Genomic DNA, 56,632 nt, shown 5'->3' on the forward strand with positions numbered 1-56,632 from the left:
GGCCTCGGCCGTCACCGCCTCCACCATCACGACCGTCGCCGTGTTCCTGCCGATCGCCTTCGTGGGCGATGTCACCGGCGAGCTCTTCCGGCCGTTCGCGATGACCGTCACGATCGCCATGACCGCCTCACTCCTGGTCGCGCTCACGATCGTCCCGGTGCTCGCCTACTGGTTCCTCAAGCCCGGCAAGCCGCTGCTCGACGCGAACGGGGCGGAGGTCRACCCGGAGGATCCCGAGGCTCCGCCGACGCGCCTGCAGAAGGCCTATATCCCGATCCTGCACTGGACCTTGAAGCACTCCTGGATCACGCTCGGCCTCGCCGTGCTGGTGCTCGTCGGCACGATCGCCGTGTCGCCGCTCATGAAGACCAACTTCCTCGGCGACTCGGGGCAGAACACCTTCACGGTGACGCAGCAGGTCGGGCCCGCGGCAAGCCTCGAGGCGGAGGATGCCGCGGCCAAGAAGGTCGAGGACGCGCTGCTGTCCGTCGACGGCGTCAAGACCGTGCAGACCTCGATCGGCTCGAGCGGATCGGCACTGCGAGACGCGTTCAGCGGGGGCGGCGGAGGTGTCACGTACTCGGTGACCACCGATCCCGACGTCGACCAGGTCGCCGTCCGCGAGGACGTACAGGATGCGCTGGCGGATCTCGAGGACGTCGGCGAGGTCGCGGTCGCGTCCGGCGGCGGCGGGTTCGGCTCGACCGACATCCAGATCGATGTCACCGCTCCCGACCAGGCGACCCTCGAGGAGGCCACCACTGCGGTCGTCGACGCCGTGTCCGATGCGGACGGGATCGGACAGGTCACCAGCAACCTCGCGGCCTCCCTCCCGTATGTCGCCGTCACGGTCGACAAGGATGCCGCAGCGGAGCTCGGCCTGTCGGAGGTCGCGATCGGCGCACTCGTCAACAACACGATGCAGCCCCGCTCGATCGGCACCGTCGAGATCGACGAGTCGTCGCTCACGGTCTATCTCGCGGTCTCCGACCCGCCGACGACGATCGAGGCGCTGCAGGATCTGAAGATTCCGAGCGCGGCGGGTCTGATCCCGCTCTCGGAGATCGCCACGGTCGAGCAGACGGAGGGTCCGACCTCGATCACCTCGCAGGGCGGCCAGCGCACCTCCACCGTGACGGCGACGCCGTCGACGGACAACCTGAGCACCGCATCGGCGGCGGTCACAACGGCACTCGCCGATGTGGAGCTGCCCACCGGGGCGGATGCCGCCCTCGGCGGTGTCGTCACGCAGCAGTCGGACGCGTTCACGCAGCTCGGGCTCGCACTGCTCGCGGCGATCCTGATCGTCTACATCGTGATGGTGGCCACCTTCAAGTCGCTGCGTCAGCCGCTGCTGCTGCTGATCTCGGTGCCGTTCGCGGCCACCGGCGCCATCCTGCTGCAGATCATCACCGGCGTGCCGCTCGGCGTCGCTTCGCTCATCGGCGTGCTGATGCTGATCGGCATCGTGGTCACGAACGCGATCGTGCTCGTGGACCTCGTGAACCAGTACCGCGACAAGGGCCTCACCACCCACGACGCGACGATGGCCGGAGGCGCGCGACGCCTGCGTCCGATCCTCATGACCGCGCTCGCGACGATCTTCGCGCTCACCCCGATGGCGCTGGGCATCACGGGTCACGGCGGGTTCATCTCGCAGCCGCTCGCGATCGTCGTGATCGGCGGTCTGATCTCGTCGACCGTGCTCACGCTGCTGGTGCTGCCGACCCTCTACAACCTCGTCGAGGGTGCCAAGGAGCGTCGCGCCGAGCGACGCGCCGGGGGAGCGGATGCCGTGGCCGCCGGAGGCGGGGACGACCCGGATGCCGGAGGCCCGGCTGACGGCGAAGCGCAGGCGCTCACCCCGTCGGCGCCGGTGAAGCAGACCCGCCGGTCCCGCAAGGACCCCGTCGAGGCCTGATCCTCACGAAATGTCGAAAGCCCGGTGCGTCACGTGACGCACCGGGCTTTCGGCATCTGTCACTGCTGCGACGCGATGCGCTGGGCGGTCACTCCGAGGAACCGGATGAACGTGGCGATCCAGGCGAACACGAGAGCGAAGACGATGATCTCGAATGCGGTGAGTCCGAAGTAGGTGCTCACGAAGAGCGCGACCGAGAGCACGGTCGCAGCGAGGAAGCCCCAAGACGTGACGAAGAAGGTGCGCGGCATCCCCTTGAAGAGTCTCGGAGCGGCGATCAGCAGGCTCGCGTACACGATCGCCATGCCGGTCGCCGAGAGGTTGTGGATCGCCAGGTTCACGTCCACCGGCACGAGACCGACCCCGGCGAGCATGATGCCCATCACCACGAACAGGACAGACACCGTCCGCGGGCTCTTCGTATTGCCGAGCAGCCCGCGGTCGACCAGCACCCGCATGTCGTTGCCGACGTAGACGGCGAAGGTCGTGACCAGCAATCCGCCGGCGATCAGCGTGCCGTTGAAGACGACGCTCGAGATGGAGTCGAAGGTGCCGAGCTGACTGAAGTGCAGCAGCCACCAATCCGGATCGGTGGTGGTCACCATCGAGGTGAGCACGCCGATCAGCACGAACGCCATCAGCAGCGACGACATGCGCTGCGTCGTCATCCGCGATGAGGACGTGTAGGTGAGGTGCCCGGCGAGGCCGAGGGTGATGGCCAACAGTGTGGCCGACCAGAACGGCACCATCGTCAGTCCGATGAAGGCCAGTCCGAGCACGTAATAGAGCGCGAGCGTCGCGAGCATCGCCAGGATCGTGTGGACCACGACCACCGAGATCGTGTTGACCGTGAACTTCCACGGCGCAAGGGTGAGCCGCCACTCCTGTCCGGCGGAGTGCCGCGAGCGCCAGTAGCCGACGCCGGTGGAGGCGGCGGCGACGACCCCGGCCGATACGGCGGCGAGCTGGCCGAATGAGCCATCGCCCGAAAGGGGGAGGCTCGGCCAGACGTAGGCCGAGACCAGCCCGATGATGAGGCCGAGGATGCCGCTGGCCGCGCCGGTCGACAGCCCTTCGGACATGACCCTCAGAGAGGGCGCGGGGGCTCCCTGCGGCGATGCAGCGGAGGCGGGGTGATCGACCGTGTCGACGGGTTCGGGCATAGCGGAATTGTAAGCTCGCCCAACGCCATCAAGGGCGAGCGGCGTCCGCGTCTTCGAACAGCAGTCCCCACCGCAGTTCCCACGTCTCGCCGGGGGTGAGCCAGCGCAGTCCGAGCCCGGAGTTCAGCGCCTCGCCTGGTGCGGTCATCGGCTCGATCGCGATCGAGAGGGGCTGCCCAGGGTAGCGGTCGGTGGTGAAGACCTGGAGGTAGTCGAAACCCTCCCCCTGCCAGAGGGTGAGCCGGCGTCCGTCCGGCGCCGTCAGGCTCGTCCGCACCAGACCGTCGACGTCGCGTGCGAGCGAACTGTAGGCCATGTCGAGATCGACGTCGCCCACCCGGCGCCCGCCGCGAAGGTCGGTCGCGGCATCCACCGGTCCCTGTGAGACCGGGATCTTCTGGTCGTCGAAGAAGAAGCGCGTCGCACCGGACCCCCGCACCTCGAGGTCGGCGGTCGCCACGTCGCCGATGCACAGGTAGGGGTGGGTGCCGAGCGCCACCGGAGCGTCCGACGCGCCGACGTTCGTGATCCGGTGCGTCGCGGTGAGGGCCATGCCGCTGACGGCATAGGTCACCTCGGTGTCGAGCTGGAAGGGATACCCGGTCTGCGGGAACACCGTCGCGGCAAGGGAGACGGATGCCTCGTCCTGGGCGATCGCGGTGTACGCGCCGAAGCGGAGCAGGCCATGCGACGCATTGCCGGTCTGGGGCTCCGTGATGGCAAGTTGACGCGTCTCGCCCCGCTGGGTCCAGAGCCCGCCGCGCACGCGACCAGGCCAGGGCACGAGCACCACGCCGGAGGCGGCCGGCGCCGGGGTGCCGAGCGGGTATCGCGGGACGAGATCCACGCCGTCGACGGTGAAGCCGCGCAGCGAGGCGCCGACCTGGGTGATCGACGCGGTGGCGGGCCCGTCCGGGCTGCGCAGCTCGAACTGGGTGCCGGTGGGGTCGGCGGTGCTGTTCATGTCGGCCTCTCCGGGTCGGGTGCGTGCCGGCCCACGCACCATTGTGGTGCTCCGATGTGTCGCGCGCATTGCGACCGGGCGGTGCCTGGCGGGTGACCTCTCAGGTTGGACCGGTAAGGTTCTAAGGTCGGCTCTGGACACTGCGCTGTGCGCAGATGGGTTTGTGAGTCCAAGGGGCCGATGGTGGGAGCGAATCCGCTCCGACGACCATCAGTGAATGGCCCCCGGCCGACGACAGTCCGGGTTACTCCGTGCCGCTTGTGCGGCCGCGCAGCTGTGCGCGTTTCGAGGAGTGCTGTTCTCACGCAGAACAACCCAGAAGGACACCACCATGCCTAAGAGCAAGAAGCCTGCCGGCGGACGCCCGGCCAAGAACTTCGAGCCCCGCTACGGCGCGAAGACCAGCTACCAGGACCGCAAGCGACGCCCCGAAGGCGAGGCCGCCGCCCGCGGACCGCAGAAGCCCGGCAGCAAGAGCCCCGGTCACCGCGGCTACCGCGCCGACGCGCCCGAGGCCCCGGCCAAGAAGCGCTGGAACGCGTCGGATCGCGCAGGCCGCGACGAGGCCCGCAGCATCCGCACCCACTCCGCGAGCGACCGTCCCGCGCGCTCCTACGACGACCGCCCCGCGCGCTCCTACGACGACCGCCCCGCGCGTTCGTACGACAACCGCCCCCCGCGGTCGAACGACGACCGCCCCGCGCGTTCGTACGATCGCCCGGTTCGCCAGTCGGGCGATGCCCGTCCGGCGCGGGACTTCGGCACCCGCCCGCCGCGTTCCTACGACGATCGCCCGGCGCGTTCGTACGACAACCGTCCCCCGCGTTCGAACGACGATCGCCCGGGGCGTTCGTACGACAGCCGTCCGCCGCGTTCCTACGACGATCGCCCGGGGCGTTCGTACGACAGCCGTCCGCCGCGTTCGAACGATGACCGCCCGGCGCGTTCGTACGACAGCCGTCCGCCGCGTTCGAACGATGACCGTCCGGCGCGTTCGTACAGCGACCGTCCGGCTCGTTCGTACGACAGCCGCCCGCCGCGTTCGAACGATGACCGTCCGGCGCGTTCGTACAGCGACCGCCCGGCCCGTTCGTACGACAGCCGTCCGCCGCGTTCGAACGATGACCGCCCCGCGCGTTCGTACAGCGACCGCCCGGCCCGTTCCTACGACGACCGCCCGCGCCGCGACTCCGCGCCGCAGGCGAATCGCTCGGACTGGAACTCCAAGCCCGAGCGCTCCGCAGCTCAGGAGCAGCACGTCGATGTCGTGCACGAGCGCCTGCAGGCTGAGGCCGTTCAAGCCGAGAACGTCACCGGCACCGGCTTCGGTGACCTGGGCCTCGGCGACAACATCGTCCGCGCCCTCGCCGATCTGGGTGCTCCGACGCCTTTCGCGATCCAGGCCGCGACGATCCCGCCGATCATCGAGGGCAAGGACGTGCTCGCCCGTGGTCGGACCGGCTCGGGCAAGACCATCGCGTTCGGCGCACCTCTCGTCGAGAACGTCCTGCGCTCGCAGGCCGGCCAGCGCCGCGAGTTCGGCCGCAAGCCCAAGGCACTGATCCTCGCGCCGACGCGCGAGCTGGCGCTGCAGATCGACCGCACGATCCAGCCGATCGCCCGCAGCGTGGGCCTGTTCACCACGCAGATCTACGGCGGCGTGCCGCAGGCCCGCCAGGTCGGTGCGCTCCATAAGGGCGTCGACATCATCATCGGCACCCCCGGGCGCATCGAAGACCTCGTGCAGCAGCGCAAGCTCGACCTCTCCGAGGTGCAGGTCGTCGTGATCGACGAGGCCGACCACATGTGCGAGCTCGGGTTCCTCGAGCCCGTCCAGCGGATCCTCCGCCTCACCGCCGACGGCAGCCAGAAGCTCCTCTTCTCGGCGACGCTCGACCGCGAGGTTGCGTCGCTGGTCGACGAGTTCCTCGTCGAGCCGGCCGTCTACGAGGTCGCTGGTGAAGACCAGGACTCGGGCACGATCGAGCACCGCGTGCTCGTCATCGACCAGCGCGACAAGGCTGAGATCCTCACCTCGCTCGTCGACCGCGACGGCAAGACCCTGGTCTTCGCCCGCACTCGTGCGTTCGCCGAGATGCTCGCCGAGCAGTTCGACGACGCAGGTATCCCCGCGCTCGCCCTGCACGGCGACCTCAACCAGGCCAAGCGCACGCGCAACCTGGAGCGGCTCACCTCTGGTCGGGTAAATGTGCTCGTGGCGACGGATGTCGCGGCACGCGGCATCCATGTCGATGACATCAGCCTCGTCGTCCAGGCCGACCCGCCGGACGAGTACAAGACCTACCTGCACCGCTCGGGCCGCACCGGCCGCGCCGGGGCGAGTGGTCGTGTCGTGACGCTCGTGACTCGCCAGCGTCGCCGCCGCATGACCGAGATGCTGCAGCGGGCCGAGATTGAGGCGCCGTTCGACGACGTGCGCGTCGGCGACGACCTGATCGACGAGCTCGCCGGACGCCAGGCGTCCGTCGCGGAGATCACGGCGTAGCCTTCGGACGACTCGAATCGCGCCGGTCCCCTTCGGGGATCGGCGCGTTTCGCTTTTCCTGCCCGCCATCAGAAGGTGTCAGAAGAGCATCGCGGGGGCCGGGGTCGATTCGCGCCGCGCGGTGCTCGCCTGCACCGCTCTGCCGCGCGAAGTGACGATCACCGGCGATCCGGCCAGCCCGGGCACTTCGGAGCGGCGCTGCCCCTCCTCCTCCGAGTGCCCGTCAAGCCCGTGCATCCGCACGAGCGGCCGCACCCGTTTGGCGAGCCACGCGCGGTACGCCTTCGGCGCCGTCGCCGACATCCCCGGGTACAGGCCGAGGTACGACGAGACGAGCTCCGGATGCTCGCGCTCCAGCCACTGCATGAACCAGGCCTTCGCGCCGGGCCGCAGGTGCAGCGCGCCGTAGACGACCCGAACGGCCCCGGCATCCTTGATCCGCCGCAGCGCATCGTCGATCGCCGCGACCGAATCGGTGAGGTGGGGGAGGATCGGCATGAGGAACACCGTCACCTCGAAGCCGGCCTCGGTCGCCGCCCGCACGGTGTCGAGCCGCGCCGCCGCAGTGGGCGTGCCCGGTTCGACCGCCTTCTGCAGGGCATCGTCGAACACCGCGATCGACATCGCGATCGAGACGGAGACGGATGCCGCGGCCTCACGCAGCAGCGGAAGGTCCCGGCGCAGCAGCGTTCCCTTCGTGAGGATCGAGAACGGCGTGCCCGCGTCGGTCAGGGCCGAGACGATCCCCGGCATGAGCCGGTAGCGTCCCTCCGCACGCTGGTACGGATCGGTGTTCGTGCCGAGCATGACCGGGTCGCGCTGCCAGGAGCCGCGGGCGAGTTCGCGGCGGAGCACCTCGGCGACATTGATCTTGACGACGATCTGCGAGTCGAAGTCGTGCCCCGCGTCGAGGTCGAGGTATTCGTGCGTGCCCCGGGCGAAGCAGTTGTGGCTGATGACGCCGTTGGCGATGAAATCGCCGGTGCCTGTCGTGATGTCGACCATCTCGATGTCATGCCCGAGATCCTCGATACTCACAACCCGGAGGTCGGCGACCGTCTTGACCGCAGTGCCCACGATGTCGATCTTCCGGGTGATCGCTGGCTCGGTGATTCGGAAGAATCGCTGTCGCATGGGGAGTCCACCTGACACGCGGACGTTGCGAACACCGTTCGCGTTCGCCGGCTCGACGACGTGAGACAAACCGTGCGCGGTGAGGGCCTCGCCGATCAGCCGGAGCACCTCCGGATCTTTGTTGCTGATCCGAAGGATGCCGCCCGAGTGAGAGCCTTCCGCATCGAAGATTCCCGCCAGGAACCCCGCATGCCAGGCATGGGTCCGCAACCGCGGGACTGTGATGATCCTTTCGATCGCCTCCACGTCCGTTCGACGTGCGGAGTGGATCGCGGTCATGGCGCGTCGCGTCGCGGTGGCCGTCGTGAAAGGTCGTGTGTCGGTGGCTATCCCCTCGTCGGCGAGAAGTTGTCGGGTTCGATCGAGTGCCTCAACGTCGGCCAGCGCGAGCCGGAAGCGATGGATCGCCCTTGTGCGAACAAGATCCGTATACGAGCGATGGAACAGCATCCCGTCGCCGCGGATCATGCCAGAGAGGTAACCCCGCCGATAGTCGCCGCCGAGATGAGGGCCGAGGACGGCGCGACCGCCGAGGCCGAAACCCATCAGTCGGTTGTTGGTGGTGAGGTACGGCCGCTGATCTGCTCCACCCATCGCGCCTTTGACATGCTTCCACCCGCGTTCAGTGAGGAAGCGGTGGTCACCGCTCGCGACGAGTTCCGTTCCGTCCGCGAGAGTGACGCGGTAAGCGCGCTTGCGTGTCGCCCACTTCGCCGCGACGTGCGTCCGGACGTAGCGACGGTAGTCGCCACGCTGCTCCGTTCCGATGATCTCCTGACCGATCGTGAGCTCGTCGATGCGCCGCTGCCGACCGTCCGCGCAGAGCACCAGCGTGTCGGGACCTACGCAGTAGGAGCAAGCATGACTGCATCCGCGGTACGGGTTCACCGTCCAGTCGAACGGCATCGCGGAGGCCCCAGGCACATGATTGAGGGCACTCTTGCTCATCACCTCGTGGAACGTCATGCCGGAGAACTCGGGCGTCGTCACCGATCGCACCAGTCCATTGAGCTGTTCCATGCCAGGCAGGGCCGCGGCATCCGCCACTCCCAGTTCCTGACCTTGCCATCGCACCATCTCATGAGAACAGACGTACGAATGTGTGTCAAGCAGAATAGAACAAAAAGACGATTTGGATGCCGCGAATCGGTCATGCCTGAATCCGTCGCGGCAACTCGGGGGAGAATGGCTGAGTGACGGCACCCGGACCGCACGCTCCGCCCACGAGCCGTCGCGCGGCTCGCGAGCCTCGCGACGACACTGGTGCGCCCGAACGGCAGGCGGATGCCACGAACTCCGACTCGTCTGCGGGGAACAGGGACGACCTTCCGGATTGGGTGGGAGCCGCGTCACCCGCTCCGATGCCCGCGCGCCACCGCTCGAACTATGTTCCGGTAACGGGGCCGGCTCCCGGCGTTGAGAATGCCCGGGAGACCCCGGACGGGGCGACCCGAACGCCGGCGACGCCGACTGCAACCGGCCTGACCCGTCGCGAGCTCCGCGCGCGGGAGGCCGCTGTGTCAGCCGCCCCAGCACAGCAGCACAACCGCACAGAAGAGCCCCCGGCCAGCACCGGCCCGACCCGTCGGGAGGTGCGCGGGACCGAGCTGCTCGAGTCCGACGTCACGCCGGCCCGGCATCTGCGCACCCGGCGGGCGGCGTGGATCCGGGCGGGGTTCGGTCTTGTCGCCGCTGCCGCGCTGCTGATCGGCGGCACGATGGTCATCACGGCGGCGGTGACGACGCCCATGAAGACGACCGCCACCCGAACCGTCGCCGACGAGCCTGATCCCGTCCCCCTTCCCGAGTCGGTGGCCGCGATCCCCGCTCCGTCCTCGTCCGCGGTTCCGGCGCTCGTCGATGTCTGTGCGAACCCGGAATTCGTCGCCGCGATCGGCGCGGGCGACGATACGACCGCGCTCGCGCTCGCCGGGGGTGCCGAGCCGTTCCGGGCCACGGTGGCGGCGGGCACGGCACCATGCGTTCCCCTCGACGACCCGGCGCACGTCTGGGTGCTCGTGAACAAGACCCGGCCGTACGACCCGATCGACTACCGGCCGTCGCCCCTGGGCGCGCCCGCGGCCGTGCGCGACATCAGCGGCGGATCGCTTCGCACGGATGCCGCAGCCGCCCTCACCACGATGGTCGCAGCCGCGAAGACCGCCGGTGCGGGCGAGATCGCGCTCGACAGCGGGTATCGGTCCTACCGGACGCAGCAGTCGACCTATGGAGCACAGGTGTCGGCGAATGGGCGAGCGCACGCCGACACCGTCAGCGCGCGGCCCGGCTACAGCGAGCACCAGTCCGGACTCGCTGCCGACGTCACGGCCTGTTCGGGCGGCTGCGTCGGGCTCGAGAGCTTCGCCGGCACGGCGCAGCAGCAGTGGGTGGCCGCGCATTCGTGGGAGTTCGGGTGGATCGTCCGTTATGAGGACGGGTACACCGACATCACCGGCTATTCGCCGGAACCGTGGCATCTTCGCTACGTCGGCCCCGAACTCGCGGCGGAGTATCACGCCGGTGCCTGGCACACGCTCGAACAGTTCCTCGGCATGCCCGCGGCGCCGGACTACGTCGGCTGAGCCTGCGCGCGACCGAGGTGGCGGCATCCGCAGTCCGTGATACCGAGTACCGTTATAGGTGAGATGCAATGTCATCCGCCGCGCGATCGTCCGGGTCTTCCTGGTCTGGAATCGCCGGGCAGACTTCAACGAGGAGGGGCGCATGGAGCGCGACATCTACGACGAGGACCACGAGGCGTTCCGCGACGTCGTCAAGGAGTTCATCAAGCGCTACGTGACCAACGAGGCGCGGGAGCGGTGGGATGCCGCGGGCGAGGTCGATCGTGCCACCATGCTCGCCGCAGGCGAGTCGGGCCTCATCGGACTCTCGGTCCCCGAGGAGTTCGGCGGTGCCGGGATGCTTCAGGACTACCGCTTCCGCGCCATCGTCAACGAAGAGGTGATCCTCGCCGGCGCAGGCTCGCTCGCCGGCGCCTTCGGCATCCAGGACGACCTCGCCATCCCCTACCTCGTGCACATGGGCACGCAGGAGCAGAAGGAGAAGTGGCTCCCCGGCATGGCGACCGGCGAGATCCTCGGCGCCCTCGCGATGAGCGAGCCCGGCGCGGGCAGCGACCTGCGCGGCATCAAGACGACCGCCAAGAAGGTCGAGGGCGGATATCTCGTCAATGGCGCGAAGACGTTCATCTCGAGCGGCAAGACCGCCGATGTCATCGTCACGTTCGTCAAGACCGGCGAAGGCAACAAGGCGGATGCCTTCAGCCTGCTGCTGATCGAGAACGGCATGGCGGGCTTCGACCACGGCAAGAAGCTCCACAAGATGGGCTTCCAGGGCCACGACACCGCCGAGCTGTCCTTCAGCGACGTGTTCGTTCCGGAAGAGAACCTGATCAGCGGCAAAGAGGGCCAGGGCTTCATCCAGCTGATGATGAACCTGCCCCTCGAGCGCCTCTCGATCGGCATCGCGGGCGCCGCCGCGGCCGAGGCCGCGCTGAAGTGGACGCTGGCGTACACGAAGGACCGCGAGGCCTTCGGCGAGCGGATCATCGACTTCCAGAACACCCGCTTCAAGCTGGCCGAGGTCGCCACCACCGTCGACGCGCTGTGGGCGTACATGGACCGTGCCCTGCTCGCCTACAAGGACGGCAAGCTCTCGGCCGTCGAAGCGGCGAAGGTCAAGTTCTGGGCGACCGAGCGCGAGTGGGACGTCATCGACGTCTGCGTGCAGCTGCACGGCGGCTACGGCTACATCACCGAGTACCCGATCGCGCGCGCATTCCTCGACGCGCGCGTGCACCGCATCTACGGCGGCACGAACGAGATCATGCGCGAGATCGTCGGCCGCGAGCTCGCCAAGCGCTGACTTCGCGACGAAGCGCGGATGCCGCGGCCTGAGGCCCATCGAGGGCCTGGGTCGCGGCATCCTTTGGTCCGCGGGCGGCGGATTCGGGGTCAGTTGGGCGCTACGACAGCTGTTTGCGCAGGTAGACCAGCTCCACCGCGGGCAGCGCGACCCGATGTGTCTCCACGTAACCCTCGCGTTGGTACAGGCGAAGATTCGCGACACTGAGCGCTCCGGTGAAGAGCTCGGCCTCCGCGGCATCCGATCGCGCCTCGACGGCTTGGAGCAGCCGGGTTCCGATTCCCCGACCCTGCAGATCGGGGACCACCGCGAGGCGTCCGATTCTCAGCACATCTCCGACCGATCGCGCCCTGACGGAGCCCACCATCCGCGATCCGACCAGCGCCACGCAGCCGCTGTTCGTCGCGAGTTCCGCTTTCAGCTCGTCGAACGTCTGGGTGAGTGCCGGGGTGTCGAGCGTGTCGTAGAGAATCGCCTCCTCGATGAAGGCCGCGCGCTGGAGGGTGAACACCTCGGCCGCATCGGTGACGACAATGGGGCGGATCCGAACATCGAGCAGCTCCTCAGAAGAGGTCGCGCCGCTCACTGGGTCTCCTGCCGCCGGGTTGCGACGTAGACCGTGTTCGATGAGGTGCCGCCGGTGAGGCGGTTGGCGAACGTCACGACGTGCGCTGCGCTGTCGTCGAGGACCGAGGAGAGCGTGGTCATGAAGTCGGCGTCGGGGGGATCGTCCGACCACAGGGCGAAGACGCCCCGGTCGGCGAGGTGCTGGGCGAGGGATTCGAGTCCGGCCGCGGTATAGAGGTCGGCGTGACTCGGATCGAGCGTGTGACGTGGGGAATGATCGACATCGAGCAGGATGGCGTCGTACCGGACGTCCTCTGGCGCGGGTGACCGGCGCACCACGGCGAAGAAGTCGTCGTGGACCAGCGTGACCCGCGGATCCCGCACCAGCTGCGCGGACACCGGGAGGAGTTCGCGCTCATGCCACCCGATGACCGCGGGGAGCGCATCGATCACATCCAGCCGGCGCACGCGGTCATCGTGCAAGGCCGTCGCGGCCGTGTAACCCAGGCCCAGCCCTCCCACGAGCACGTTCAGGTCGGCGCCTTCGACCGGAGCGAGGCCCAGTGTCGCGAGCTCCTCCTCGGCGACGGTGAACAGGCTCGACATCAGGTACTCGTCCTTCAGCTTCACCTCGTAGATCAGCTCACCCGTCTCCGCGTCGGCACGCCGGCGGAGGGTCAGTTCGCCCATCCGCGTCTCTTGCCAGTCGAGCTCTTCGAATCGAGCGATCATGTGGGGTCCCTTTTCAATTCCTCGGCGAGCATCACGATGATGCCGCTGGGTCCGCGGACGTAGGTGAGCTTGTAGATGTCCTGGTAGGTGGCCACGCCGCGCAGCGGCAGGCAGCCGTGCCTCGCAGCGATTGCCAGCGCCTCGTCGATATCGTCGACCGAGAAGGCGACGCGGTGCATGCCGATCTCGTTGGGACGGGTAGGTTCTGTCTCGATCGCCTGCGGGTGGATGTACTCGAAGAGCTCGAGGGTGCCGAGTCCGTCCGGGGTCTGCAGCATCGCGATGTTGGCGTGGTTGCCGTCCAGACCCACCGCGGTGTCGGTCCACTCGCCACTGACCGTGTCGCGACCGATGACCGTGAGACCGAGGTCGGTGAAGAAGGCGATCGTCGCGTCGAGGTCGCGAACGGCGATGCCGACGTTCTCCAGTTTGATGGCCATGGGTTCCTCCTAGGGGCGAGGCTACCCGCCGCCCCGAATCGTCGTCACGACGACTGGAACGCCAGCCTCTGCCCCAGCGGCGAACTCGGCCTACGCTGTGGATGTCGCTGACCGAAGGAGCCGCCGTGTCCACTCCCAACGAGCACTCCCCGGAGCATCACATCCCCGGCCCAGATGAGCCGAGCGTCCCCGAGCTCGAGGTCGACGAGAACATCGCGCCGCGCCCGGAGGAGGAGATCGCCGACGTGCTGCGGTCGACACCTGACGTCGCAGACCACAGCCGGCATCCGGAGTGATGGAGGGTCCCCGTCGGGGCCGGGCAGCTGATTGGTCGTCCTATCCGTGCTGATGCAGGATGGAATCTCTTCACTCATCAACGGGGCACTATGACGACGCAGGATCGATCGCCGGATGAGCTTTCCGACTTCGCGGAGCTGATGCGGCACGAGGAAGAGTTCCCCGATCACGCGCCACAGTTCGAACCCAAGGCGCGACGTGCCCGCCGGCGCCGGGGCCTGATCATCACCTCGGTCGTGATCGCGGTCGTGGTCGGCGCGCCCGGAGGCTACGTCGGCTGGGCTCTGAACGCGCCGCTGAGCGCACCGGTCGTCGCATCGCAGGCGCCGCATGCGCCGGTGCAGGATGCCGCCGCGATCGTCCTCCCCGTGGATGGCGCCTCGGCGATCAGCATCTCCGGAGCCGATGAGTACCTCGGCACCACGGCAAGCGGCATCTGGACCAGCAGCGGCACCAACGATCCTCGCCCGATCGCGAGCATCAGCAAACTGATCACCGCGCTCGTGGTCCTCGACGCGAAGCCGCTCGCGGGCGCCGACGATCCCGGACCCACGATCACCTTCCACAAGGCCGACCACGACCTCTACGACAAGTACTACGTGATGGGCGCGAAGATCGCCGCGATGCCGACCGGCAGCGCGATGTCGCTGCGCGACGCCCTCGCGACGATGCTGATCCCGTCGGCGAGCAACTATGCCGAGGCGGTGTCCACCTGGGCGTTCGGGTCCCAGGGCAGGTTCCTCAGCGCGGCGCGGCAGTGGCTCTCCGCGCACGCTCTCGCCGGCACAACGATCGTCGAGCCGACCGGCATCAGCCCTCGCAACACGAGCACTCCGAGCGACCTCATCGCGATCGGAAAGCTCGCCGCCGCCAATCCAGCGATCGCGCAGATCGTCGCGACTTCCTACATGGAACTCAGCGGCCCCGGCGGGATGACCAACACCAACGATCTGCTGGGCCGCGACGGGATCACGGGGCTCAAGACCGGCAATCTGGGCGACGGAAACTACAGCCTGCTGTACACGGCATCCCTCGATGTCGGAGCGGCTCAGCCGCTGAGCGTCACCGGAGTGATGCTCGGCGGCTACTCGCGAGCCGCTGTCGACGAAGTCGTCCTCACTCTGCTGCACAGCATCCGCGATGGCTTCCACTCCGTGCAGCTGGCGACAGACGGCCAGGAAGTCGGCACCCTTACGACACCCTGGGGCTCGACCGCGCATTTGGTGCTGGGCGACGGCGCCTCGATCTTCACGTGGTCGGACACCCCGATCACCGTGACGATGGACACGACGACGCCCACGACCTATGAAGATGGCGAGGTCGTCGGGACTGTCACATGGACGGCCGGGCCGAACACCGTGACAGCAGACGTCGAAATCGAGGGGAGCATCACCCCGCCGACTGAGTGGTGGCGGCTCACCCACCCATCCGAACTCGGCTAGCAGCAGGCGACAGGAGCCGCAGTGGAAAGCATCACCAAGAATCGTCAGTCGGCGAGCATGCTGCTCGCGAGGGTAGAGCGCGCCTATGGTGCCGACCAAGTGCCCACCGACCCCGGCTTCGCCGAAGAACTCGGGCACGGATGGTTCAACGTCGCCTACCGGCTGCGCCTCAGGGATGGCACGCAGGTCGTCCTCAAGATCGCGCCGCCGCCCCATGTTGACGTGATGACCTACGAGCAGGGGATGATGCGGAACGAGCTCGCCGCCATTGCGCTCGTCGAGTCGCACACTCGGGTTCCCGTTCCGCACGTGGACTTCGGCGATCTGTCCCGGGAGCTGATCGATGCCGACTACTTCTTCATGCCGTTCATCGAAGCCGACAACCTCGGGATTCTGCTGGAACACGGCGAACTGCAGGCATCCGAGTCGGCGAAGTACCGGGAGCAGCTCGGCGCCATGAACAGCGAGCTGAACACGATCGTGGGCGCGCACTACGGCGCGATCCGCGGACCCGGATTCACATCTTGGCGACCCGCGTTCGAGTCGATGATCGAGAACGTCCTCCGCGACGGCGAGCGTGCCGGCCTCGACCTGGGATGGCCTTACTCTTCGGTTCGCGCGGTCATCGCTGAGAATGCTGCAGCCCTCGACGACGTGACCGAGCCGCGTTTCGTGGAATGGGATCTCTGGCCGAGCAATGTGATGGTGCGCGATGGCACGATCGTGTCGATCATCGATCACGAGCGTGCGTTCTTCGGAGACCCGCTCTTCGAGGCAGGCTTCGCCGGACTCGACCTCGCCGCGTTCGGAGACCCGACCGCGTTCATCCGCGGCTACGGGCGGGCCGCCCTGGCCGGATCGGAGCCCGCCCGGCGTCGCTTGTACACGCTGTATCTGGTGCTGATCATGATCATCGAGACCCGGTACCGCGGGCACCAGGGCACCGCGCAGTACGACGCAGCGAGAGCACGACTCACGGAGTTGATGGCCCAGTTCGGTCACACCGTCTGATCCGGCTTCTCATTCGCTCGCCTCGGCGAGCGGTCGGCGTAGCGTGGCTGGTGTGAGACACGGAATCGTCATCCTGCCGCAGGAGAGCTGGCCCATGGCAGCGCGTCGGTGGCGCCAGGCCGAGGAGTACGGGTTCGATCACGCGTGGACGTACGACCACCTGTCCTGGCGGAGTCTCGCGGATCAGCCGTGGCATGCGACGATCCCGACCCTGACGGCCGCGGCGACCGTCACGGACCGCATCGGTCTCGGGCTCTTCGTCGCGAGCCCGAACTACCGGCATCCGGTGCCGTTCGCGAAGGAGCTCGCGACGCTGGACGACATCGCGGGCGGACGCGTGCTGGTCGGTGTCGGGTCGGGGGGAACCGGCTTCGATGCGTACGTTCTCGGTCAGACGGAGCTCACCCCGCGCCAGCGGCACGAGAGATTTGTCGCGTTCGTCGATGCCCTGGATGCGCTGCTGCGATTCGAGCAGCCCGGCTCGGGCGGGATCTCGTTCCCCGGCGACTGGTTCGTCGCGCAGCAGGCGCGGATGGTCGGCACACCGGCGCGGCAGCCGCGGATGCCGCTGCTCATCGCCGGCAACGGGCCGAAGGCCATCCGGCTCGCTGCACGACAAGGCGAGGGATGGGTGACCACCGGCGGGAGTGAAGACGATCGCGAGGAGTGGTGGTCGGGGATAGCCGCTCTCGCCGCGCGGTTCGACGCCGAGTACGAGGCATCCGGTCGTTCGGAGGATGTCGCCCGCATTCTGTCGATCGACATCGAGTCCGACTACTCGCTCGCGAGCGCCGCAGCGTACGAGGACGCCGTGGGCCGCGCGGAGTCGCTCGGCTTCACCGATGTGGTCGCGCACTGGCCGCGGGCGGAGGGGATCTACGCCGGAGAGGAGTCCGTCCTCGATGAGATAGCTGGCTTGCTCTCCAACTCGCGCTAGCGATCGGCCGCGCGGCCGCCGCTGATAATGAGGTGGTGGAGCCGTGGGAGATGCGTGAGTGGTACGCCGAATTTCTCGACGCGTGCAACCGGCACGACCTCGACGCGATCCGCTCCTTCGTCGATCCTGCGGTGCGGCGTGCGCACCTGCCGGGCGGCGCCGATGCGTGGGTGGCCGACATGGCCGACCTGTTCCGCGCGTTTCCCGACTGGCGCTGGCGTCGCATCCAGCTGGTCGTCGAGGACGATCGTGTCGCCGCCCACCTGCGCGCCAGCGGTACACACCTCGGGGAGTTCCGCGGTATCGCGCCGACGCGACGACACGCGAACGTCGCCGAGTTCGCGATGTACCGCGTGACAAAAGGTCGCATCGCGGAGTTCTCCGGGAACACCGGCAACGTCGAACTCCTCGCCCAGCTCGAGGGATGACGGGTTCTGAATCACACTGTCAGTCATGAGTGAACCGAAGACGAAACCGACGGATGCCGATGTGCAGGAGTTCCTCGAGGCCGCCGCGACGCCCCGCCGACGTGAGGAAGGGCTGCGCCTCGCCGAGATCTTCGGCGAGGTTACGGGTGTGGACCCGGTCATGTGGGGACCCACGATGGTGGGATATGGCAGCTTCCGCTACATCTCCCGCGCCAACCCGCGCACCCGCGGGAACTGGTTCAAGACGGGGTTCTCGCCGCGCAAGGCGCAGCTGACGTTCTACGGTCTGAACGACCTTCCGGAGGCAGAGGCGCTTCTTCCGAAGCTGGGCACGTACACGCAGGGCGTGAGCTGCGTCTACGCCAGGAAGCTCGACGACCTCGACCTCGACATGCTGCGCCAGCTGATCGCGATCGCGTGGACGCGACAGGACGACACCGAGCCCGCGCGATGAGCATGCGCGGACTCCCGCGCTACGGTCGAAGGTGTGACCCGCCGCATCGAACTGACGCTGCACAAGCCCTGGTTCGCGCTCTATGCCTGGATCAAGCCGACGCTCGTCATCGCGGGGCGCGGTCAGCCGGTGCAGTGGGGCCTCGGCACCTGGCAGGTTCCCGCCGATCAGCCGGTGGTGCTCGGCGTGTTCCTCTTCAACCGCCTATGGCGGTTCGGCCAGGCCGAGTTCGTGCTCGAACCGACCCACCCTCCGGCGCTGGAGTACCGCGCGCCCGCGCTGCCCTTCCTCCGTGGTCGGATGCGCCTCCAGGGGTAGTGGATCGCTGTCCGCGGCGCGGAATACGCTGGCATCGTGGCCACTCTTGATGACCTGCGCCGCATCGCTGCCAGACTGCCTGGCAGCGAAGAGCGTGCGACGACCGGTGGCGCCGCGTGGTTCGTGCGCCGCAAGCTGTACGCGTGGGAGTGCCAGCCGTGGCCGAGCACGCCTGCAGACATCCGCGAGATCCTCGAGGCTGAACTCGTCGTCGGCGTGAAGGTCGCCGACCCCTTGGACACGCTCGCCCTTGTCCAGATGGCGCCGGACGTGTTCCTGCGCACGTCGACGACGTGGGGCGAGCCGAAGATCGCGTTCCGCATGGCCGGCATCGACGACGACCATCTCGCCGAACTGGTGATGGATGCGTGGCGGGTCCAGGCGCCGAAGTATCTCCAGGCTGAACTCGACGCCGGCTCGTAGCAGCAGTCAGGCGCCCTTTTCGATCCAGTTCACCGGGAGGAACGGGCTGTAGACGTAGACGATCTTGTCTCCCTTCCGGTCGATCTCGATCGTTCCGCTGCCTGCCTTCATCGCGGTGACGATCTGAGACCGGACGGTCGCCCACACCACGGGATCCGTGAAATGGAACTTCGCGTTGTAGGGACTGATGCCGATGTAGAGGGTGACGTCAGTGGCCATGCACGCACCCTATCGGGAGCGCGGGCGTCAGCGGCCGAGCGCATTCTCCCGGTCGAGACGGCCGAGCTTGTCGGGATTGGCGATGGAGTAGACCTTCGTCACCCGTCCGTGCTCGACTGTGATGCTCGCGATGCCGACGAGCTGCCCGTTCAGCTCCATCCGGACGGCGGCCTGACCGTTCACCCGGGTCCGCGCCGCCGTGACAGCGCCGCCGGCCTTCGCCATTCCGCCGACGAGGTATCGCGCGAGCCGGTCCGCGCCCACCACCGGTCGCCGCGCCGCGCCGCGGACCTTGCCACCGCTGTCGGCGACCGACACCACGTCAGGGGCGAGGAGGTCCATCAGACTCTGCAGGTCGCCGGTGTTGAGCGCGAGGACGAGCCGGTCGACCACCTCCTCATGCTCGGAGCGCACGACGCGGACCCTCGGGCGCCTTGCGGCAACGTGGTCCTTGGCCCGGTGCGCGATCTGCCGCACCGCGGCAGGGGTCTTGCCCACGGCATCCGCAATCTCGTCGTACGGCACGTCGAAGACTTCACGCAGCACGAAGACGGCGCGCTCGGCCGGGCCCAGGGTCTCGAGCACGGTGAGCATCGCGATCGAGAGGCTCTCGGCGAGCTCGACGTCGTCGGCCACGTCAGGGCTCGTCAGGAGCGGCTCCGGCAGCCACTCGCCGACGTACTCCTCGCGCCGCCGCTCCAGGGTGCGGAGGTGGTTCAGCGCCTGCCGGGACACGATGCGGACGAGGTAGGCACGCGGCTCGCGCACGTCGCTCCGATCGACCGCCGCCCATCGGATCCAGGACTCCTGCAGCACGTCCTCGGCGTCCGCAGCCGACCCGAGGAGCTCGTACGCCACGGTGAACAGCAGCCGCCGGTGGACGACGAACGGATCGTCGTCTTCGCGTGCGACGTCGCTCATGTCGGCGAGCCTACGCGGCGTCCGAAACGGCAGATCGTTCCGCCAGCGGCGCCAGACCGCACGCGGGGGCGAACTCTTCGGAGTGGATGCCGAGCGCGATGTTCATCCGCGCCGACATGTTCATGAACGCGACGCGGGCAGCCAGCTCGACGAGCGCCGGTGCGCCGAGCTCGTCGCGGAGCGCATCGGACAGCTCGTCGGTGACTACCGGAGGTGTCTGGCTCGCGGCATCCGCGTATTCCATGACCCGACGTTCGAGGGCGGTGAAGACGGTCGACTCACGCCAGCGCGGCACCTCACGCACCTTCGCCTCGTCGAGACCGTGGTTGTGCGCCATGAAGTAGTTGAAGTCCAGGCACCAGCTGCACCCGATGGCGGCTGCCGAGGCCATGGCGGCATACGACGCCAGGTCCGGGGCAAGCTCATGCCAACGTTCGAGCTTTCCGCCGATGCTCATGGAGTCCTTCATGACGGCGCGATGGTGCCACAGCACCCCGACGGATTCGGGCACGCGGCCCAGCATCTTGCGGGCGGCGAATTTCACGACCGCGCCGTACGCGCCGGTCACCGGGATCGGGGGGATTCGGTATTCGCTGGTCATGGCTGCCTCCTTGGTGGCGGTTTCGATCCTTCGACATGAAGACACCGGCCAGCCCCCGCGTGTGACATCGCGCGCCGATCGGGGGACGACTGCCCCACGGAATAGATGCGTGCGCATAGATGTTTTCACCTCGTGCAAAGGGATGACCTGAGCAATGCTGTGACAGGAGAGATCATGACCAGTTCGCTTGATGCGGCGCCCTCGGGCGCAGGACCCTTGGATCCGGAGCGTTTCGAGTTCGGTCTGAACTCCTTCGGCGAGAACCCCACTGACGGCGATCGGGTGATGACGGATGCCGAGACCGTCCGTCTGCTCATCGACGAGGCGCAGCTGGCCGAGTCGGTCGGCCTCGACGTGTTCAGCGTCGGCGAGCATTACCGAGACGGACACAACGACTCGGCGACGCCTGTCATCCTGGCCGGCGCCGCACAGGCGACGACCACGATCGGGCTCGGCACCTCGGTGACGGTGCTGTCGACGCAGGATCCCGTGCGCCTCTATCAGGAGTTCGCCACCGTCGATGCGATCTCGAACGGGCGGGCGCAGCTCGTGCTCGGCCGCGCTTCGGCCATCGAGTCGTTCGCCCTGTTCGGCTACGACATCGCCGAGTACGAGGAGCTGTTCGACGAGAAGCTCGAGCTCTTCATGAAGCTGCAGCGCGAGGAGTCCGTGACCTGGTCCGGCCGCTTCCGCACCCCCTTGACCGACCAGCGCCTGCACCCGCGGATGCCGGAGGGCGGTATCCCCACCTGGATCGGGATCGGCGGCAGCCCCGACTCTGTCGTCCGGGCCGCGCGCTATGGACTGCCCCTCATGATGGCGATCATCGGTGGTCGCCCCGAGCGGTTCGCGGGGCATGCCGAGCTGTACCTGCGCGCGCTGAAGCAGTTCGGCGAGCCCGAGCTGCCGATCGGTCAGCACTCGATCGGCATGATCGCCGACACCGACGACGAGGCACGAGAGCTCTACTGGAACTACTGGCAGCCCGTGGTCACCCGGATGAGCGAGGAGCGGGGCTTCTATCCGCCGACCACCGACCGGTACCGGCAGGAGGTCGAGGCCGGATCCCTGTTCGTCGGCTCGCCCGACACCGTCGCCCGCAAGATCGCCTTCGTCGCCCGCGCCAACCACCTGAGCCGATTCGACCTGAAGTACGACCTGCTGAACCTGCCGCGGGCCGCGCGGGAACGCAGCATCCGACTCCTCGGCGAGCAGGTGGCCCCACGGGTGCGGGAGCTTCTCGCGGAGGACGACGCAGAATGGATGCCGAGCGGAATGCCGCCCGCACGGATCACGGCAGACGGGAAGGCCGTACACGCATGACCGGAGGCAAGGTCGTCATCGGGATCCTCGGTGCCGGCAAGCTCGGCACGGTGCTGGCGCGACTCGCCGCTGCCGCCGGCTACGAGGTGCTGATCGCGAGCTCCCGTGACCCGCAGCGGATCGCGCTGACGGTCGATGTGTTCGCACCGAGTGCGGTGGCCACGTCGGCGACGGATGCCGCCGCCAGGGCCGACATCGTCATCCTCGCTCTCCCGCTCGGCAAGTACCGCACGATTCCGGTCGACGCCCTCGCCGGCAAGCTCGTCATCGATGCCATGAACTATTGGTGGGAGGTCGACGGGTTCCCCGAGGAGTTCACCGATCCGCTGGCTTCGAGCAGCGCGCTCGTGCGCGACCTCCTGCCGGCGTCGCGGGTCGTCAAGGCGTTCAACCACATGGGGTATCACGACCTCGAAGACGAGGCGCGGCCGACCGGCCAGGCCGGCCGGAAGGCGATCGGCATCGCCGGGGACGACGTTCGCGACCTCGACATCGTCGCGGGGATCGTCGACGACCTCGGGTTCGACCCGGTCGTGGTGGGAGATCTCGATGACGGCGTGAAGCTGGAGCCCGGCACCGAGCCCTTCGGCGCCGACGTCGACGGCAAGGAGCTCCGGGAGATGATCGCCCGATTCCCGACCTCGCAGCGCGGCAATCGCCGGGCGGCTGCGCTGGCAGCCCGCGCGTCAGCCGTGCCGGGGGAGTAGGTCCAGCGAACGTCGGTCGCGAGACCGTGGATTCCGCGGCTGCGGCCCTGGACGGGAGCCGAGTGGCCCGCTCGGCCAGTGCGGTCAGTCGCGCGGTAGCGTTCATGGGTGCAGGTGACCCGGCTCCGTGTGTATCCCGTCAAGTCGTTCGCGGGCCTCGACATCGAAACGGCGCGGGTGCTGCCGTGGGGACTCGCCGACGACCGCCGGTGGGCAGTGGTCGATCCCGACGGTGAGCCGGTGACGGCGCGCGAGGCGAACGTGCTCCTCTCCTTGACTGCCGAAGCGCAGGGCGACGGCGGCCTGCTGCTCGGTGACCGCGACGAACGAGGTGAGGCGCTGCGGGTCGCGGTGCCCGTGCACGCCGCACCCGTCACGGTGGGCCACTCGCGTCAGGGTTCGGCTCTGCCCGCCGGCCCAGAGGCCGATGCCTGGCTGACCGCCCGCCTCGGCCGACCGGTGCGACTCGTGTGGCAGCCCGACCCGCTGGTGCGACCGGTGAATCCGTCGCACGGAGGCCGGCCGGACGATCGGGTCTCCCTCGCCGATGTCGGACCGCTGCTACTGGCGAACGAGTCCTCCCTCGCCCAGCTCAACCGGTGGACGGATGACGAGACGCCCCTGCTGGACATGCTCCGCTTCCGCCCGAACGTGGTGGTCGACGGCGACCCCGACCAGCCGTTCGCTGAAGACAACTGGCCGTTCGTGCAGCTCGGCGAGGTGCGATTCAGCGTAAGTGGGGTGTGCGACCGGTGCGTCATGACCACGATCGACCCGGTGTCGCTCGTGCGCGGCAAGGAGCCCATCCGCACCCTCGCGAAGCACCGCCGGTGGGATGGAAAGACCTGGTTCGGCGTCTGGCTCGTGCCCGAGCTGGCATCCTCGCCGGCGAACGCGACCATCACTGTCGGCGACACCGTGCTTGCCGGCTGATCGGCGGGGTCACCGGGGTGGGAGTCTGGTGTCGGATGCCGCGAGTAGCGTGACGGCTACCTCGCTGCCATGGAATCGGAGGACGAAATGACCAGCCCCATCGACCGTCCAGGCACCGCATTGCTGGTGATCGACGCCCAGAACGGAGTCTTGGCAGGCGCGCACCAGCGTGATGCCGTAGTTACCAACATCGCGGCCCTGATCGGCCGTGCCCGGTCAGAGTCGGTGCCTGTCGTCTGGGTCCAGCACTCCGACGAGGGTCTCCCGATCGACAGCGACGCCTGGCAGATCGTGCCGGAACTCACCCCGGCCGCCGAAGGCGTCGTGATCCGCAAAGAGTATGGCGACGCGTTCGAGGCGACCGAGCTCGAGCGGGTGCTGGCCGAGGGCGGCATCGGGCACCTCGTGATCAGCGGGGCGCAGACCGACGCGTGCGTGCGCGCCACCCTGCACGGCGGCTTCGTCCGCGGCTACGACGTCACACTGGTCTCGGACGCGCACACCACCGAGGACCTCACCGAGTGGGGTGCGCCGCCGCCCGCTCAGGTGATCGCGCACGCCAACCTGTACTGGACGTTCCAGACGGCTCCGGGCCGTGCGGGCAAGGTCGTGCCGACGGCGGAGGTCGCCTTCACCCGGTGACGCTGGGCGCTGACCAGGTTGTCAGAGCGCGGGCCGCCGCATCCGGTTCGACAGGCTCGAACCGGCCAGAACTCCGAGAGCGATCGCGACCATCGTCGCGAGGGTGGCGACGAGGGAGGCCGATGCCGCTGAGTCGCCGCCGAGCACATCGGCCACGCCCACCAGTCCGAGCGCACCAGGCACGAGCAGCGAGAACGCGGGTGTGAAGCTGACGAGCGCCGCGGGTCCCGACGGCTGCCGGGCCACGAGGGCGGTCACCGGTGTCACACACAGCGCGCCCACGAACGCCGACAGCACCCCGCCCACGACGAGACCACCGAGCACCTGCGCTGCGTAGGCGATGTAGAGCACGAACAGGATCCACGGGATCGAGCGGCGCGGCGCGGAGCGGTGCACCGAGATCGCTACGCCGAACACGGCGACGGCGATCCACGGCGCGATCGGCCCGAGATGGTCGGGGTGCGGGCTGAAGTCGAAATCGGGCACGCCGACGAGAGCGCCGGCGGTCACGATGCCCGCGCTGAGGAGAACGAGCTGCATCGCCCCCGCCGCCGCGCGTCCCGCGCCGGAGATCATCTGACCCGTGGACAGCTCCAGGACAGCGGTGGTGAGCAGGGCGCCGGGAAGGAGAACGACGAGCGGAGCGAGCAGCGCCGCCTCGATGCCGGACCCCCACCCCAGTCGCAGAAGCAGGAACACCATGGCCGCCACGAGGAACGCGATTGCGACCGTGATCAGCGCACCGTAGCGCCGCGGCACCCGCTCGCTCAGGAGCAGCGCGGCGCCGGTTCCCAGCCCGAGTGCGGCGGCGAGGGCGACGCCGGTCCACGATGCACCGAGCAGGACGGAGAGCGCCGCGCTCAGGAGCCCATAGCCGAGCACTCGCAGGACCGGACCGTAGCCGGGTGGCATCTCGTGAATCCGGTCGATCCGCTCGATGGTGGACGCGGGGTTCAGGACACCGGTGCGCGCGGCATCCACCGTCTGCTGCACTTCGTCGATCTGGGAGAGCAGGAGCCGGCCGTCGCCGGTGCTCACCGCGCCAGTGCGGTGCTGACCCTGCCCGCGCGCAGAGACGAGGAGGGCGTTCGGGAAGACCAGCACCTCGCTCTCCGGCAGGCCGTTGACGCGGGCGATGTCGCCGAGCACATCCTGCACCGTCTCCACCGAGTAGCCGGCCTGGATCATCGCGCTGCCGACGGCCTCGGCCGCCGCCAGCGCCGCGGGCGCATCCGGCGGGTCGGTGGGCGCGACCGGCATCGAGCCGGTGATCCGGGCGGCGCGAGCGCTGACGGCGATGTCTCGTTCGGCGCGGCGCCGCACGGCCAGCAGCAGCACCGCGCCGGCGAGCAGCACCGCGATTGCGATGAACATCGAGAGCATGGGACTCGCCTGTCTGCCGGGGATCAGCCGAAGCTCGCACGGGTGTCGCGGCGCAGTGACGGCCTCGGTGGCTGGGGACCACCGAGGCCATCGCGCAGACGGGAGTCTGTGCGGCGACCCGAACGCCGATGTCTCGACCGCAGCGCGGCACTGCTCGATCAGATTATCTGCGCGCGAATCCTGACGCCGACCCATTGACCGCGGGCCGATGGGCCTGCTATGCGACGCTCGTTCTAGCGGTTCTTGATCCTCGTGATCGAGTCCGTCTCGGCGGCGCGGCTGTTGGCCGCCTTCTTGTCGTGCTTCGCGGTGCGCTTCTCTTTGAGCGTCTTGGCGGGTGCGGTCTTGCCGCCTTCTTTACGAGTGGACTTCTCGCCCATGGGTCGTGCTCCTTCGAGAGCCAGGGTGACCCTATGCGGCTGACGCTACACGGACCGCCGACGAACCGGTCATCCGCCGTCTCCTCAGGGGACGATGTGCCCCGCCGCGCGGAACAGCTCGTACCACTCGGGGCGGGTCAGCGCGAGGTCCGAGCCGAGCGCCGCGCCCCGCACACGCTCAGGGTTCGTGGTGCCCAGGACGACCTGCATCTGTGCCGGGTGCCGGGTGATCCACGCGGTCGCGATGGCGATCGACGGCACGTCGTACGTCGAGGCCAGTCGGTCGAGGACCGCGTTCAGCTCGGGATACTCGGGGGAGTCCAGGAAGGCCCCGGTGAAGAAGCCGCCCTGGAAGGGCGACCACGCCTGGATCGTGATGTCGTTCAGCCGGCAGTAGTCGACGATGCCGCCGCCGTCGAGCACGACCGACTGGGCCTCGGCGACCATGTTGGCCGCCACGCCCTGGGCGATGATCGGCGAATGCGTGACCGACAGCTGCAGCTGGTTCGCGACGAGCGGCTGGCGCACCGACTTCTTGAGCAGATCGATCTGGCGGGGAGTGTGGTTCGAGACGCCGAAGGCGCGCACCTTGCCTGCGGCCTCGAGCTGGTCGAAGGCGCCCGCGACCTCGTCGGGTTCGACGAGGGCGTCGGGGCGGTGCAGCAGCAGGATGTCGATGTAGTCCGTCTGCAGCGCCTCCAGCGATTCGTCCACGGACTTGATGATGTGCTCCGCCGAGAAATCGAAGTACGGTCCCGGATGCCGGATCCCGGTCTTCGTCTGAAGGGTGATCTCCGCCCGCTCCGAGGAGGAGAGCTGCAGCGCTTCTGCGAAGCGTCGTTCGCAGCCGTGCCGCTCGCGGCCGTAGATGTCCGCGTGGTCGAAGAAGTCGATGCCGGAATCCCGCGCCGAGCGCACCAGCTCGCGGACATCGTCGTCGGACATGTCGGCGATCCGCATCACTCCGAGGACGACATTGGGGGCGACGATGCCGGCTGCGGACAGGTTGATCGATTTCACGTGTGCTCCTCGGAATGCGGGTTCGAGCCGGAAGGGGGGAGCCACGCTCGGCTGCCCGACCTCGACCCTTCAGTCTCGACGATGTCGGAGCGATCCGGAAGACTCGGCTCCATGGCTGTCTTCGACCATCTCGGCATCACCATCGATGATCTGGCCCGTTCGATCGCGCAGTTCGATCCCGTGATGGCAGGGCTCGGATTCACCCGCTCAGACGCGGAGAGCTCCGTGTCGTGGTGGCGGGAGGGTGAAACCGAGCTGATCCTGTTCCCCGCCCGCGAACCGGGCAGCGGTCCGCACCGGCACGGCCGGGTCGGCTGGCAGCACCTCGCGTTCGCGCTCGATTCGCGGGCGGAGGTCGATCGGCTGCATGCGCTCGCGCTCGATGCCGGCTGGTCGGCGGTGCGCGAGCCGAAGCTGTACCCGCGCTTCAACGACCGGTACTACGCCACGTTCGTCGAAGACGACAACGGCATCCGGATCGAATTCATGCACAACCCGCCGCGCGACACGGCGAGCTGAGTTCGGGTCACAGCCCCCAGGGCTGCAGCGCGATGAAGATCGCGGTGGACGCCGCCAGGAAGAGGATGACGAAGACCGTGTCCCGGGCACGCCAGGGCACCAGATGACGCTCGGTGCGGTCGGGATAGGCGCCGAAGGCGCGGGCATCCATCGCGAGCGCGACGCGTTCGGCGTGCCGGATCGCCCCGGCGAGCAGGGGCACGAGATACCCCGCCCATCGTGCCGTCGCGGCGAACGGCCCGCGACCGCCATGGGCGCCGCGCACGCGATGCGCCTGCCGGATCACCTCGAGCTCGTGACCGAAGCGCGGCACGAAGCGGAACGCGGCCAGCGCCGTGTAGCCGATCCGGTACGGCACCCGCAGCTGCTGCACCATCGCGCGCACGAGGTCCGGTCCGCTCGTGCTGAGACCGGCGGGGAGCGCGAGCGCGACGATCGCGGCGAGCCGCAGCGCCGTCGCAAAGCCCAGCTCCAGGGCGCCCGAATAAAGAGTCCAACCGCCCACCTGCCAGATCGCGGAGGTCTGGTCGACCTGAGCAGGATCGGTCCACAGGGCGAAGCCCGCGCCGATGACGGCCACCCCGACCGGAAGCGCAGCGAACAGCAGCAGCGCGAGCTGTCGGGTGAAACGTACGCCGATCAGCACGGTCGCATACGCCAGCGCAAGGAACGCGAGCGGGGTCGCGGCATCCCGCACGAACACCAGCAGCAGCATCGCCGGCGCGGGACCGGCGAGCTTGCCGAGCGGGTTCAGCCGGTAGAGGAAGCGGACCGGAGCCGCAGGTTCGGGCTGCGCGTAGGGATCGGGCGCCGCTCCGGGCGGCGGGGCCGTGGGCACGAAAGCGGGGCCGGTCACGGCATCCGCCCCTTCGTCTGCTCCGCTGCGGGAGGTCCCGGCTGCGGCGGCGCGGCGGGGAGGTCGGCGAGCCGGCCCACGTGGGAGAGGGACGGATGCCGCGAGAGCCCCTGCAGGCCGCGGCGCAGCGCGGGCAGCCGCAGCCCCGCGCCCTCGATCAGGGTGCTGTCGGCGAAGACCTCTGCGGTAGGTCCGGCGGCGAGCAGACGCCCGTCACCGAGTAGGACGGTGTGGTCGGCGTACTCGGCCACCAGCTGCATGTCGTGGGTCACCACGAGCACGGTCGTGCCGTCCCGGTTCAGTTCCTGCAGGAGCATCAGCAGCTCGTCGGCGCGGGCGCGATCCTGGCCGAAGGTCGGTTCGTCGAGGACCAGCACAGGCGCCCCCGCGACCAAGGCGGTCGCGACCGACAGCCGGCGCTTCTGGCCGCCGGAGAGGAGGAAGGGATGCGTGTGCGCCTTGTCGGAGAGCCCGAACCGCTCGAGCACTGCATCGGTGCGTGCGCGCACCGATGCATCCGGGAGATGCTGGAGCCGCAGGCCATGGGCCAGTTCGTCGAAGACCGTGTGGGCGATGAACTGGTGCTCGGGATTCTGGAACACGAACCCGACGCGTGCGGAGAGGGTGCGCGCATCGCTGCGGCCGACGTCGATGCCGTCGATGTGCACGGTGCCGTGCGGCGGCGGAATGACCCCCGCGATCGCCTGGATGAGGGTGGTCTTGCCAGCGCCGTTCGCGCCGACGACCGCGACGAAGTCGCCCGCCCGCACGTCGAGTTCGATGTCGTGTAGCACCTCGGTGCGGCCGCGGCGGACGGTGAGACCGCGGACCCGGATGAGCGGGTCGGCGGGCGGCAGCGGTCCCTGAGCTTGTCGAAGGGTCCGCGGGCTGATTTCGGCGTGCGCGGACGCGGACGCTTCGACGAGCTCAGCGACAGCTGGGGGCGGCGCCGACTCCAACGCGGCGTGGAGCTCCGCCGGGGTCAGCGGGAGGGGATCGAGCACGAACCCCGCCGATCGCAGCCGCAGCGCGGCCAGGGCCGAGATCGGCAGCCAGACGCCGAGCTCATGCAGCTCCTCGGCTCGGCCGCGAAGCACCTCGTCCACCGGTCCGTCGGCGACGAGGCGGCCGGAGGCGTCGAGCACCACGACCCGGTCGACGAATCCGACGGCCGCATCGAGGTTGTGCTCGACCAGCACGATCGCCCGGTCGCCGGTGGCGACGAGCTCGGCGAGGGCGCGGTACACCTCGTCGATGCCCTGGGGATCGAGATTCGCCGTGGGTTCGTCGAGTACGACCAGCGGCGATCCCATCGCGAGGGCGCACGCGATCGCGAGCCGCTGCCGCCCGCCGCCGGAGAGGCGGTCGGGGTTCTCGCCGCGGCGTTCCCACAGTCCCACTCGGCGGAGCGCGGCCTCGGAACGGGCCAGCACGTCCGCCACGGGCATGCGCAGGTTCTCCGGCCCGAACGCCACCTCATCGAGCACCGTCCCGGTGACGAGCTGCGCGTCCGGGTCCTGGAAGACCATGCCGACGCGGGTGCTCAGCGTCGCGACCGGGGTGGCGCCGACATCGAGCCCATCCACGATGACCGTTCCCGACATGGTGGCGGGCAGGTCGTGCGGGATCAGGCCGTTCAGGGCGAGGGCGAGGGTCGACTTGCCCGAGCCGCTCGGGCCGAGCACCAGCACCACCTCGCCCGGCGACACGTTGAAAGAGATCCCGGCCGGGGTCGCGGCATCCGCTCCGGCGTGCGTGATCGCCAGATCGCGCACCTGCAGGAAGGGTGTGGGGCTGCCGTCCACGGCTCAGCGCTGGGCGGTGCGGGCGACGCCGGCCCGGCGCAGGCCGGATCCGATGGCGAGCGCCACTGCGGTCCAGGCGACGGGCCCGAGCACCGCGAGCACGAGGTAGACGATCTGCGCCCACAGGGCGAGGGTCGACAGGTGCGCGGCGAAGAAGACCGCCGCAGCGACGACGACACCGATGAAGAGCGCCGAGATGAAGAACCGCCACGCGTTCCAGACCCGGTAGCGCGTGATCGCCGCGACGAGCTCCTGAATGCCGCCGAAGAGGATGGCGGTGCCGAGGAACCGGAACGCCCACTGCGGTGCCATCGCACTCGCCACGAGTGCCGCGATGAGGTGTGCGATCAGGGCGACCCATGGCTTGCGGAGCAGCTCCTGGGCGACGATGCCCGGCAGGACGTGCGCGCCCAGCACGAAGCCGTAGACGATCGGAACAGTGGCGAGCACGACCGGGGTCACCCATCCGGCGATGCCGGCGACGACACCCGTCGCGACGCCGATCGCGGCGCACGTCAGCAGGACGCTGGTCGAGAGTCGGGATGCCGTGGCCACCTGTAAAGCGTAGTGCCCGGGTTAGTCGACCCTTACATGGGTTCCGCTACGGCCGACGCCGGCGCTGGGTGAGGCGGACAGCGGGCATCGGAGGTGCGGGAATCCGCACGTCGCCGTGCCCTTCGACACGACCGAACCGGTCGGAGCCGGCCTCCCACGCCTCGCGCGCCTCGACGATCTCTTCGTGCGTCCGGCCGACGAAGTTCCACCACATCACGATGTCGTCTTCGAATGGAGCGCCGCCGAGCAGGAAGACGACCGCGCCCTCGGAGCTTCCGAGCTCCACGCCTTCGCGCCCCGTGCCGAGGTAGAGAAGTCGCAGGGAATGAAGGTCGGCGGCGGATGCCGCGTCGTCCGCAAGGGGCGGGTTCTGCGTTGCCCGCAGCCCACCGTCGATGCCCACCAGGGCGTACTCCCAGGCCGGGTCGAGGGGAAGCCGCACGCGCGATCCGGCCGGGATGCGGATCTCGGCGCCGACGATCGGCGTGTAGGTCGTCGCCGGGGATGCGGCGCCACCGAACTCTCCGAGCACCACCACGGCCGCGGCATCCGGTCCCTCGATGGCGGGCAGGGCGACGATCGGGAGGTCATCGTGCCGCTCGAAGGCGGGTGAGCCGTGCCGGCGATCTTCGGGGAGGGCGACCCAGAGCTGCAGCGCGTCCAGCGGGACGGCCTCCTCGCCGACGGAGTATTCCGAGTGTGCGATCCCCGCACCGCTCGTCATGAGGTTCAGCGCCCCGCGCGTCACCACGACGTCGCTGCCGACGGTGTCGCGGTGACGCACCTCGCCGACGAACGGCCAGGTGACCGTCTGCAGCCCGATGTGCGGGTGCGGCTCGACGCGCATCCGCGTCACCTGCGGTCCGAACCGGTCGAGGAAGCACCACGCGCCGACCATCGGCAGATCGCGCTGGGGGAGGCTGCGGTGCACCTCCATCCCGCGCACGCCGCCGAGCGGCACCTCGCGCGAGTCCAGCAGCAGCCAGCGCGGGCCGATGTCCGCGGACGCGTCGGGCGAGTGGGCGGCGAGCTCGGTGGGGTCGGTGTCGAGGCGGGTCATGCGTCCGCCTCCCAGGGGAGCGCTGCCGGCCATTCCACGGTGAGCCCAGGCACGGGGTTCTGGCGCAGATAGCGGCGAACAACGGGACACACCGGCACGACGGACTCGCCGCGGGCCGCGACATCCGTCATCGCCTGCGAGATGAGCACGGTGCTGAGTCCCCAGCCGCGATAGGCGGGGTCGATCTCGGTGTGCGGGAAGACGAGGCGCCCGGGGCTCTCCACCTCGAACTCCGTGAAGCCGCCGAGCACGTCGCCGACCAGGATCTCGTAGCGACCCGCCTCATCGTTGCGGCGGACCGTGAGTTCTTCATCGTGCGCGGCCATCGGCATCCTTTCGTGCGTCCTTTTCAACGTAGGGGCGCCACCGGCATTCCACCAGCGGCGCGGCTCTGGCGCGCCCGCGGGCGGAGGTCTAAGGTCGGCTTCAAGTCCGGCAAAGATGCCGGATCCAGTGATTCCGGGGGGAATCCGTTCGATTTGGGGAAATCATGCGACGACGTCTGCTCACCACCATCCTCACGGTCACGGCCCTGAGCGTCACGGCGCTGGTCGGCGCCGCGCCCGCCTCAGCGTCGGTCCTTCCACCCGGCGTGCCGTATGTGGCCATCGGCGACTCGGTCGCCTCCGGCAACGGCCTCATGCCGTACTACGACTCCACGTGCCTGCGGTCGAAGAAGGCCTACCCGACGGTGCTCGCCGGCCTGATGGGCGGCACTGTGGAGTCGGCCGCGTGCTCTGGCAACAACACGACACAGATCGCCGCGCAGGCATCGGCGCTCGCACAGCAGGGCAAACTCGGCTGGGCGACGCAGCTCGTGACGATCACGGCAGGGGTGAATGACCTCCCTTGGATCCTCGTTCTGGGCGCCTGCAGCAACCTGGGCTCGCTCGAGCAGTGCCAGGGTGCGATGGGTCTCCTCGGAAACCCGGCGGGCCCCGCCGCGGGAATCCCGGCCGGCCTCGCCACCGCGATCGGGGTCGTCCGGGCGGCCGCCCCGACCGCGCTGATCAGGGTGACCGGCTACCCGTTCCTCTTCGGAGCATTCGACGGAACGTGCAGCGTCGGCGCGGCAGGACCGGGCACGCCGATGAAGTTCGGGCAGGCCCAGGCGAACATGCTGGACGACCTCGGGGTCACCGGCCTCAACTCCGCGGTCTACGCAGGCATGTGGACATACCTGCGCGCGTACCACGACGCCACCGGCACGGTGGATAACCGCATCGAATACGTGGACCTGACCGCCGCCTTCGCCACCCACGGGCTCTGCGACAGCAGCGACCGCTGGGTCAGCGGGCTCGTCAATGGTCAGCCCAAGGATCGCGGGTTCCACCCGAACGCGGCCGGCCAGCAGGCCATCGCCGCCACCATCGCGGCGACGCTACCCGGGTAGACCCGCGCTCGACCGATCCTGCCGGCGGGGCGTGGCAACCGCTCACCCCGCCGGTGCTTCTGCTCTGCCAGGCCGGGTCTCGCCACCCGGCCTGGCAGACTCATGAGATGCCCCACACGCTGCTCGAGCACGTGCCCGTCGGCGCTGACGCCGACACCGCGTACCTCGGCTTCGTCGAGTGGGCGTCCGAACAGGGGCTCACCCTCTACCCCGCTCAAGACGAGGCGATCATCGAGATCGTGTCGGGGGCGAACGTCGTGCTGTCGACGCCCACCGGCACGGGCAAATCGCTCGTCGCGGTGGCCGCGCACGCGGCGTGCCTCGCCCGCGGCGGCCGCACCTATTACACGGCGCCGATCAAGGCGCTCGTGAGCGAGAAGTTCTTCGCGCTCGTCGACATCTTCGGCGCCGCGAACGTCGGCATGGTGACGGGCGACTCCTCGGTCAACCCCGACGCGCCGATCATCTGCTGCACCGCCGAGATCCTCGCGAACCTCGCGCTGCGCAAGGGAGCGGACACCGCGGCCGACCAGGTCGTCATGGACGAGTTCCACTACTACGGCGATCCGGACCGGGGGTGGGCGTGGCAGGTGCCGCTCCTCCTGCTGCCGCGCGCGCAGTTCATCCTCATGTCGGCGACGCTCGGCGACGTCACCACGATCGCCGACGACCTCTCGCGCCGCACCGGCCGTCCGACCGCCCGCATCACCGGGGTCGAGCGTCCCGTGCCTCTGCACTTCTCCTACGCCCGCACGCCCGTCCATGAGACGGTCGAGGAGCTGCTTCTGACCGGGCAGGCGCCGGTGTACATCGTGCACTTCTCGCAAGCGGCCGCCATGGAGCGCGCCCAGGCGCTGTCCTCGATCCGGATCGTCAGTCGCGAGCAGCGCGACGCCATCGCCGAGGCGATCGGCGGCTTCCGCTTCACGACCGCATTCGGACGGATGCTGTCGCGCTACGTCCGCGCCGGGATCGGCGTGCACCACGCCGGCATGCTCCCGCGCTACCGCCGGCTCGTCGAGACGCTCGCTCAGCGAGGTCTGCTGCGCGTCATCTGCGGCACGGACACCCTGGGCGTCGGCATAAATGTGCCGATCCGCACAGTGATGATCACGGCCCTGGCGAAGTACGACGGACAGCGGATGCGGCAGCTCAGCGCCCGCGAGTTCCACCAGGTCGCCGGCCGGGCCGGGCGTGCGGGCTATGACACCGCCGGGACCGTCGTCGTGATGGCGCCCGACCACGAGATCGAGAACGCGGCGTCGATCGCCAAGGCGGGCGACGACCCGAAGAAGATCCGCAAGATCGTGCGAAAGAAGGCGCCGCAGGGGTTCGTCAACTGGGGTGAGGCCTCGTTCGAGCGGCTCGTCGAGGCGGAGCCGGAACCGCTCGTGCCGCAGCTGCAGCTGACCGCAGCGATGCTGATCAACGTGATTGCCCGTGGCGGCGATGTGTTCTCGAACGTCCGGTCGCTCGTCTTCGACAACCACGAGCCGAAGGCGCGCCAGTACGAGCTCGCCCGCCGCGCGCTCGGCATCTTCCGCACCCTCGTCGCGGCACAGGTGGTGGTTCACGACGACGAGGGCGGCGGCATCCGTCTCACCGTCGAGCTGCAGCCGAACTTCGCGCTCAACCAGCCCCTGTCGCCCTTCGCGCTCGCCGCCATCGGCCTGCTCGACCCCGATGACTCACCCGTACGCCGCATCCCGCTCACAGACTTCGCAGGCGGCGACCAAGTTCGCAGCGAATACGCCGAACTGTCCGAAGCTCGCGCGGATCTGCGAACTCTGAGAGGGGCGTCGGGCTCCGCCGGCACCGGACACTACGCCCTCGATGTCGTGAGCATCATCGAGGCCACGCTCGACGACCCGCGCCCGGTGCTCTCGCAGCAGCAGTTCCTCGCGCGCGGCGAAGCCGTGGCGGCGATGAAGCGCGACGGGATCGAGTACGAGCAGCGCATGGAGCTGCTCGAGGAGATCACCTACCCCAAGCCGCTCGAAGAGCTGCTCGCGCAGTCCTTCGAGGTGTTCGCGTCGAGCCAGCCGTGGGTGCGCGACTTCGAGCTGTCGCCCAAGTCGGTGGTGCGTGACATGTTCGAGCGTGCTCTGGCGTTCGGCGAGCTGATCTCGCTGTACCAGCTCGCCCGCAGCGAGGGCCTCGTGCTGCGGTACCTCAGCGACGCGTACCGGGCGATCCGCCAGACCGTGCCCGTCGAGGCGCAGACTCCCGACCTCCTCGATCTGGTCGCATGGTTGGGCGAGCTCGTCCGCCAGGTCGACTCGAGCCTCGTCGACGAGTGGGAGAGCCTGATCAACCCGGTCGCCGACCCGTCCGCGCCGGTGGTGCCGCCGGCACCGCCGTCGGTGTTGACGAACCGCCGCGCGTTCCTCGTGCTGGTGCGCAACGAGCTGTTCCGGCGGGTGCGGCTCGCGGCGCTGCAGAAGGACGATGAGCTCGCCGCCCTCGACCCCGAGGTGGACTGGTCGGCGGCCCTCGATTCGTACTTCGACGAGCACGACGAGCTGCTGGCGGGCGGGCCCGCGCGCTCGCCGCGACTCGTGACCATCGATGAGACGGATGCCGCGGCATCCGGCGTCTGGAAAGTCGAGCAGACGATCGACGATCCTGAGGGCAACCACGATTGGCGCATCCGCGGCGAGGTCGACCTCGCCGCCTCGGAGGAGAACGGCACCGCGGTCGTGCGGGTCACCGAGGTCGTCCGGCTCTAGCCCGGCCGTGTCGGCGCGCCCAGCTACGCTGGGGCGGGTGAGCAACGCCGACCCCTACGCCGATATCGACTGGGATCGGGCCGACCTCACCCCTCCGGCCGACGACTGGGCTCCGCCGGAAGACGGCTGGATGCCGCCGCCCGACGACGCGTTCGACGGCAGGTTCAGCGGCCCGGTCGCACGAGGGTCGAGCCCGGTCGGGGCATCCGCCCCGCCCCTCACCCCGCGGGCCACCCCATCGCGTTTCCCCACTCCGCTTGCGGCCCTCCACACGGTCTTCGGCTTCGAGGCGTTCCGCGGCAACCAGGCCGCCGCGATCGACCAGGTCGTCGCCGGCGGCGACGCGGTCGTGCTCATGCCCACCGGCGGCGGCAAGAGCCTGATCTATCAGATCCCCGCTCTCGTCCGCGACGGGACGGGCCTCGTCGTCAGCCCGCTCATCGCGCTCATGCACGACCAGGTCGACGCGCTCGTCGTGAACGGCGTCCGTGCCGCCTACCTCAACTCCACCCAGTCCGCGCCGCAGCGCGCGGCGGTCGAGCGCGCGTACCTCGCGGGCGAGCTCGACCTCATCTACGTCGCGCCCGAGCGGCTCTCGAACGCGTCCACGCGCGCGCTGCTGCAGCGCGGCGCCCTGAGCGTCATCGCGATCGACGAGGCCCACTGCGTCTCGCAGTGGGGGCACGACTTCCGCCCCGACTACCTCACCCTGGGCGACCTCGGTGAGCAGTTCCCCGGCGTGCCCCGCGTCGCCCTCACCGCGACCGCCACCGACGCGACGCACCGCGAGATCACCGACCGCCTGCGGCTGACCGATGCGCAGCACTTCGTCGCGAGCTTCGACCGGCCGAACATCCAGTACCGCATCGACCCGAAAGTCGAACCGCGCAAGCAGCTGCTCGCCTTCATCCGGGCCCAGCCCGAGCGCGCCGCCGGGATCGTCTACGCGCTGAGCCGCAAGAGCGTCGAGCAGACCGCCGACTACCTGCGCACGCAGGGGATCGATGCGCTGCCGTACCACGCCGGGCTCGACGCATCCGTCCGGGCCGCGAACCAGTCCCGGTTCCTCCGCGACGACGGGGTGGTGATGGTCGCGACGATCGCCTTCGGCATGGGCATCGACAAGCCCGATGTGCGCTTCGTCGCCCACATCGACCTGCCGAAGTCCGTCGAGGGGTACTACCAGGAGACCGGCCGCGCCGGTCGCGACGGCGAGCCCGCCGTCGCCTGGATGGCCTACGGCCTCGGCGACGTCGTGCAGCAGCGCCGCATGATCGATCAATCGCCGGGCGAGCGGTCGTACAAGACCCGCCTCGGCCAGCACCTCGACGCGATGCTGGCGCTGTGCGAGACGGTCGGATGCCGTCGCCAGAACCTGCTCGGCTACTTCGGCGAGGCATCCACGCCGTGCGGCAACTGCGACACGTGCCTGGAGGCTCCAGAGACGTGGGACGGACTCGTCCCCGCGCAGAAGCTGCTGTCGACGATCGTGCGGCTCCAGCGGGAGCGCGGCCAGGCGTTCGGCGCGGGGCATCTCGTCGACATCCTGCGCGGCGCGTCGACAGACCGCATCCGCCAGCAGGGGCACGACAAGCTGTCGACCTACGGCCTCGGTGCCGACCTCACCGATCAGGATTGGCGCAGCGTCGTCCGGCAGCTTCTGGCGCAGCAGATCCTCGTGTCGCAGGGCGACTATGGCACGCTCGCCCTCGGCGATGCCGCCATGCCCGTGCTGCGCGGTGAGGCCCCGGTGCCGCTCCGTCGCGACGTGCTCGGCAGAGCTGGCGCATCCCCTCGCGCACGCAAGGCCTCGGCATCCGATGCCCTCGATGCCGCGGCGCGGCCCCTCTTCGAATCGCTCCGCGAATGGCGTGCGCGGGTCGCGAAAGAGCAGGGGATGCCCGCCTACATCGTCTTCGGCGATGCGACGCTGCGCGCGCTCGCCGAGCACCGACCCGCGTCCCTCGCGGATCTGCACGGGATCACCGGCATCGGCGACAAGAAGCGCGAAGCGTACGGCGAGGCCGTGCTCGCGGTCATCGCGGCGGCCTGAATTCTCGCCGATCGTCGACCCGTCGCCTGGGCTCATGTGAGCACGAAGTTCAATGAGAATTCCGAACCTATGGCCACATTGCGTCAACCGCGCAGGTGAGCCATGCCCCCGGCATCCGTCGCCGTAGGCTGGCGAGCGTCGACGCCGACGAACGGGGAACCAGTGCCGCTCAGCAACATCGAGATCGCCCAGGCCGCGACCATGCGGCCCATCACCCAGGTGGCGGAGGCGCTCGGCATTCCCGAGCCGAGTCTGGAGCCCTACGGGCGGTTCAAGGCCAAGGTCTCGCTCGACTTCCTGCGAGGGCTCGAAGACACGCCTCGCGGCAAGCTCGTCCTCGTCACTGCGGTCTCGCCGACGCCCGCCGGCGAGGGCAAGACCACGACCACCGTGGGGCTGGGCGACGCACTCACGCGCATCGGCGAGCGCGCCATGATCTGCCTGCGCGAGCCTGCCCTCGGACCCGTGTTCGGGATGAAGGGCGGTGCGGCGGGCGGCGGCTACGCCCAGGTCGTCCCCATGGAAGACATCAACCTCCACTTCACCGGCGACTTCGCGGCGATCTCGGTGGCCACGAACCTGCTCGCCGCGCTGATCGACAACCACATCCACCACGGCAATGCGCTCGGCATCGATGTGCGGCGGATCACGTGGCGGCGGGTGCTCGACGTGAACGACCGCGCTCTGCGCGACGTCGTCGTGGGACTCGGCGGTCCGAACAACGGCTATCCGCGTGAATCCGGCTTCGACATCGTCGTGGCGAGCGAGGTGATGGCGATCTTCTGTCTCGCGACGAGCGTCGCCGATCTCAAGGAGCGCCTCGGCGACATCGTCATCGGGCACACTCGCGACCGAAAGGCGGTGCTCGCCCGCGACCTGCAGGCGCACGGCGCCATGACCGCGGTGCTGCGCGACGCCCTCGCGCCCAACCTCGTGCAGACCCTCGAGCACACGCCCGCCTTCGTGCACGGCGGCCCGTTCGCCAACATCGCACACGGCTGCAACTCCGCGATCGCGACTCAGTCGGCGCTCCATCTCGCCGACTACGTGGTGACCGAGGCCGGGTTCGGCGCCGACCTCGGCGCGGAGAAGTTCATCGACATCCTCTGTCGCTCCTCGGGGCTGCGCCCGTCGGCCGCGGTGATCGTCGCGACGGTGCGGGCGATGAAGTACCACGGCGGAGTGGAGGTCGAGGGCCTCCCGCACGAGGACGTGGCGGCGCTCGAGCGCGGCACCGCCAACCTAGTCCGGCACCTCACCACCGTGCGCGAGACCTGGGGCCTGCCGTCGGTGGTGGCGATCAACCATCGTGCCGAAGATACGGATGCCGAGGTCCAGGCGCTCGTCGACGCGGTCCAGCGTGCCGGGGGCCGGGCGGTGGTCGCCCGCCACTTCGCCGAAGGCGGCTCAGGCGCCGAGGAGCTGGCCCGCGAGGTCGTGCGGCTCTGCGGCGAGGCATCCGAACTCCGCTTCACCTACCCCGACAGCGACGGACTGTGGCAGAAGATGCGCGCGATCGCCACCCGCATCTACGGGGCCTCCGACATCACTGCCTCGACCGCCGTGCGCGCCCAGATCCGGCGCCTTCAGGACGAGGGGTACGGCGACTATCCGGTGTGCGTGGCGAAGACCCAGTACTCCTTCTCGACCGACCCGAAACTGCGCGGTGCGCCGTCGGGGCATGACGTCGACATCCGGGAGGTGCGCCTCGCCGCCGGTGCCCGTTTCGTCGTCATGATCTGCGGTGACATCATGACCATGCCGGGACTTCCTCAGGCACCCGCCGCGAACACGATCGACGTCGATGAGCAGGGCCGAATCGTCGGACTCTTCTAGGAATTCCCGCACCCGATCTCGAGTTGGAGACTCTATGACCATCAGCGACATCCCGTTCCACACGATGGAGGGCGAGGAGCAGACGCTCGCTGACTACGACGGCAAGGCCGTCCTGATCGTGAACGTCGCGTCCCGCTGCGGCCTCGCCCCGCAGTACGAGACGCTCGAGCGGCTGCAGCGCGAGTACGGCGATCGCGGCTTGCAGGTCCTCGGCTTTCCCAGCAACCAGTTCCTGCAGGAGCTCGGCAGCAACGAGGCCATCAAGGAGTACTGCTCGCTGACCTACGGCATCTCGTTCCCGGTGCTCGACCGGGTGCGCGTCAACGGCCGCAAGGAGCACCCCCTCTATACGGAGCTGAAGAAGACTCCGGATGCCGATGGCAAAGCAGGCCGCGTCACGTGGAACTTCGAGAAGTTCCTGGTGAGCCCCTCGGGTGAGGTCCACCGCTTCCGCCCGCAGACGGTGCCCGATGACCCCCGGGTCATCGCGGCCATCGAGGCGAGCCTGCCCGCGGCGCCCGCGAGCGAGGCTGAGCCCGCGGTCGAGCAGGCCTCTTAGCGCTGCCGCGGCGGGATCGTCCGCACGCGTGCCACGCGAAGCCGGTGCGGCAGCGCGTCGAGGTCACCCGCCCCCGGCGACGTCGATGATCCAGACGTTCACCGACATCCCCGGCACATCGCCCTCGGGGGGGAACGCCGCGGTGCCCACCAGGTCGAACCCGGCCCGCGCGCACAGAGCGTTCGACGGGGCGTTGTCGACGTGCGCATAGCCGACGACCAAGGGTCGATCGCCGAGCACCGCGACAAGGCGGAGCGTCTCGCGAAGCGCCGTCAAGGCGATGCCGCGGCCCTGCCAGTCTGGATGGATGGAGCAGCCGACCTCGTACACCGGCATCCCGTCGTGCACTTCCTCCCACCACCCGGCGTACCCCGCGGGCGTGCCGTCGACATCGACGCGGAACATGCGCATCTGGCCGGTCTCCCACCCGGCGAGGTAGCCCGAGTGCTGCTGCGCGAGCGCTTCGTCGGACTCCGGCCCGCCGAAATAGCGCGTCATCTCCCACGTGTTCGCGCGTTGCAGCACGGGCAGGTCGTCCACGCCCCATCGCACCAATTCGACCCTCATCGCCTGCCCTTCGCGGCTCTGCTTCCATCGTGCCGAGCGTCGCCGCCGCACGCCAGTCCAGCCGTGACGGAGTCGGCGCTGTCGGGATCGCACAACAGCCCCAACCGCCGTACCCCGCCGCACTTGTGAGGTTTCCGCAATGGGTTTGGCGCGATGTTGTCGAACTCCTACCGTCAATGATGACCTCCTCCCTGTTCTTCACCCGAAAGGTGAATCCATGACCGACGCCGCCGTCCGTCCGAAGAAACCCGCCACGAATAGGCGCACCCCCGCCGGCGGAGCCCCGACCGCACCGCACACCGCGGCCGAGGCATCCGAAGCCCGCATCGACGTCGCTCAGGTGAACGACGCCCTGATGGGGACGTGGGCAGAGACCCGCCGCGAAGCGCGGGCCGTCATCAAGGACCCCGCGTTCTGGCGCGTCGACGGCATGCCGATGGCCGAGCACCGCGAGCGGGTGCTGGCCCAGCTGCACGCGCTCGCCGAGGCGGGCGGATCCCGCCGCGGGTTCCCCGAGGAGTACGGCGGGCTGGGTGACAGCGGTGCGAACCTCGCAGGCTTCATGGAGCTCGTGCTGGCCGATCCCAGCCTGCAGATCAAGTCCGGCGTGCAGTGGGGACTGTTCGGCTCAGCCGTCTACCAGCTCGGCACGAAGAAGCACCACGACCAGTGGCTGCGCGGCATCATGGACGTCTCGATCCCCGGTGCGTTCGCGATGACCGAGACGGGACACGGATCGGATGTCGCGGCCATCGGCACCACGGCCACCTACGACCCCGACACCGAGGAATTCATCATCCACACGCCGTTCCGCGGCGCGTGGAAGGACTACCTCGGCAACGCGGCGCTGCACGGCAAGGCCGCGACCGTGTTCGCCCAGCTCATCACCGGCGACGTCAATTACGGCGTGCACTGCTTCTTCGTCCCGCTGCGTGATGACGAGGGAGAGTTCCTCCCCGGCATCGGCGGCGAGGACGACGGCGTCAAGGGCGGCCTCAACGGCATCGACAACGGGAGGCTGCATTTCGACCACGTGCGCATCCCGCGCGAGAACCTCCTCAACCGCTACGGCGACGTCGCGGCCGACGGCACGTACTCGAGCGACATCGCAAGCCCTGGGCGGCGGTTCTTCACGATGCTCGGCGCGCTCGTCCAGGGCCGCGTCTCCCTCGATGGCGCCGCCACCACCGGCACCGCTGTCGCGCTCTACATCGCGCTCACCTACGCCAACCAGCGCCGCCAGTTCGACTCCGGCACCGGCACCGACGAGGTCGTGCTGCTCGACTACGGCAAGCACCAGCGTCGCCTGCTGCCGCTGCTCGCCCAGAACTACGCCCAGTTCTTCGCCAACGACGAGCTGCTGCGCAAGTTCGACGGCGTCTTCAGCGGCAGGAAGGACACGCCGGAGGAGCGCGAAGACCTCGAGACGCTCGCCGCAGCGCTGAAGCCCCTGTCGACCTGGAACGCCCTCGACACCATCCAGGAGTGCCGCGAGGCCTGCGGCGGCGCGGGCTTCCTCGCCGAGAACCGCCTGGTCGGGCTGCACCACGACCTCGACGTGTACGTCACGTTCGAGGGCGACAACAACGTGCTGCTGCAGCTCGTCGGCAAGCGCCTCCTCTCCGACTACGCCAAGCAGTTCAAGGGCAAGGATGCCGCGGCGCTCGCCCGCATCGCGCTCGGCCAGACCGCCGGCAAGGTGTTCCACGGTGCCGGTCTGCGCCAGTTCGGGCAGTCGGTCGCCGACTTCGGCTCGACCGCCCGTTCGGTCGAGCTCGGCCTGCGCGCCGACCACCAGCATGAGCTGCTCTCCGGCCGCGTGCAGCAGATGATCGCGGATATCGCGGGACGGCTGCGCCCGGCATCCAAGCTCCCGCGTGACGAGGCGGCGGCGCTGTTCAACGCCAACCAGTCCGAACTGATCGAGGCCGCCCGGGCACACGGCGAGCTGCTGCAGTGGGAGGCGCTCACCGACGCCGTCAACGCGATGGAACACGCCGGCACCAAGCAGGTGCTGACCTGGCTGCGCGACCTCTTCGGCCTCACGCTCATCGAGCGCCACCTCGCCTGGTACCTGATCAATGGGCGCCTCTCGGTGAAGCGCGCCACCGCCGTCTCCGCCTACATCGACCGCCTCTGCGCGCGGCTTCGCCCGCACGCGCAGGATCTCGTCGACGCGTTCGGCTTCGAGCCCGAGCACGTGCGGGCGCCCATCGCATCGGGTGCCGAGCAGGTTCGCCAGGCCGAGGCCGCCGGCTACCACGCCGCGCTGCTCGCCTCCGGCGAGGGCCCCGTCTCGGAGAAGTCGCTCAAGCACAAGTAGCCGGCGAGCGGGCTCACCCGGCCTAGGCTGACCGGGTGAGCCCCGACATCCGCCTCGGTCCGGACGACATCCCGCGCTGCGCGTGGGTCGGCGACGACGCGGAGTATCGGCGCTATCACGACGACGAATGGGGCACCCCGCTGCACGGCGATCGGGCGCTGTTCGAGAAGCTGAGCCTCGAGGGGTTTCAGGCGGGGCTCTCGTGGATCACCATCCTGCGCAAGCGCCCGAGATTCCGTGAGGCGTTCGCGGGGTTCGAGCCGGAGGCGGTGGCCGCGTTCGACGAGCCGGAGATCGAGCGGCTGATGGCGGATGCCGGCATCGTACGCAATCGCGCCAAGATCGAGGCGACGATCTCGAACGCGCGGCTCGTGACGACGCTGGGGCCGGGGGAGCTCGATGCGCTGCTCTGGTCGTTCGCACCCGTCGCGCAGCGGCCACGACCGGCCGGACTCGCCGACATCCCCGCGATCACGGCGGAGTCGAACGCGGCCTCGAAGGCACTGCGCAAGCGCGGATTCCGGTTCGTAGGACCCACCACGATGTACGCGCTCATGCAGTCAGCAGGCATGGTCGACGACCACGTCGCGGGATGCTGGTGCGCGACCGCCTGAACGGACCGCGCTTCGTCTCGTCGGCGGGCTATCCGCGGTCGGCGACGAGGAGCCGCGGCAGGGCATCCTTCAGCCAGGCCCCGAGGTGATCGACGGTCCAGCCGCGATCCACAGTGAAGGCCAGGTACGACTGCGGCGACAGAGTGGTGGCGAGGATGTCGGCGCCCTCCTTCACGCTCAGTCCGGCTCGCAGCGCGCCATGATCGGCGAGTGCCTGCACCATGCGGACACAGCCGTCGAGTCGCAGTGCCTCGCTCCGCACCCACCAGTCGGCGAGGTACGGATCCGACGCGTACGCGGATCGACCCGCATCACCGATCGCGGACGTGCGCTCGTAGACGGGAAGTGCGCCGTCCACCCAAAGTGAGAGCGCTTCGGCACCATCGGGCTCGGCCAGCGCGCGACCGTACGCTTCCGTTTCGTCGGGTGGCCCGATCTGACCGTCGCGCGTGCGCCCCAGCACGGCGTTGCCGACGAGCTCTTCGAGCAGGCCGGCCTTCGTGCGGAACCCGAGGTAGACCGTCTGAACCGCAACACCGGCTCGTTCGGCGATCGCGGCCATCGTCGTGTCGTGATAGCCGCGCTCGGTGAACTCGGCATGCGCGGCATCCATGATCCGCCAGCGGGTCTCGAGCGCCTTCTGCCGGCGCGACTCGCGATGAGCGGCCGCAGCGCCCGGCGTTCTGGTGCTGGGTGCGCTGGGTTCGGGAGGGGCGTCGCTCACACTCGACACTCTACTAGACAATCTCACTAGTGGAGGACTACAGTGACGCACTACAGGGAAATTCCTACGTCAAGGTCAGGAGACCGACATGCGGATTCTCATCGCCACAGTCCCGGCAGCGGGTCACTTCAATCCCCTCACCGGTCCTGCCGTACGCCTCGCCGAACTCGGCCACGACGTCCGGTGGTATGCGGGTCCCGAGTACGCGAAGCGGGCAGAGCGGCTCGGGATCGAGGTGATCCCTTACGACGAGGCCGTCGAGATCACTGCCGACAATGTCAATGCGCTGTTCCCGGAGCGCCAGAAGCTCAAAGGTCCGAAGGCGATCGAGTTCGACGGGGATGTGTTCTTCTCCCGGCCTGCCCAGGCGCAGTTCCGCGACATCCGCGATGCGCGGGCGCGATTCCCGTTCGACGCTCTCCTGATCGACGGCGCCTTCTACGCCGGCTACCTCGTGGCCAAGCGCCTGGATGTGCCCGTGTTCGTGATGGGGTCGATCGCTGCACCGACGCTCCGCGGGAAGAACGCGGTCACGCCGTTCTTCGGGTTGCGACCGCCGCGGACTTTCGTCGGTCGCATCGTCAACCGCGCGGCCCGCGCGATGGTCGTCTCCAGCAGCCGGAAAGGCGTGGCGACCTTCAATGGATACCTGGCGGAGGAGGGGCTGCCACCCGTCTTGGTCGAGGACTTCGTCGACTGCACGCAGCAGCCCGACGTGGCGCGACGCGTCTTCAACATCGGGCTCCCCGAGCTCGACTATCCCGACATCTACCTGCCCCCGAACACCGAGTGGGTCGGCGCGCTCCTTCCGCACCGTGGGGCAGCGACCGGGCCGCTCGACCCACGCATCGTGAGGCGGTCGGGTCGGGTGGTCGTGGTCTCGCAGGGAACCGTCGACAACCACGATCCCGGAAAGCTCATGATCCCGGCGATCGAGGCGTTCGCGGGCCGCGACCGGCTTCTCGTCGTCGTGACCGGCGGGGTCGGAACGGACGACCTGCGTTCCCGCTTTCCGCAGGACAACGTGCTGATCGAGGACTTCGTCGACTTCGACCTGCTCTTCCCGCACACCGAGCTCTACGTCACGAACGGAGGACTCGGCGGAGTGCTGCTCGCGCTGAGCCATGGTGTTCCCCTGCTGACGGCCGGAACACGCGAGGGCAAGGGCGACATCAACGCCCGGCTGGCCTACCGTGGGCTGGCCGTGGATCTGCGCACGGAGACCCCGTCTGCACGGGCGATTGCGCGGGGCGCCGACCGGGTGCTGAAGGACGCGGAAATGCAATCCCGGGTCGCCGTGGTGAAGGCGGCCCTGGCCGCCTACGACTCGGTCGGCATCATCGAGCACTCGATGCTCCAAAGCCTTCGGGTGGCTGATCCACCCCGAGATCACTAGAAGGAGGTTGCCGTGCGCAAGGCATTTCTGACCATCAACGCGCTGCTGACGCTGTCGCTCATCACACAGCTGTATCTCGCAGCGCTCGGGGTGTTCTCCAAGCCGGAGGACGACCTGTTCCGCTTCCATGCGATGAACGGGCGGTTCCTGCTTCCGATCCTCATCATCCTTTGGATCGTCTTCGGATTCCTCGCCCGAATCGGCCGAAGGAACATCGGGCTCACCTTCCTGGGCCTCCTGCTCCTGGCCATGCAGACCGGGTACTTCATCATCGCTGGGGCGTTGGGCGCGTCCCCGCCGCCCAACCCATCGACCCCGGGGGGAACATCGTTCATCCTCGCGCTGCACGGTCTCGGCGGAACGCTCCTGCTGCTGCTCACGATCTGGGTCTTCTTCCGGGTCAAGGGAATGGGGCCGATCGAGCGGCCGACATCCCTGGCGTCCACGGGGGACGAGTCGCCGATGGCGGTGCGGCCCTCTGGCGAACCGGCGCCGGCGGGCGAACCGCCACAGCCCGCGACGGCGCCCATCGCCTGACCCGTAGGTGAACCGGGGAGGTCCGCATGTCCGTGATTCTTCTCGGTCTCGGGTACCTTCTGCTCGCCGCCGTCGGCGCCGCGTGCTGGGGCCTCGCAATCGAGGGCGCTCGCCGTGATGCCGCAGACACGTCTGGATCCAGGGCAACGAGTCTCCTCGTCGCGGGTGGACTCGCCGCCCTCGCGGCCCGCTCGGCGGTGGCGTGGTTCCTCGCCCAGCCGGATCTGGGATTCGCGCAGGAGAAGGTGATCGTCGGGCTGCCGGTGAGTGCGGCGGCGTCGATCGTCGCGGCGACACTGTGGTGGATGCCTCGCCCCGGCGTGGCCGGGTCTGCTCGGCGTGACGGACTTGTCGCGGCTGCCTTCGCGGCCGCCGCCGCGGCGGCGGGTGCGGAGATCGTGCTCACCATTGCCGTGGGGGCACCGGTGGGACCTGCTGCGGCAATCGTCGTGATCGCCGCCGTCGTGGGGACTGGAATCGTGGCGGCGCTCGTGCGCTCGAGGCGATCCGGCGGATCACGACGACCCGCGCTTGCCGCGGGCGCCGCGGTCATCGCCCTGATCGCGGGCATCGGGGTCGTCGGGAACGTGACCGCATCGGGCGCGGGTGCATTGCAGACCGCCGGCTTCGGCCCCGCGGCAGCGCACGCGCATGGGGTCGGCAGCGCTTCCGCCCTCAGCCCGGGAGGGCGCCCGGTCACGGACCTGACGACGGCGCCAACCGAACCAAGCCGCCACGGCGAGACCATCGCGGTCGATCTGCGCGCTCAGCAGCAGGATGTCGAACTGCCCTCGGGCCGACTGGTCGAGGCCTGGACCTACGGTGGGCTCGCCGGTCCGGCGATAGTAGCCCGGGTCGGCGACACCCTGTCCGTGGACCTCTCCAACATCGATGTCGGCGTCGGCGCCACCGTGCATTGGCACGGGTACCCCGTTCCGAACGCCTTCGACGGCGTCGCAGGGGTCACACAGGACGCGGTGCGTCCAGGAGAGGACTTCCGTGCCGAGATCCTCATGACGCAGCCCGGCACCTACTGGTACCACACCCATCAGCGCGGGTCGCAGGGCGTTGTGCGCGGGCTCTACGGCACGCTCGTCGTGCTGCCGGAGACCGGCGCCACCGAAGACGTCGACCTGACCATGCCGGTCCACACCTTCTCGGGCACGGTCGTGCTGGGCACGAGCGACGTGCTCGAAGAGCAGGTCGTCCGTCCCGGTGACTCGGTGCGCCTGCGCCTGATCAACACCGACCAGACGCCGCAGACCTTCGCCGTGCAGGGCGCGCCGTTCCGCGTGGCTGCGCTCGATGGCATGGATGTCGCAACCGACGCCCTCATTGATCGATCGCTCGTCATCGCGGCGGGCGGTCGAGTCGACGTTGTGCTTGAGATGCCGGTCGCACCGGTGCGGATCGGGGTTGCGAGCGAACAGAGCGGGGGGTTCGGCCGGGTGCCGGCGGCGGGCACTGACATCCCCGCGCTGGTGATTCCTTCGACGGCCTTCGACCCCCTCAGCGACCTCATCGCGACCCCGCTCGATGCGGGAAATCCGCAGTCCCACGCCGCCGCGGCGATCGACCGCGCTCTGCACGGTGCGGGGTTCGATGTGGACCGGACGATGATCCTCGACAGGCTTCCGCGCTTCGTCGACGGCGTACCGACGTACGCGTACACGGTGGACGGCCGGGTGTATCCGTACATCGAGCCCACCATCGTGGACACGGGGGACACGGTTCGCGTGCGACTCGTCAACAGGACGTTCGAGACTCACCCGATGCATCCCCATGGGCACGCCGTGCGGGTGCTGTCGGTGAACGGTCGCGCGCCCGCGCAGCCGCTCTGGCTCGACACCTTCGACGTCGGGCCCGGCGAGGTCTGGGTGGTGGCGCTGTATGCCGATAACCCGGGATCTGGATGGATCACTGCCACAACCTGGAGCACGCGGCCCTCGGGATGGTGACGCACTTGGCCTATCGGGGGATCACCACCCCCTTCGATCACGGGGGACCTGCCGACAACGCCCCGGAATGACGTGCGCTGAGACTCGCTCAGGACCGCGCCGCCGTCAGCGCGGGACGTCCTTCAGGTGGCGCGCGCCATGGCGCAGCACCTTCACCACGACACCGCGCCGACTGAGTTCGGCCACCGTGCGGGTCTCCTCGTCGGTGTTGCGGCCGAGCGCGTGCACGTCGGTGACGACGAGCACATCGCCGTGGGTGAGCCGCCCGAACAGGCGCACCAGGCGCTCCTCCCAGGACTCGAGCGTCTCGGGCGCCGGGTGGCGGAACCCCCCGATCGGCACGCCGAATCGGGTGAGCTCATCACGCTGAACGGTCACCGACGGCATGTCGTCGCGAGAGACGACCAGCCCGACCAGACGCGCACCTGCGGGGCGGGCGAGCCACCAGTCCCGGTCGCGCTGCATCTCGGTGAAGCATTCGGGGCACTCGATCGCGGCGTGGGGCGCGCCCAGCGGGGGTGCTTCGGCGTGCACGTGTGTGGAATCCGTCGTATTCGTGGCATCCGCCATGTCCGCACCTCCGAGTCCATTGTGCACCGCGGCGCAGACGGCGTGAACGCGGCATCCGTCAGTCGTCGTCCCCGAGCCGCAGCTCGAGGCTGAGCTGATCCGCGTCGAGCTCGGCGAGCGCCCGGCGCAGCACCGCGGTGCTGTACGCGCCACCGGACGACAGCTCGGTGAGGCGCCGCCGCTGCGTCTCGATCATCGCGAGCCGCAGTTCGAGCGTGTCCTGCATGATCGCGCTCATGTCCTCGTCCGGCGGCTCGGCCATGCGCGCGCCGATGCGTTCGATCAGCTCAGGTGCGAACGCGGTGCCGTTGCGCTTGGTGAGGGAGTCGCCGAGGAGGGCGGATGCCGCGGCCTCCCGCAGCTCCTCGTCGAGGCGGGTCTGCTCGCTGCGGCTGACTTCGTCCGCAGCAGTGTCGTCGATTCCGAGCCGTCGCACCACCCACGGGAGGGTCAGCCCCTGCACCATGAGGCTGCCAACCGCGACGAGGAACGCGACGAACACGAGGAGCGGGCGCTCCGGTGCATCCGAAGGGAGCGTCTGGGCGGCCGCGAGCGTGACGACACCACGCATGCCCGCCCAGACGATGATCGTCCCGTGCTTCCAGCCCAGCGGCGATCCCTGGTAGTAGTCGATGTCGGCGAGGGCCCGCGTTGCCCGAGTGCGCATGGTCGACAGCCAGCGTTCACGCTGCTCCGGCTGCGGCGGGGGGAGCTCTCGCGCCGCCCGCCCACGGCGGGGGGCGTCCGGATCGGGCGGCTCCGCGGCGATCGATTCGATGCGCTCACTGAACGATTCCAGACGCGCGCGATCCCGGTGCCGGGCGCGCCTGCTCTGCAGCCAGACCAGGAAGGAGACGTAGGCCGCGCGCACGAGCATGATGATCGCGAAGGCGGCGACGGCGAGCCAGATGGCATGCCCGAGACCCTGATCGTCCTCGATGTTCTGGCGCAGCAGCTCCTTAAGCTCGAGGCCCATCAGGAGGAAGACCGCGCCTTCGAGCAGGAGCTCGATCGTGCGCCAGTTCAGCGCGTCCGACATCCGCTGCTCCGGAGTGAACCACCGGGCGGCGCCCTGGCCGGTCACGATGCCGGCCACCACCGCCGCGACGAGTCCCGAGCCGCCGAGCCGCTCGGTCGGCAGATACGCGATGAACGGGACGACGAAGCCGAGGGCGGTATTGGCTGCGGGGTTGTGCACGAGCGCGCGCAGGCGCAGATTCAGCCAGCCGACCAGGGCGCCGATCACGATCGCCACGAGGATGCCCCAGACGAAGGTTCCGAGGATGCCGCCCTCGGGCGCGTTCCCCGTGATCGCGATGGCGACGGCCACGCGAAGGATCACCAGGGAGGTCGCGTCGTTGAGCAGGCTCTCGCCCTCGAGCATCGTCACGACCCGCCGCGAAACACCGAGACGCTTCACGATCGAGGTGGCCACCGCGTCGGTGGGACTCAGGATCGCGCCGAGTGCGAGAGCGTAGTAGATGCCCAGGCCGGGGATCAGGGCGTTGAAGAAGAGTGCCAGGGCGACCGAGCTGAACAGCACGAGCAGCACCGACAGCCCCGCGATCGGGCCGAAGTCGCGACGGAATTCGATCGCCGGAAGCGAGACGGCCGCGGAGTAGAGCAGCGGTGGCAGGACGCCGACGAGGATGAGCTCGGGGTCGACCTCGATCGGCGGCACGAACGGGAACAGGCTGACCACGATCCCGACCGCGACCAGCAGCAGCGGGCCGGCGACCTTCGCCCGCGGTGCGACCGCCGTAGCGAGCGCGACGACGACGACCCCGAGGATCGCGATGACCAGGTACTCCATCTACGACAGCAGTCCGAGGTCGCGCACGGCGTCGCGTTCCGCCACGAGCTCGGCGATCGAGGCGTCGAACCGCGCACGGGAGCGGTCGTCCAGGCCGAGTCCCTCCACGATGCGGTAGCCGGAGCCGTCCGACGTCACCGGGAACGAGCAGACCAAACCCTCCGGAACCCCGTACTCGCCGTGGGAGACCACGGCGGCCGAGGTCGAGGCATCCGTCCCCCGCTGCTCGTCGCGCACATGCGCGATCGCCGCGTTGGCCGCTGAGGCGACCGACGACGACCCGCGCACCTCGATGATCTCCGCCCCTCGGCGGGCGACGCGCGGGATGAACACGTCATCCAGCCAGGTCACGGCAGCAGCGGTGCCGCCGAGCTTCGCAGCGAGCGCGTCGATGACCGGGACGCCCGAGACTGTCGCGTGCGAGACATCCGGGAACTGCGTCGCGGAATGGTTCCCCCAGATCGCGACCCCGCGCAGGTCGTCCGGGTGAGCGTCGAGAGCGGCCGCCAGCTGCCCGATCGCCCGGTTGTGGTCGAGTCGGGTGAGCGCGGTGAATCGCTCGGCCGGCACGTCGGGGGCGGATGCCGCGGCGATGAGCGCGTTCGTGTTGGCGGGGTTGCCCACCGCGAGGATCCGCACGTCGTCAGCCGCATGCGCGTTGATCGCAGCTCCCTGCGGTGCGAAGATGCCGGCGTTCGCCGCGAGAAGGTCGGCGCGCTCCATCCCCGGTCCGCGGGGGCGTGATCCGACCAGGAGAGCGACCCCGCACCCTTCGAAGGCGGCATTCGGATCGTCGAACACGTCGACGCCGGCCAGCAGCGGGAACGCGCAGTCCTGCAGCTCGAGGATCGCGCCCTCGGCGGCGCGCATTCCCTGTGGGATCTCCAGCAGCCTGAGCCGCACCGGGCGGTCCCGCCCGAGCATTTCGCCGGCGGCGATCCGGAACATCAGGGCGTACCCGATCTGCCCTCCCGCGCCGGTGATGGTCACGGTTTTCGGTGTGGTCGCCATGACGAGAGCCTATTCCGGTCGATTGCGCAAGGGGTCGGGCGTTTTCGGGGGTTGGTGAATCCCCCGCGGTACCGTGAAGCCATGACGTTCAACGACAACGCAAAGGTCGGGGGCAATACCGCGCGGCGACGTGGCCGCGGCGTCGCGATCGGCGGCGGTGCCGCCGGACTCGGCGTGATCGCGGTCCTCCTGCTCAATCTGCTCACCGGTGGCGACTTCTCGGGACTGCTCGGCGGCGGAGCCGCCGGCGGCGGCTCGGCACAGGATGAGGAGGTCCAGAACTGCGAGTTGGGGTCCGACGCGAACGCGCGCGACGACTGTCGGCTCGCTGCCGCGTCCCTCAACATCGACCAGTACTGGGCGACCGCCGTCGACGGCTACCGCAAGCCGCAGCTGATCATCGTCGACGTCGAGGCCGCGACCGGCTGCGGCACGGCCTCCAACGCGACCGGTCCGTTCTACTGCCCGCCCGAGGAGACCGTGTACGTCGATCCGACCTTCTTCGCGCTGCTGCGCGAGCGGTTCGATGCGTCCGCCGGGCCGCTCGCCCAGCTCTACGTGCTCGCCCACGAGTACGGACACCACGTGCAGAACATCACCGGGATCATGCAGGACCATCCCGACAACGGCACCGGCGAAGACAGCAACAGCGTGCGCACCGAGCTGCAGGCCGACTGCTTCGCGGGAGCCTGGGTGGCCCACGCCGGGGAGCAGAAGGATGAGAGCGGGGTCCCGTTCCTTCAGGCGCCGACCGAAGCGCAGGTGCGCGATGCGCTGGATGCCGCCGCCGCCGTCGGCGACGACCACATCCAGCGCGAGTCCGGTGCCCCGGTCAACCCGGAGGCGTGGACCCATGGATCGAGCGAGCAGCGGCAGCGCTGGTTCATGGCGGGGTATCAGGGGGGCCCCGGAGCCTGCGACACTTTCGGTGTGCAAGGAAATGAGCTGTGAGTCCACCGGCGCACCTCGACGACATCCTCTATCCGCCGATCGAACCCTATGAGACCGGCGAGCTCTTCGTCGGCGACGGCAACCGCGTCTACTGGGAGCAGAGCGGCAACCCCGACGGCAAGCCGGTCATCTTCCTGCACGGCGGACCCGGCGCGGGCACCTCGCCCTGGCACCGGCGGTTCTTCGACCCGGAGCGGTATCGGATCATCCTCTTCGATCAGCGCGGGTGCGGGCGCTCCACGCCGCACGCGAGCGAGCCGGACGCCGACCTCCGACACAACACGACCTGGCACCTGGTCGGCGACATGGAGCTGCTCCGCCGCAACTTCGGAATCGATCGCTGGCAGGTGTTCGGCGGATCGTGGGGGAGCGCGCTGGCGCTCGCCTACGCGCAGGCTCACCCCGAGGCGGTCAGTGAGATCGTGCTGCGCGGCATCTTCACGCTCCGTCGCTTCGAACTCGAGTGGTTCTACGAGGGCGGAGCCTCGGTGATCTTCCCCGACCTCTGGGAGGACTTCCTCGCTCCGATTCCAGTGCTCGAGCGGTCGCACCTGATCGAGGCGTACGCGCGGCGCCTCGCCGACCCCGATCCCGCGATCCACGGGCAGGCAGGGCTCGCCTGGACGAGGTGGGAGGCGTCGACGCTCACGCTGCTGCCCGACCCCGACCTGGTCGCCACGATGACGGAGCCGGCGGCGGCGACCGCATTCGCCCGCATCGAGAACCATTACTTCTTGCACGGCGGCTGGTTCGACGAGGGGCAGCTGATCGCGGGCGTGGACGCGATCCGCGACATCCCCGCCGTCATCGTCCAAGGCCGCTACGACGTATGCACGCCCCCGATGACGGCCTGGGAGCTGCATCGGGCCTGGCCGGAGGCCGAGCTCGTCATGATCGCGGATGCCGCGCACTCGGCGTCCGAGCCGGGCATCGCCGCTGCGCTGCGCGCGGCGACCGACCGGTTCGCGTCTTCCCCGGCCGATCCGGCTGTTCACCAAGAGCACCCTGCGGAGTAATGGCCTCATCCGCCAGGATGAGCCCATGGACACCGAACTGACCCCTGTCTTCGATCGACCGGTCCGCGGCAGCGCGTCGGCTCATGAGCGCCTGGGCCCCGACGAGCTTCTCCCGCAGACCGCCTATCAGATCGTCCACGACGAGACGATGCTCGACGGGAACGCCCGTCTGAACCTCGCGACGTTCGTCACGACGTGGATGGACGAGTACGCCAACCGTCTCTACCAGGAGACGTATGACAAGAACATGATCGACAAGGACGAGTACCCGTCCACGGCGGCTGTCGAAGACCGGTGCTGGCGGATCCTCGCCAACCTGTGGAGCGTCCCGACCGCGGAGGGCGCGATCGGCACGTCCACGACCGGCTCCAGCGAGGCGTGCATGCTCGGCGGGCTCGCCTTCAAGCGGCTCTGGCAGCATCGGCGCCGCGCCGAGGGCGCCTCGACCGAGAAGCCGAACCTCATCATGAGCTCGGCAGTCCAGGTGTGCTGGGAGAAGTTCTGCAACTACTGGGACGTCGAGATGCGGCTCGTCCCCGTCAGCGAGGAGCACCCGGTGCTCGACGGGTTCGAGCTGGAGAAGTACATCGACGAGAACACGATCGGCGTGGTCGCGATCATGGGCGTCACCTACACCGGCGCCTATGAGCCGGTCGCTCAGATCGCCGCGAAGCTGGATGAGATCCAGGCGACGACGGGGTTCGACATCCCGATCCATGTCGACGGAGCCTCCGGGGCGATGGTCGCCCCCTTCCTGCAGCCCGATCTGGAATGGGACTTCCGGCTCGAGCGCGTGCACTCCATCTCCACGTCGGGACACAAGTACGGCGGGGTGTACCCGGGGCTCGGGTGGGTCGTCTGGCGCGAGAAGAAGTGGCTCCCGGAGGACCTCATCTTCCGGGTGAGCTACCTCGGCGGCGACATGCCGACGCTCGCGCTCAACTTTTCGCGGCCCGGTGCGCAGGTGCTCCTGCAGTACTACCTGTTCCTCCGGCTCGGCGTCGCCGGGTATACGGCGGTCCAGCAGGGATCGCAGGATGTCGCAGTGCACATCTCATCCGAGATCGCGAAGATGGGCCCGTTCATCCTGCTCAGCGACGGGACGGACATTCCGGTTTTCGCGTGGACGCTCAAGCAGGGCTACACGCAGAACTGGAACCTGTACCACCTGAGCGATCGCCTGCGCATGCGGGGCTGGCTCGTGCCGGCCTATCCGATGCCGGAGGATCTCCAGCAGATCATCGTGCAGCGGATCGTCGTGCGCGAAGACCTCAGCATCGACATGTCCGACAAGCTGCTCGCCGACATCCGCAGCGAGGTCGCCTACCTCAACCTGCTCGAGTCGCCGATGCCGGTCGAGGGCCAGCGGCCGAGCTTCACGCACTAGCGGGCGCCCGCGGCTCGGATCAGCGCTCCTGCGGGAATCTGATCCGATCCGCGGGGTTTCGATACGGGCGCCTTCGGCGGCCTACTCAACCTTGCCCCGGATCGCATCAACGCGGGCTTCGCTCGCATTGATCCGATCCGCGGCAACCTCGCCGATGACGATCGCGGGCGCGTTGGTGTGCCCGCGGATGATGTTCGGCATGACGGATGCGTCGGCCACGCGCAGCCCGTCGACTCCGCGCACCCGCAGGTCGGCGTCGACGACGGAGGCGGCATCCGTCCCCATCCGCGCCGTGCCGACCGGGTGGTAAAGAGTGTGCGAATGGCGGCGGAGCGAGAGCTCGGCACGCTCTTCCGGCGTCATCCGCTCGCCGCCCTCCGGGCGGATCCAGCCACCCGTCAGCACTGCGCGGAGGGCCTCGGTGTCGATCAGGCGCTCGCACTCGGCGAGGCCGGCGAGCAGGGTCTGCTCGTCGATCCCGTCCGCATCGGTGAGGTAGCCCGGGTCGATCACCGCCTTCGCCGCGGGGTCGCCGGAGGCGAGCCGGATCGTGCCGCGGCTGCGCGGCCGGATGAGGATGGCGCCGACGGTGAGGCCTTCGCCCGGCACCGGCACCAGTCCCTCATCGACGTAGGGGGCCGCGGCGAAGATGATCTCGATGTCCGGCAGCTTCGCAGGCATCCCGGCGCGATCGGCCACCGCGGTGCGCACGAAGCCGTACGCCTCGGCGACATTCGAGGTGAGCATCCCACGGCGCGCGGTCACGTAGCGCGCGAGCTGGCCGACCTGCTCCGCGCCGTACAGCGTGCCGCCCTTGGCGGCCGGAGCGAGCCCGGCGACGAGATGGTCCTGCAGGTTGCGGCCGACCTCGGGACTGTCGACGAGGAGCGGGATGCCGTGCTCAGCGAGATGCTCGGCCGGTCCGATGCCCGACAGCATGAGCAGCTGCGGGGTGTTCACCGCGCCACCGCAGAGGATGACCTCCCGATGGGCGAGCGCCTGGCGCGTGACGCCGTCGATCTCGACATAGACCCCGGTCGCCCGGGGCGCGGCTCCGCCGTCGGTCGCCGAGCCTGTCGAGGCGCCGAACGTGACGCGGCGCACCAGCGCTCCCGTGACCACACGGAGGTTGCGCCGCTTCGCCGCCGGCCGCAGGTATGCATCCGCGGTCGAGGCGCGGCCTCCGCGGTGCTGCGAGACCATCGTCTGCGAGAAGCCCTGACCCTCCGCAAGGTTGGGGTCGGTCACCGGGAGCCCCGCTTCCCGCACCGCCTCGAGGAAGACCGCCGTGTGCGGTCGGGGGTCGCGCTGGTGCTCGATCGACAGCGCACCGTCAGCACCCTGGGTCTCATCGACCGGGTCTTCGGTGCGCTCGACGCGCTGGAAGTAGGGGAGCAGCGAATCCCACGACCAGGCCGGGCCCGCGGCATCCGCCCACTCGTCGTAGTCGGCCGCGAAGCCGCGCACCCACATCATGGCGTTGAGCGACGACGACCCGCCGAGAGTCTTGCCGCGCGGCCAGAAGATCGTGCGATCCTCGAGCGCCGGCTGGGGGACCGTGTCGTAGTTCCAGTCGTATGGCCCGCGGAAGAGCTTCGAGAACGCGGCCGGGACGTGCAGCTCGAGCGCCTTGTCGGGCCCGCCCGCTT

Annotated in this window: 52 protein-coding genes and 1 pseudogene (2 of these 53 only partly in view); 30 read left to right on the forward strand and 23 right to left on the reverse strand. The window is 69.1% G+C overall.

Going from position 1 to position 56,632, the window contains the following annotated elements:
* Positions 1–1,921, forward strand: partial view of an efflux RND transporter permease subunit gene (locus tag ACXJ3V_RS08775; protein WP_457099907.1) — the 3' portion only. Its footprint begins 1,301 nt before the window's first position; the window shows 1,921 of its 3,222 coding nt (coding positions 1,302–3,222); its start codon lies beyond the left edge, outside the window; the stop codon is at positions 1,919–1,921.
* Positions 1,922–1,980: 59 nt separating this feature from the next.
* On the opposite strand, the gene ACXJ3V_RS08780 is transcribed toward ACXJ3V_RS08775, so the two are convergent.
* A complete protein-coding gene (locus ACXJ3V_RS08780) occupies positions 1,981–3,084 on the reverse strand; it encodes a hypothetical protein (protein ID WP_457099908.1) in 1,104 nt (367 codons plus the stop codon).
* Between the two features lie 28 nt (positions 3,085–3,112).
* Entirely contained in the window at positions 3,113–4,048 is a 936-nt protein-coding gene (locus tag ACXJ3V_RS08785; RefSeq protein WP_457099909.1) for an aldose 1-epimerase family protein, read from the reverse strand.
* A 331-nt stretch (positions 4,049–4,379) separates the two neighbouring features.
* Here ACXJ3V_RS08785 and ACXJ3V_RS08790 point away from each other — a divergent pair, with 331 nt between their 5' ends.
* Positions 4,380–6,554 (forward strand): DEAD/DEAH box helicase, encoded by a 2,175-nt coding sequence (locus ACXJ3V_RS08790; protein WP_457099910.1) that lies wholly within the window; start codon positions 4,380–4,382, stop codon positions 6,552–6,554.
* A gap of 78 nt (positions 6,555–6,632) precedes the next feature.
* On the opposite strand, the gene ACXJ3V_RS08795 is transcribed toward ACXJ3V_RS08790, so the two are convergent.
* Positions 6,633–8,762: an intein-containing Rv2578c family radical SAM protein gene (locus ACXJ3V_RS08795; protein WP_457099977.1), complete on the reverse strand. Its 2,130-nt coding sequence runs from the start codon at positions 8,760–8,762 to the stop codon at positions 6,633–6,635.
* Positions 8,763–9,205: 443 nt separating this feature from the next.
* Between ACXJ3V_RS08795 and ACXJ3V_RS08800 the strand changes: the two genes are divergently transcribed.
* Both ACXJ3V_RS08800 and ACXJ3V_RS08805 read left to right on the forward strand, forming a co-directional pair.
* Positions 9,206–10,270, forward strand: a complete 1,065-nt coding sequence (locus ACXJ3V_RS08800) for a D-alanyl-D-alanine carboxypeptidase family protein (protein ID WP_457099911.1) — start codon at positions 9,206–9,208, stop codon at positions 10,268–10,270.
* Positions 10,271–10,412: 142 nt separating this feature from the next.
* A complete protein-coding gene (locus ACXJ3V_RS08805; RefSeq protein WP_457099978.1) occupies positions 10,413–11,573 on the forward strand; it encodes an acyl-CoA dehydrogenase family protein in 1,161 nt (386 codons plus the stop codon).
* Positions 11,574–11,673: 100 nt separating this feature from the next.
* Here ACXJ3V_RS08805 and ACXJ3V_RS08810 read toward each other — a convergent pair whose 3' ends face one another.
* From ACXJ3V_RS08810 to ACXJ3V_RS08820, 3 genes are read right to left on the reverse strand one after another with little or no spacing between them, the layout of a single operon-like run.
* Positions 11,674–12,159 carry a GNAT family N-acetyltransferase gene (locus ACXJ3V_RS08810; RefSeq protein ID WP_457099912.1) on the reverse strand — a complete coding sequence of 162 codons (486 nt, stop codon included), beginning with the start codon at positions 12,157–12,159 and terminating at the stop codon, positions 11,674–11,676.
* Complete coding sequence (locus ACXJ3V_RS08815; RefSeq protein ID WP_457099913.1) at positions 12,156–12,872, reverse strand: spermidine synthase; 717 nt, start codon at positions 12,870–12,872, stop codon at positions 12,156–12,158. The genes ACXJ3V_RS08810 and ACXJ3V_RS08815 overlap by 4 nt, the downstream gene beginning before the upstream one ends.
* Positions 12,869–13,312 carry a VOC family protein gene (locus tag ACXJ3V_RS08820; RefSeq protein ID WP_457099914.1) on the reverse strand — a complete coding sequence of 148 codons (444 nt, stop codon included), beginning with the start codon at positions 13,310–13,312 and terminating at the stop codon, positions 12,869–12,871. Before ACXJ3V_RS08820 ends, ACXJ3V_RS08815 begins: the two co-directional genes overlap by 4 nt.
* A gap of 125 nt (positions 13,313–13,437) precedes the next feature.
* Here ACXJ3V_RS08820 and ACXJ3V_RS08825 point away from each other — a divergent pair, with 125 nt between their 5' ends.
* The 8 genes from ACXJ3V_RS08825 (at position 13,438) to ACXJ3V_RS08860 (ending at position 18,622) form a co-directional block, all read left to right on the forward strand.
* Positions 13,438–13,608, forward strand: a complete 171-nt coding sequence (locus ACXJ3V_RS08825) for a hypothetical protein (protein ID WP_457099915.1) — start codon at positions 13,438–13,440, stop codon at positions 13,606–13,608.
* A 90-nt stretch (positions 13,609–13,698) separates the two neighbouring features.
* Positions 13,699–15,051 (forward strand): D-alanyl-D-alanine carboxypeptidase family protein, encoded by a 1,353-nt coding sequence (locus ACXJ3V_RS08830; protein WP_457099916.1) that lies wholly within the window; start codon positions 13,699–13,701, stop codon positions 15,049–15,051.
* Between the two features lie 21 nt (positions 15,052–15,072).
* Entirely contained in the window at positions 15,073–16,062 is a 990-nt protein-coding gene (locus tag ACXJ3V_RS08835) for a phosphotransferase family protein (RefSeq protein WP_457099917.1), read from the forward strand.
* A 52-nt stretch (positions 16,063–16,114) separates the two neighbouring features.
* On the forward strand, positions 16,115–16,999 hold the full coding sequence (locus ACXJ3V_RS08840) for an LLM class flavin-dependent oxidoreductase (protein ID WP_457099918.1): 885 nt from the start codon (positions 16,115–16,117) through the stop codon (positions 16,997–16,999).
* 35 nt (positions 17,000–17,034) lie between these two features.
* Positions 17,035–17,427: an ester cyclase gene (locus tag ACXJ3V_RS08845; protein WP_457099919.1), complete on the forward strand. Its 393-nt coding sequence runs from the start codon at positions 17,035–17,037 to the stop codon at positions 17,425–17,427.
* A gap of 25 nt (positions 17,428–17,452) precedes the next feature.
* The gene (locus tag ACXJ3V_RS08850) at positions 17,453–17,881 is read left to right on the forward strand and encodes a DUF1801 domain-containing protein (RefSeq protein WP_457099920.1); all 429 of its coding nucleotides are present in this window, start codon (positions 17,453–17,455) and stop codon (positions 17,879–17,881) included.
* Between the two features lie 33 nt (positions 17,882–17,914).
* Complete coding sequence (locus tag ACXJ3V_RS08855) at positions 17,915–18,199, forward strand: hypothetical protein (RefSeq protein ID WP_457099921.1); 285 nt, start codon at positions 17,915–17,917, stop codon at positions 18,197–18,199.
* A 36-nt stretch (positions 18,200–18,235) separates the two neighbouring features.
* Positions 18,236–18,622 (forward strand): MmcQ/YjbR family DNA-binding protein, encoded by a 387-nt coding sequence (locus tag ACXJ3V_RS08860; protein WP_457099922.1) that lies wholly within the window; start codon positions 18,236–18,238, stop codon positions 18,620–18,622.
* Between the two features lie 6 nt (positions 18,623–18,628).
* Here the strand turns inward: ACXJ3V_RS08860 and ACXJ3V_RS08865 are convergent, their stop codons facing one another.
* From ACXJ3V_RS08865 to ACXJ3V_RS08875, 3 genes are read right to left on the reverse strand one after another with little or no spacing between them, the layout of a single operon-like run.
* Positions 18,629–18,841 carry a hypothetical protein gene (locus ACXJ3V_RS08865; RefSeq protein WP_457099923.1) on the reverse strand — a complete coding sequence of 71 codons (213 nt, stop codon included), beginning with the start codon at positions 18,839–18,841 and terminating at the stop codon, positions 18,629–18,631.
* Positions 18,842–18,868: 27 nt separating this feature from the next.
* Positions 18,869–19,762 carry an RNA polymerase sigma-70 factor gene (locus tag ACXJ3V_RS08870; RefSeq protein WP_457099924.1) on the reverse strand — a complete coding sequence of 298 codons (894 nt, stop codon included), beginning with the start codon at positions 19,760–19,762 and terminating at the stop codon, positions 18,869–18,871.
* A 10-nt stretch (positions 19,763–19,772) separates the two neighbouring features.
* On the reverse strand, positions 19,773–20,363 hold the full coding sequence (locus ACXJ3V_RS08875; RefSeq protein ID WP_457099925.1) for a carboxymuconolactone decarboxylase family protein: 591 nt from the start codon (positions 20,361–20,363) through the stop codon (positions 19,773–19,775).
* Positions 20,364–20,537: 174 nt separating this feature from the next.
* On the opposite strand from ACXJ3V_RS08875, the gene ACXJ3V_RS08880 reads away from it, so the two are divergent.
* The 4 genes from ACXJ3V_RS08880 to ACXJ3V_RS08895 all read left to right on the forward strand — a co-directional run bounded on the left by ACXJ3V_RS08880 (position 20,538) and on the right by ACXJ3V_RS08895 (position 23,968).
* Positions 20,538–21,686 carry an LLM class flavin-dependent oxidoreductase gene (locus ACXJ3V_RS08880; RefSeq protein WP_457099926.1) on the forward strand — a complete coding sequence of 383 codons (1,149 nt, stop codon included), beginning with the start codon at positions 20,538–20,540 and terminating at the stop codon, positions 21,684–21,686.
* Positions 21,683–22,393, forward strand: coding sequence for an NADPH-dependent F420 reductase (locus tag ACXJ3V_RS08885; protein WP_457099927.1), 711 nt, complete (start codon positions 21,683–21,685; stop codon positions 22,391–22,393). Before ACXJ3V_RS08880 ends, ACXJ3V_RS08885 begins: the two co-directional genes overlap by 4 nt.
* Before the next feature lie 108 nt (positions 22,394–22,501).
* Positions 22,502–23,326: an MOSC domain-containing protein gene (locus ACXJ3V_RS08890; RefSeq protein ID WP_457099928.1), complete on the forward strand. Its 825-nt coding sequence runs from the start codon at positions 22,502–22,504 to the stop codon at positions 23,324–23,326.
* Positions 23,327–23,413: 87 nt separating this feature from the next.
* A complete protein-coding gene (locus ACXJ3V_RS08895) occupies positions 23,414–23,968 on the forward strand; it encodes an isochorismatase family protein (protein ID WP_457099929.1) in 555 nt (184 codons plus the stop codon).
* A 21-nt stretch (positions 23,969–23,989) separates the two neighbouring features.
* Here the strand turns inward: ACXJ3V_RS08895 and ACXJ3V_RS08900 are convergent, their stop codons facing one another.
* The 3 genes from ACXJ3V_RS08900 to ACXJ3V_RS08910 form a co-directional block, all read right to left on the reverse strand.
* Positions 23,990–25,342 (reverse strand): threonine/serine ThrE exporter family protein, encoded by a 1,353-nt coding sequence (locus ACXJ3V_RS08900; RefSeq protein ID WP_457099930.1) that lies wholly within the window; start codon positions 25,340–25,342, stop codon positions 23,990–23,992.
* A gap of 242 nt (positions 25,343–25,584) precedes the next feature.
* Positions 25,585–25,731, reverse strand: coding sequence for a hypothetical protein (locus tag ACXJ3V_RS08905; RefSeq protein WP_457099931.1), 147 nt, complete (start codon positions 25,729–25,731; stop codon positions 25,585–25,587).
* A gap of 84 nt (positions 25,732–25,815) precedes the next feature.
* Positions 25,816–26,751, reverse strand: coding sequence for an aldo/keto reductase (locus ACXJ3V_RS08910; RefSeq protein WP_457099932.1), 936 nt, complete (start codon positions 26,749–26,751; stop codon positions 25,816–25,818).
* Between the two features lie 111 nt (positions 26,752–26,862).
* Here ACXJ3V_RS08910 and ACXJ3V_RS08915 point away from each other — a divergent pair, with 111 nt between their 5' ends.
* Complete coding sequence (locus ACXJ3V_RS08915; protein WP_457099933.1) at positions 26,863–27,270, forward strand: VOC family protein; 408 nt, start codon at positions 26,863–26,865, stop codon at positions 27,268–27,270.
* Positions 27,271–27,277: 7 nt separating this feature from the next.
* Here ACXJ3V_RS08915 and ACXJ3V_RS08920 read toward each other — a convergent pair whose 3' ends face one another.
* Genes ACXJ3V_RS08920 through ACXJ3V_RS08940 form a run of 5 tightly spaced genes read right to left on the reverse strand, consistent with a single transcriptional unit; the run spans position 27,278 to position 31,872 of the window.
* Positions 27,278–28,126: an energy-coupling factor transporter transmembrane component T gene (locus ACXJ3V_RS08920; protein WP_457099934.1), complete on the reverse strand. Its 849-nt coding sequence runs from the start codon at positions 28,124–28,126 to the stop codon at positions 27,278–27,280.
* Positions 28,123–29,931 (reverse strand): ABC transporter ATP-binding protein, encoded by a 1,809-nt coding sequence (locus tag ACXJ3V_RS08925; RefSeq protein WP_457099935.1) that lies wholly within the window; start codon positions 29,929–29,931, stop codon positions 28,123–28,125. The genes ACXJ3V_RS08920 and ACXJ3V_RS08925 overlap by 4 nt, the downstream gene beginning before the upstream one ends.
* A 3-nt stretch (positions 29,932–29,934) precedes the next feature.
* A complete protein-coding gene (locus ACXJ3V_RS08930) occupies positions 29,935–30,486 on the reverse strand; it encodes an ECF transporter S component (RefSeq protein WP_457099936.1) in 552 nt (183 codons plus the stop codon).
* A 46-nt stretch (positions 30,487–30,532) separates the two neighbouring features.
* On the reverse strand, positions 30,533–31,546 hold the full coding sequence (locus tag ACXJ3V_RS08935) for a pirin family protein (protein ID WP_457099937.1): 1,014 nt from the start codon (positions 31,544–31,546) through the stop codon (positions 30,533–30,535).
* Positions 31,543–31,872 (reverse strand): GNAT family N-acetyltransferase, encoded by a 330-nt coding sequence (locus ACXJ3V_RS08940; protein WP_457099938.1) that lies wholly within the window; start codon positions 31,870–31,872, stop codon positions 31,543–31,545. The genes ACXJ3V_RS08935 and ACXJ3V_RS08940 overlap by 4 nt, the downstream gene beginning before the upstream one ends.
* A gap of 164 nt (positions 31,873–32,036) precedes the next feature.
* Here ACXJ3V_RS08940 and ACXJ3V_RS08945 point away from each other — a divergent pair, with 164 nt between their 5' ends.
* The 5 genes from ACXJ3V_RS08945 (at position 32,037) to ACXJ3V_RS08965 (ending at position 40,116) form a co-directional block, all read left to right on the forward strand.
* Positions 32,037–32,939 carry an SGNH/GDSL hydrolase family protein gene (locus tag ACXJ3V_RS08945; protein ID WP_457099939.1) on the forward strand — a complete coding sequence of 301 codons (903 nt, stop codon included), beginning with the start codon at positions 32,037–32,039 and terminating at the stop codon, positions 32,937–32,939.
* A 107-nt stretch (positions 32,940–33,046) separates the two neighbouring features.
* On the forward strand, positions 33,047–35,668 hold the full coding sequence (locus ACXJ3V_RS08950) for a DEAD/DEAH box helicase (RefSeq protein ID WP_457099940.1): 2,622 nt from the start codon (positions 33,047–33,049) through the stop codon (positions 35,666–35,668).
* A gap of 130 nt (positions 35,669–35,798) precedes the next feature.
* Positions 35,799–37,721, forward strand: a complete 1,923-nt coding sequence (gene recQ / locus ACXJ3V_RS08955) for a DNA helicase RecQ (RefSeq protein ID WP_457099979.1) — start codon at positions 35,799–35,801, stop codon at positions 37,719–37,721.
* Between the two features lie 162 nt (positions 37,722–37,883).
* Complete coding sequence (locus tag ACXJ3V_RS08960; RefSeq protein WP_457099941.1) at positions 37,884–39,557, forward strand: formate--tetrahydrofolate ligase; 1,674 nt, start codon at positions 37,884–37,886, stop codon at positions 39,555–39,557.
* A gap of 34 nt (positions 39,558–39,591) precedes the next feature.
* Positions 39,592–40,116, forward strand: a complete 525-nt coding sequence (locus ACXJ3V_RS08965) for a glutathione peroxidase (protein WP_457099942.1) — start codon at positions 39,592–39,594, stop codon at positions 40,114–40,116.
* Positions 40,117–40,179: 63 nt separating this feature from the next.
* Here the strand turns inward: ACXJ3V_RS08965 and ACXJ3V_RS08970 are convergent, their stop codons facing one another.
* A complete protein-coding gene (locus ACXJ3V_RS08970; protein WP_457099943.1) occupies positions 40,180–40,683 on the reverse strand; it encodes a GNAT family N-acetyltransferase in 504 nt (167 codons plus the stop codon).
* A gap of 217 nt (positions 40,684–40,900) precedes the next feature.
* On the opposite strand from ACXJ3V_RS08970, the gene ACXJ3V_RS08975 reads away from it, so the two are divergent.
* Together ACXJ3V_RS08975 and ACXJ3V_RS08980 are read left to right on the forward strand one after the other, a co-directional pair.
* Positions 40,901–43,006, forward strand: a complete 2,106-nt coding sequence (locus ACXJ3V_RS08975; RefSeq protein ID WP_457099944.1) for an acyl-CoA dehydrogenase family protein — start codon at positions 40,901–40,903, stop codon at positions 43,004–43,006.
* 35 nt (positions 43,007–43,041) lie between these two features.
* Entirely contained in the window at positions 43,042–43,620 is a 579-nt protein-coding gene (locus tag ACXJ3V_RS08980) for a DNA-3-methyladenine glycosylase I (RefSeq protein WP_457099945.1), read from the forward strand.
* A gap of 28 nt (positions 43,621–43,648) precedes the next feature.
* Here the strand turns inward: ACXJ3V_RS08980 and ACXJ3V_RS08985 are convergent, their stop codons facing one another.
* Positions 43,649–44,344, reverse strand: coding sequence for a helix-turn-helix domain-containing protein (locus tag ACXJ3V_RS08985; protein WP_457099946.1), 696 nt, complete (start codon positions 44,342–44,344; stop codon positions 43,649–43,651).
* 88 nt (positions 44,345–44,432) lie between these two features.
* Here ACXJ3V_RS08985 and ACXJ3V_RS08990 point away from each other — a divergent pair, with 88 nt between their 5' ends.
* The 3 genes and pseudogenes from ACXJ3V_RS08990 (at position 44,433) to ACXJ3V_RS09000 (ending at position 48,306) form a co-directional block, all read left to right on the forward strand.
* Entirely contained in the window at positions 44,433–45,740 is a 1,308-nt protein-coding gene (locus tag ACXJ3V_RS08990; protein ID WP_457099947.1) for a glycosyltransferase, read from the forward strand.
* 12 nt (positions 45,741–45,752) lie between these two features.
* The gene (locus ACXJ3V_RS08995; protein WP_457099948.1) at positions 45,753–46,277 is read left to right on the forward strand and encodes a DUF6220 domain-containing protein; all 525 of its coding nucleotides are present in this window, start codon (positions 45,753–45,755) and stop codon (positions 46,275–46,277) included.
* 305 nt (positions 46,278–46,582) lie between these two features.
* Positions 46,583–48,306, forward strand: a pseudogene (locus tag ACXJ3V_RS09000) (multicopper oxidase family protein).
* A gap of 34 nt (positions 48,307–48,340) precedes the next feature.
* On the opposite strand, the gene ACXJ3V_RS09005 reads toward ACXJ3V_RS09000, so the two are convergent.
* From ACXJ3V_RS09005 to ACXJ3V_RS09015, 3 genes are read right to left on the reverse strand one after another with little or no spacing between them, the layout of a single operon-like run.
* Positions 48,341–48,805 (reverse strand): recombinase family protein, encoded by a 465-nt coding sequence (locus ACXJ3V_RS09005; RefSeq protein WP_457099949.1) that lies wholly within the window; start codon positions 48,803–48,805, stop codon positions 48,341–48,343.
* Between the two features lie 58 nt (positions 48,806–48,863).
* Positions 48,864–50,618: a cation:proton antiporter gene (locus ACXJ3V_RS09010; protein ID WP_457099950.1), complete on the reverse strand. Its 1,755-nt coding sequence runs from the start codon at positions 50,616–50,618 to the stop codon at positions 48,864–48,866.
* Complete coding sequence (locus tag ACXJ3V_RS09015; RefSeq protein ID WP_457099951.1) at positions 50,619–51,629, reverse strand: malate dehydrogenase; 1,011 nt, start codon at positions 51,627–51,629, stop codon at positions 50,619–50,621.
* An 81-nt stretch (positions 51,630–51,710) separates the two neighbouring features.
* Here ACXJ3V_RS09015 and ypfJ point away from each other — a divergent pair, with 81 nt between their 5' ends.
* The 3 genes from ypfJ to ACXJ3V_RS09030 are packed head-to-tail and all read left to right on the forward strand — an operon-like array spanning position 51,711 to position 54,983.
* Positions 51,711–52,580: a KPN_02809 family neutral zinc metallopeptidase gene (ypfJ, locus tag ACXJ3V_RS09020; protein WP_457099952.1), complete on the forward strand. Its 870-nt coding sequence runs from the start codon at positions 51,711–51,713 to the stop codon at positions 52,578–52,580.
* Positions 52,577–53,596: a prolyl aminopeptidase gene (gene pip / locus ACXJ3V_RS09025; RefSeq protein ID WP_457099953.1), complete on the forward strand. Its 1,020-nt coding sequence runs from the start codon at positions 52,577–52,579 to the stop codon at positions 53,594–53,596. The genes ypfJ and pip overlap by 4 nt, the downstream gene beginning before the upstream one ends.
* 25 nt (positions 53,597–53,621) lie before the next feature.
* On the forward strand, positions 53,622–54,983 hold the full coding sequence (locus tag ACXJ3V_RS09030; protein WP_457099954.1) for a glutamate decarboxylase: 1,362 nt from the start codon (positions 53,622–53,624) through the stop codon (positions 54,981–54,983).
* 81 nt (positions 54,984–55,064) lie between these two features.
* Here ACXJ3V_RS09030 and ACXJ3V_RS09035 read toward each other — a convergent pair whose 3' ends face one another.
* Positions 55,065–56,632: the 3' portion of a GMC family oxidoreductase gene (locus tag ACXJ3V_RS09035; protein WP_457099955.1), read on the reverse strand. Its footprint extends 115 nt past the window's final position; 1,568 of the gene's 1,683 nt are visible here — the last part of the coding sequence; the start codon falls outside the window, past its right edge; the stop codon is at positions 55,065–55,067.

The sequence above is a fragment of the Microbacterium sp. P5_E9 genome (genome assembly GCF_054049175.1).

Excerpts from the sequence above, each read along its gene's own strand:
- ACXJ3V_RS08780 (WP_457099908.1), bottom strand. The coding sequence starts at position 3,084 with ATGCCCGAACCCGTCGACACGGTCGATCACCCCGCCTCCGCTGCATCG.
- ACXJ3V_RS08785 (WP_457099909.1), bottom strand. The coding sequence starts at position 4,048 with ATGAACAGCACCGCCGACCCCACCGGCACCCAGTTCGAGCTGCGCAGC.
- ACXJ3V_RS08790 (WP_457099910.1), top strand. The coding sequence starts at position 4,380 with ATGCCTAAGAGCAAGAAGCCTGCCGGCGGACGCCCGGCCAAGAACTTC.
- ACXJ3V_RS08805 (WP_457099978.1), top strand. The coding sequence starts at position 10,413 with ATGGAGCGCGACATCTACGACGAGGACCACGAGGCGTTCCGCGACGTC.
- ACXJ3V_RS08815 (WP_457099913.1), bottom strand. The coding sequence starts at position 12,872 with ATGATCGCTCGATTCGAAGAGCTCGACTGGCAAGAGACGCGGATGGGC.
- ACXJ3V_RS08820 (WP_457099914.1), bottom strand. The coding sequence starts at position 13,312 with ATGGCCATCAAACTGGAGAACGTCGGCATCGCCGTTCGCGACCTCGAC.
- ACXJ3V_RS08830 (WP_457099916.1), top strand. The coding sequence starts at position 13,699 with ATGACGACGCAGGATCGATCGCCGGATGAGCTTTCCGACTTCGCGGAG.
- ACXJ3V_RS08850 (WP_457099920.1), top strand. The coding sequence starts at position 17,453 with ATGAGTGAACCGAAGACGAAACCGACGGATGCCGATGTGCAGGAGTTC.
- ACXJ3V_RS08865 (WP_457099923.1), bottom strand. The coding sequence starts at position 18,841 with ATGGCCACTGACGTCACCCTCTACATCGGCATCAGTCCCTACAACGCG.
- ACXJ3V_RS08870 (WP_457099924.1), bottom strand. The coding sequence starts at position 19,762 with ATGAGCGACGTCGCACGCGAAGACGACGATCCGTTCGTCGTCCACCGG.
- ACXJ3V_RS08875 (WP_457099925.1), bottom strand. The coding sequence starts at position 20,363 with ATGACCAGCGAATACCGAATCCCCCCGATCCCGGTGACCGGCGCGTAC.
- ACXJ3V_RS08880 (WP_457099926.1), top strand. The coding sequence starts at position 20,538 with ATGACCAGTTCGCTTGATGCGGCGCCCTCGGGCGCAGGACCCTTGGAT.
- ACXJ3V_RS08885 (WP_457099927.1), top strand. The coding sequence starts at position 21,683 with ATGACCGGAGGCAAGGTCGTCATCGGGATCCTCGGTGCCGGCAAGCTC.
- ACXJ3V_RS08895 (WP_457099929.1), top strand. The coding sequence starts at position 23,414 with ATGACCAGCCCCATCGACCGTCCAGGCACCGCATTGCTGGTGATCGAC.
- ACXJ3V_RS08900 (WP_457099930.1), bottom strand. The coding sequence starts at position 25,342 with ATGTTCATCGCAATCGCGGTGCTGCTCGCCGGCGCGGTGCTGCTGCTG.
- ACXJ3V_RS08905 (WP_457099931.1), bottom strand. The coding sequence starts at position 25,731 with ATGGGCGAGAAGTCCACTCGTAAAGAAGGCGGCAAGACCGCACCCGCC.
- ACXJ3V_RS08915 (WP_457099933.1), top strand. The coding sequence starts at position 26,863 with ATGGCTGTCTTCGACCATCTCGGCATCACCATCGATGATCTGGCCCGT.
- ACXJ3V_RS08935 (WP_457099937.1), bottom strand. The coding sequence starts at position 31,546 with ATGACCCGCCTCGACACCGACCCCACCGAGCTCGCCGCCCACTCGCCC.
- ACXJ3V_RS08940 (WP_457099938.1), bottom strand. The coding sequence starts at position 31,872 with ATGGCCGCGCACGATGAAGAACTCACGGTCCGCCGCAACGATGAGGCG.
- ACXJ3V_RS08945 (WP_457099939.1), top strand. The coding sequence starts at position 32,037 with ATGCGACGACGTCTGCTCACCACCATCCTCACGGTCACGGCCCTGAGC.
- ACXJ3V_RS08950 (WP_457099940.1), top strand. The coding sequence starts at position 33,047 with ATGCCCCACACGCTGCTCGAGCACGTGCCCGTCGGCGCTGACGCCGAC.
- recQ (WP_457099979.1), top strand. The coding sequence starts at position 35,799 with ATGCCGCCGCCCGACGACGCGTTCGACGGCAGGTTCAGCGGCCCGGTC.
- ACXJ3V_RS08965 (WP_457099942.1), top strand. The coding sequence starts at position 39,592 with ATGACCATCAGCGACATCCCGTTCCACACGATGGAGGGCGAGGAGCAG.
- ACXJ3V_RS08970 (WP_457099943.1), bottom strand. The coding sequence starts at position 40,683 with ATGAGGGTCGAATTGGTGCGATGGGGCGTGGACGACCTGCCCGTGCTG.
- ACXJ3V_RS08975 (WP_457099944.1), top strand. The coding sequence starts at position 40,901 with ATGACCGACGCCGCCGTCCGTCCGAAGAAACCCGCCACGAATAGGCGC.
- ACXJ3V_RS08990 (WP_457099947.1), top strand. The coding sequence starts at position 44,433 with ATGCGGATTCTCATCGCCACAGTCCCGGCAGCGGGTCACTTCAATCCC.
- ACXJ3V_RS09005 (WP_457099949.1), bottom strand. The coding sequence starts at position 48,805 with ATGGCGGATGCCACGAATACGACGGATTCCACACACGTGCACGCCGAA.
- ACXJ3V_RS09010 (WP_457099950.1), bottom strand. The coding sequence starts at position 50,618 with ATGGAGTACCTGGTCATCGCGATCCTCGGGGTCGTCGTCGTCGCGCTC.
- ACXJ3V_RS09015 (WP_457099951.1), bottom strand. The coding sequence starts at position 51,629 with ATGGCGACCACACCGAAAACCGTGACCATCACCGGCGCGGGAGGGCAG.
- ypfJ (WP_457099952.1), top strand. The coding sequence starts at position 51,711 with ATGACGTTCAACGACAACGCAAAGGTCGGGGGCAATACCGCGCGGCGA.
- ACXJ3V_RS09030 (WP_457099954.1), top strand. The coding sequence starts at position 53,622 with ATGGACACCGAACTGACCCCTGTCTTCGATCGACCGGTCCGCGGCAGC.